The following is a 57,671-nucleotide window of genomic DNA, read 5'->3' on the forward strand; positions in this document are numbered from 1 at the left end:
TTTTGGCTGGTGCTTGACTGTAGTCCGGGATATCATTGACCAAGGTCTTCCCATCTACAAAAGACCAGAGATAAGCATCAAAAGAGCCATACTCTTTCTGAACTTGTAGAAAGGCCTGGGCATTCGCTCGCGTCGCAAATATCTTGGCACGATTGCGGATGATAGCTGAATTATTCATCAGATCTTCCAGTTCTTCATCCGTCATGTCTGCAACAGCTTGAATGTGGTAACCATGAAATGCTTGACGGAAAGCCTGCCGTTTATTAAGCACCGTTTCCCAAGATAGACCGGCCTGATAAGTCTCCATACAAAGTAGCTCAAAAAGGGCTTGGTCATCATGGAGAGCCTGGCTCCATTCCTCATCGTGGTAGGCTACATATAGAGGGTTGTTCATTTTAACCCAGCCACAGCGTTTTGGCATAGGAACCTCCTATTTCACCAACATCTTAAGGGCAGATTTGATATAGTTCTCTGCCGTATCCGAAGTTCCTTCAAAGAATTTCTTGATCTTCTTAAGCTCGGTCGACTTGTAGCCCAATGCCAACATGGCTTCCATAGCTTCTTCCAATTCTTGATTGTCACTGCTAGATGGAGCGGCAACCTTAGCAGGGAGATCGTCTCCTGCCACAACCACCTTACCTTCCAAGTCCAGTACCATCTGTTGGGCTGTTTTCTTACCGATTTTAGGGAATTTAGTCAAGTAGGTAATGTTCTTGGTCTCGATGGCTTGAACGAGGCCTGCATTGTCATCTGCTGCAATGATAGCCAAAGCTGATACAGGACCAATGCCCGACACCGAAATCAAGCTGAGAAAGAGTTTTTTCTCGTCTTCTGAACGGAAACCGTAAAGGAGATGAGCGTCTTCGCGAACAACTTGATGCACATAGATTTGCACTTCTTGGTTGACTTGTCCTGAGTAAGCATAGGGATTTGCTACGTGTAGGATATAGCCGATTCCGTTTGCTTCTAGGACGATGTATTTAGCAGTAATTTTGGTAATGATACCCTTTAGATATTCGTACATAATTTTCCCTTCAATTTATACTCAATGAAAATCAAAGAGTAAACTAGTAAGCTAACCTTAGGCATAACTTAAGTTAGACAAGGTAAGGCTGACGCAGTTTAAAGAGATTTTCGAAGAGTATTAGTATTTTCCTAGTTCTCGTAGACTCGTGTGATTTTCCTGAATGCGACGGAACATCTTTTCCATATCTGACTTGGTAAAATGCACCAAAACAGGGCGTCCGTGTGGACAGTTGTATGGGTTGTCGCATTTAGAGAGCTGATAGAGGAGCTGTCTAGCTGAGTGGTCATCGATACGGTGGTTAGCCTTGATTGACCGCTTGCAGGACATCATAATGGCCAGCTCTGCTCGGTATTTCTTGATAGAAACTTCCTTTGTCAAAAGGAGCATATCACACATCTCATAGATACCAGACTCGATTTCCTCCTCTGCCATCCAAATTGGATGTTCCCGTAGGATAAATTGATTCTCCCCGTACTCTGCTAGAAAGACGCCAACTTCCTCTAAGAGAGGCATTCTTTCCTTGAGACGAAGGGCATCATCTGCAGGGAATTCAAAGATGTAAGGCACTAGGAGTTGTTGTTGACTCTGGTCAACATTGCCAATGCTTTCGCGGTACTCCTCGTACTTAACCCGCTCCTGGGCCGCATGCTGATCTATGATGTAAAGCCCATCTCGACCTTGGGCAAAGAGGTAGGTACCGTGCATCTGCCCGAAAAATTCTAACTCTGGGAAGCTCGAAGACTCTTCTCGCTCCAGCTTATCATAAGCCTTATCCAAACTAGCTAGATCTAACTCTGGATGGTCTAGTTGGTCGTAACTGACAGACTTTCTCTCTGCAAAATGCAGTTTGGCTGGTTTGGTTATCTGGTCTAAGGTTTCCTTAGCAAAGAGGTTCAAATCCTGTTTCTCTTCAGTCAGGTTCACCTGATGGTCTGCCACCTCAGCTTGTTTTGGTCTTGTCGGTTCATTTTTTTCATAGTAGAGCGTATTTTCTCTCAATGGTAAAGTGGTTTGCTCTACTTTTTCACGATTGCGAATGGTAGATTTGGCTAAATTTTCCAAGGCATCAGGAATCAAGGTCTGTTCCTTGAGACTCTTTGCGATAGCTTCTGAAACTAGCGCCATCAGCTCTCTTTCCTTGGAAATCCGCACTTCTTGCTTGGTTGGATGAACATTGACATCTGCTAGATAAGGATCGATCTGGATGTGAATAACGGCCAGCGGAAAACGCCCTACCATGAGTTTGCTACCGTAACCATCTAAAATGGCACGATTGAGCAAGAAGTTTTTGATATAACGGCCATTGATAAAGAGACTGATATAGTTGCGATTAGCACGTGTCAATTCCGGCAATGAGACAAAACCTGAAATTTCAAAATCTAGGTCAGAATTCTCAATCTCAACCATCTTTTTAGCACTGGCTAGACCATAGATTCCAGCAATGGCTTGGCGCAGTTGACCCGTACCAGCTGTCCGTGTCATTTCCTTGCCATCGCTAAGCAGGCTAAAGGAAATCTCAGGATGGGCCAAGCCTAGACGATTGACAATATCGATGATATGAGACAACTCTGCCTGTTGGCTCTTCATATACTTGAGACGGGCTGGTGTGTTGAAAAAGAGATCCTCCACACAAACCTTGGTCCCAACAGGACTGGTCGCAGGGATGATTTCTTCAACTTCTCCCCCACGAGCCACTAGCTTGGTTCCATGACTTGCGCCATCCACTGCTGTCAAAAGAGTCAGTACACTAACAGATGCGATAGAAGGCAGAGCCTCTCCACGAAAACCAAGAGTCCGAATCCGAAAGAGATCCGCTTGATTCTTAATCTTACTGGTCGCATGACGGCGGAGAGCTAACTCGACTTCATCGTGGGCAATCCCGTGCCCATTATCGGTAATTTGGATTTTCTTAAGACCAGCTTCTTCGATCTCAACGATAATCTGTCTTGAGCCAGCGTCGATAGCATTTTCGACCAACTCTTTAACTACGCTGGCAGGACGCTCGATCACTTCTCCTGCTGCAATCTGGTTGGCCAAGACTTCTGGCAATTCAATAATATGAGACATTTTTCAGCCCCTTTCTTAACGATTTTTATCTATTTCTCTGAAAATAAGCTAGTGCTATTATACCATATTTCACTCGTTTCCAAAAAAGTCCAAGCAGCAACTTTCTTCCCGATTTTACTAGGTTATTTACTAAGTTTGTGGTAAAATAGGTAGAAACAATATTTTAAAAAGGAGAAAAGACACATGCATATTTTTGATGAGCTAAAAGAGCGTGGTTTGATTTTTCAAACGACTGATGAAGAAGCTTTGCGCAAAGCCCTAGAAGAAGGTCAAGTTTCTTATTATACTGGCTACGATCCAACTGCTGACAGCCTTCACCTAGGTCACCTTGTCGCAATCTTGACAAGTCGTCGTTTGCAGCTAGCAGGTCACAAACCTTATGCGCTCGTTGGCGGTGCTACAGGTCTCATCGGAGATCCGTCCTTCAAAGATGCTGAACGTAGTCTCCAAACAAAAGACACAGTAGATGGCTGGGTCAAGTCTATCCAAGGACAACTTTCTCGCTTTCTTGACTTTGAAAATGGTGAAAATAAAGCTGTCATGGTCAACAACTACGACTGGTTTGGCAGCATCAGCTTCATTGACTTCCTCCGTGATATCGGAAAATACTTCACTGTCAACTACATGATGAGCAAGGAGTCTGTGAAGAAACGTATTGAAACAGGGATTTCTTACACTGAGTTTGCCTACCAAATCATGCAAGGTTATGACTTCTTCGTTCTTAACCAAGAGCACAATGTAACCCTTCAAATCGGTGGTTCTGACCAGTGGGGAAATATGACAGCTGGTACCGAATTGCTTCGTCGTAAGGCTGACAAGACTGGTCATGTCATCACTGTCCCACTCATCACAGACGCAACTGGTAAGAAATTTGGTAAATCAGAAGGAAATGCAGTTTGGCTCAACCCTGAAAAGACTTCTCCATACGAAATGTACCAATTCTGGATGAATGTCATGGACGCTGACGCTGTTCGCTTCTTGAAGATCTTTACTTTCTTGTCACTTGATGAGATTGAAGACATCCGTAAACAATTTGAAGCGGCGCCACACGAACGTTTGGCTCAAAAAGTCCTAGCTCGTGAAGTCGTAACACTTGTCCACGGTGAAGAAGCCTACAAAGAAGCTCTCAACATCACTGAGCAACTCTTTGCCGGAAATATCAAAAACCTTTCTGTCAAAGAACTCAAACAAGGACTTCGTGGTGTTCCAAACTACCATGTGCAAGCAGACGAAAACCACAATATCGTAGAATTGCTCGTATCTTCTGGTGTGGTTAACTCAAAACGCCAAGCCCGCGAAGATGTTCAAAATGGAGCTATCTACGTCAACGGTGATCGTATCCAAGACCTTGACTATGTCTTGAGCGATGCAGATAAGTTAGAGAATGAACTTACTGTAATCCGCCGTGGTAAGAAAAAATACTTCGTTCTAACATACTAAAAAACAAACTGGATGCATTTGCCATCCAGTTCTTTTTTTGCTAGACTAAAACTATGAATACAAACCTCAAACCCAAACTCCAGCGTTTTGCATCTGCTAGTGCCTTTGCCTGCCCTATCTGCCAAGAAAATCTGACCTTGGCCGAGAGCAGTCTCAAGTGCGATAATCGCCATTCTTTTGACCTGGCAAAATTTGGCTATGTCAATCTGGCTCCTCAAATCAAGCAATCCGCCAACTACGACAAGGAAAACTTTCAAAATCGCCAGCAAATCCTAGAAGCTGGCTTTTATCAGGCTATCTTAGAAGGTATCTCGGGCATACTAACCACTAACCCATCCGCAAAAACCATCTTGGACATTGGCTGTGGCGAAGGCTTCTACTCTCGTAAACTCCAAGAAGCCCATCCTGACAAGACCTTCTATTCTTTTGATATCTCGAAAGACTCAGTCCAAATCGCTGCTAAGAGTGAACCCAACTGGGTAATCAACTGGTTTGTCAGCGACCTGGCTCGCCTTCCTATAAAAGATTCCAGCATGGATATCTTGCTTGATATCTTTTCACCTGCCAACTATGGAGAATTTCGCCGTGTCTTATCCAAGGACGGCATCTTAATCAAGGTTATTCCTACTGAAAACCATCTCAAGGAAATCCGCCAAATGGTACAGGAACAACTGACAAAGAAAGATTATTCTAACCAAGATATCAAAGAACATTTCCAAGAACATTTCAGCATCCAATCTAGTCAAATCGCTTCCCTGACCAAGCCCATTACAGCAGAACAACGCCAAGCCTTACTCAGCATGACTCCCCTGCTCTTCCACGTTGACCAAAGCAAGATTGACTGGAATCAACTGACAGAGATTACTATCGAAGCAGAGATTCTGGTTGGGAAAGCACTATAAACTAGTCTAAATACAAAAAAACGCATCTATTTAAGATGCGTTTTTGTTTTATAATCTGTTACAAAGAATCTTAGTTCAAGTGCCAGATATCTTCATTATACTGAGCGATTGTACGGTCAGATGAGAAGAATCCTGCTTTAGCAATGTTGACGATGACTTTATCCAACCATGCATCACGGTCTTCGTAGTCAGCAAGCATTTGCTCTTTAACTTTGATGTAGTCTTCCAAGTCAAGAAGAGTCATGAACCAGTCTTTGTTGATCAATTCGTTGTAAAGACGTTCCAAGCGCTCTTTCTTACCGACTGCAAGAACAGCATCGCTTACGATGAAGTCAACCAATGGTTTGATCGCTTTACGAGCGTAGAATTCGCTTGATTTGTATGCTGATTTCGCATAAAGGTCGATAACAGTTTCTGAATCTTCACCGAAGATGTAGATGTTTTCATCTCCAACCAACTCAGCGATTTCCACGTTAGCACCATCCATAGTACCAAGAGTCAAAGCTCCGTTCAACATGAATTTCATGTTACCAGTACCTGAAGCTTCTTTAGAAGCAAGTGAGATTTGTTCTGAGATATCACATGCTGGGATCAAGAAGCTTGCTGCAGTAACGTTGTAGTTTTCAACCATAACCACTTGTAAGTGTGGTGCTACTGCTGGATCGTTGGCAATCACTTCTGACAAGCAAAGGATCAAGTGGATGATATCTTGAGCGATTGTGTAGGCAGGAGCTGCTTTACCACCAAAGAATACTGTGATTGGACGAGCAGGGATGTTACCAGCCTTGATGTCCAAGTATTTGTGGATAACATACAAAGCGTTCATTTGTTGGCGTTTGTACTCGTGAAGACGTTTGATTTGGATATCAAAGATAGAGTTTGTATTGATTTCCACACCTTGGTGCTCTTTCAAGTGACGAGCCAATTTACGTTTGTTGTGAGCTTTGATGCTTTCCAATTTTTCTTTGACAGCAGCCTTGTCTTCGTATGAAAGAAGGTCTTCTAATTTAGAAGCTTCATGGTGCCATTCGCGTCCAAGGATCTCATCCAAGTAGTGAGACAATCTTGGGTTAGCATGCATGAGCCAACGACGGAATGTGATACCGTTTGTTTTGTTGTTGAATTTTTCTGGGTAGATGTCGTAGAAAGCTTTCAACTCTGAATTCTTCAAGATTTCAGTGTGAAGAGCCGCAACCCCGTTTACGCTGTATCCGTAGTGGATATCCATGTGAGCCATGTGAACACGTCCGCTCTCATCGATGATTTGAACAGCTGGGTCTTTGTATTCTGCTTTAACACGACGGTCCAATTCTTTGATGATTGGTACCAAGTGAGGAACCACTTCTTCCAAGAATTCAAGAGGCCATTTTTCAAGGGCTTCAGCAAGGATTGTGTGGTTAGTGTAGGCAGTCATGCTACGAACGATAGAGATTGCTTCATCAAGTTCGATACCACGTTCAGTCAAAAGACGGATCAATTCAGGGATAACCATTGATGGGTGAGTATCGTTGATTTGTACAACTGCGTAGTCAGCAAGGTCATGCAAGTTGCTTCCTTTTTCGATTGCTTCATCGATGATCAATTGTGCACCGTTTGAAACCATGAAGTATTGTTGGAAGATACGGAGCAATTCACCTTGTTTATCGCTATCGTCTGGGTAAAGGAAAAGAGTCAAGTTACGAGCGATGTCTGTCTTGTCAAAGTTGATACCATCTTTGATGATTGAAGAATCAACTGAATCCAAGTCAAACAAGCGCAAACGGTTTTTAGTAGCTGTTTTGTATCCAGGCACATCGATATCGTAAAGAGTAGATGTCAATGTGAAGTGTGCAAATGGCACTTGGTAGCTACGACTTGAGCGAACCAACCAGTTTTGGTCAGTCAACCAAGCGTTAGGAATAGTTTCTTGTTGGTTGTTTTTAAGAACTTGTTGGAAAAGACCGAAGTGGTAGTTCAAACCAACACCGTCACCATTCAAACCAAGTGTAGCGATTGAGTCGATAAAGCAGGCTGCTAAACGTCCCAAACCACCATTACCAAGTGATGGTTCCAATTCTACTTCTTCGATTTCGATCAACTCTTTACCTGCATCAGCAAGTTCTTTTTTTACTTCGTCATAAAGACCAAGGTTAATCAAGTTGTTTGACAAGAGTTTACCGATCAAGAACTCAGCTGAGATATAGTAAACTTTTTTCTTACCAGTGTTGACTGGTTTTTGGCTGCTAGCAAGTTTGCTGTAGTTAAGAAGAGCAAGGTAAAGCTCTTCGTTGCTACATTCTGCGATAGATTTATTGTAACGATTATGTACAAATTCTTTTAATGGTAACATTTTTATGTCTCCTGATATTGTCTTATTTCTTTAATTCTACCAAATTTTCATTAATTCGGCGATAAATTGTAGTCAAGTCAAGCAAAGTTTCTTCGACAGCAGGAGTCAATTGATCCTCTGTCATACGCCATGACCAGTTTCCACCAAGAGTAGATGGGAAGTTCATACGAGCTGAACCATCCAACTCTAGCAAATCTTGCATAGTAGCGATAGTCATAAAGCTTACTGATGAAAAGGCTGTACGAAGCATAGCATGTACTACTGTTTCGTATTCCTTGCGGTTTGTATAGCGTGCCATGTACTCACGTGTTGGATCGTCAATCTCATCACGGTACCAACCAAGAACAGTGTTGTTATCGTGTGTTCCTGTATACATAACTGAGTTTGCTGGTGCCAAGTGTGGGCTGTCGATACTTTCATGTTCTGGGTTGAAGGCAAATTGAAGGACTTTCATTCCTGGGAAGCCAGTGCGCTCACGAAGCTCGATAACTTCATCAGTCATGAATCCAAGGTCTTCTGCGATGATGTTCAAGTCACCAAGCTCTTCTTTAACAGCTGCAAAGAGTTTGTAGTCAGGTCCTTTCACCCATTTACCAGGTGCCGCTGTTTTAGAACCAGCAGGGATTTCCCAGTAAGACTCAAATCCACGGAAGTGGTCGATACGAACGATATCGTAGATTTTAAAGCTTTCACGCAAGCGTTCAATCCACCATTTATAGCCATCTTTGTCCATTGCTTCCCAGTCATAGATTGGGTTCCCCCAAAGTTGACCGTCTGCAGAAAACTCATCTGGTGGGCATCCTGCAATGTGTGTTGCTTTTCCGTTTTCATCTGTTTTAAAGAGATGCGGATTAGCCCACATATCGCTTGAGTCCTCAGCCACATAGATAGGCATGTCTCCAACGATTTCGATGTGGTTGTCATTAGCGTATGCCTTTAATTTCAACCATTGTTGGAAGAAAAGGTATTGGGTTACGCGGTGGTAAACAAGCTTGTCAGCTAATTTCTCACGGTAACTTTCAAGAGTTGAAGCTTTGCGAGCACGAGCATCTGCATCTGGCCATTCTGTCCAAGCAAGGTTGTCAAAATGCTCTTTGATCGCCATATACTCTGCAAAGAGTTCAAGCCATGATTGATTTTCTTGCGCAAATTTTTCGAAGTCTTTGACATTTCCAACTTCAAGGAAACGTTTGACAGCTTTCTCTAAAAGCGGACGACGTGCATAGTAGATTTTAGCGTAGTCTACTTCTTTTGGGTTGCTACCAAAGTCCACACCTTCAAGATCACTTGCTTCCAACAAACCTTGCTCTACCAAAATATCAAGGTCGATAAAATGTGTGTTGCCAGCAAAGGCTGAGAATGATTGGTAAGGAGAATCCCCATAGCTAGTTGTTCCCAAAGGAAGGATTTGCCAGTAGCGTTGCTTCGTGCGAACCAAGAAGTCAACGAAATCATAGGCGCTTTGACCAAATGATCCGATTCCGTATGCTCCTGGAAGTGATGAGATGTGCATCAACACACCGCTTTGACGTTTTTTCATATTAGCACCTCAAGTGTTTATATTGTTAATTACTTCAATTTTTGCGCAAACGTTTGCGCTAATTAAAGTATAACCCATTTCCAAAAGAAATGCAAGCGTTTTTAAAAAACTTTTTTTGGATTTATTCATATTATTAAAAACAAAATTTACTATATCATCTTCTCTGCCCTTGATAATTTTTTTAAAAAAAATGTGCAATCGTTTCCATTCATTCCATTTCCGAACATTTTTCCTTGATTATTTATCTTTTCTTCCTATTATAGGGACCGTTTTCTGTTTTTCTTAACTTTAAGCTTTTTAAAAAATTTTTATAAAAAACGCTTGCAACCGTTTTCTGTTTGTGCTATACTATGGTCATAAGGGAAAACGTTTGCGTTTCCTCGAAATTAAAATTTGTTATTCTTTAGGAGGAATACACTATGTCAACTAAATTCATGAAGAGCGCTGCCGTACTTGGTACTGCTACTCTTGCTAGCTTGCTTTTGGTAGCTTGCGGAAGCAAAACTGCTGATAAAGCTGCTGATTCTTCTACATCAGGAAGTCAAGAAATCACTTTCTACGTTGAAGATCAATATAAAGCCTTCGCTGAATCAGCTGCAAAAGCTTACGAAAAAGAAGCTGGTGTAAAAGTTACTATTAAAACTGGTGACCAATTAGGTGGACTCGACAACCTTTCACTTGATAACCAATCAGGTAAAGCTGCTGACGTTATGATGGCTCCATACGACCGTGTAGGTAGCCTTGGTACTGACGGACAACTTTCAGAAGTAACTTTGAGCGACGGTGCTAAAACAGATGACACTACTAAATCTCTTGTAACTGTTGGTGGAAAAGTTTACGGTGCTCCAGCTGTTATCGAGTCACTTGTTATGTACTACAACAAAGACTTGATTAAAGAAGCTCCAAAAACATTTGCTGACTTAGAAAACCTTGCTAAAGATAGCAAATACGCTTTTGCTGGTGAAGAAGGAAAAACTACTGCTTTCCTAGCTGACTGGACTAACTTCTACTATGCATACGGACTTCTTGCAGGTAACGGTGCTTACGTATTTGGCGACAACGGTAAAAATCCTAAAGATATCGGTCTTGCTAACGATGGTGCTATCGCAGGTATCGAATACGCTAAGACTTGGTACGACAAATGGCCTAAAGGTATGCAAGATACTGAAGGTGCTGGAAACTTGATCCAAACTCAATTCCAAGAAGGTAAAACAGCTGCAATCATCGACGGTCCTTGGAAAGCTCAAGCATTCAAAGACGCTAAAGTAAACTACGGTGTTGCAACTATCCCAACTCTTCCAAACGGCAAAAACTATGCAGCCTTTGGTGGTGGTAAAGCTTGGATTATCCCATCAAGCACTAAGAACCTTGAAGGCGCTCAAAAATTTGTAGACTTCCTTGTTTCAACTGACCAACAAAAAGCATTCTACGATGCTACTAACGAAATCCCAGCTAACACTGAAGCTCGTGCTTACGCTGAAGGTAAAAACGATGAGTTGACTACAGCTGTTATCAAACAGTTCCAAAACGCTCAACCAATGCCAAACATCTCTCAAATGTCAACAGTTTGGGACCCAGCTAAAACAATGCTCTTTGACGCTGTAAGCGGTAAGAAAGATGCTAAAACAGCTGCTAATGATGCTGTAACATTGATCAAAGAAACAATCCAACAAAAATTTGGTAACTAATTGATTGCTTCAAGGGGGATTATTTAAAGATCCCCCTTAATTTTTAGATATTTTGACAATGTTTCGGCAGCCTTGCTGATTATCATCGAGCCCAGAGCTCGTATCTTATGAAAGGAGCACTCATGGAACAACAACCAAAAAAAGCAGCCTTGCTTTCATTGATTCCTGGGTTGGGACAAATCTACAACAAACAAAAAGCTAAAGGTTTTATCTTCCTTGCTGTAACAGTAGCTTTCGTCCTCTATTTTATAGTACTTGCAGCACCTGAATTGAGCAACTTAATCACTCTTGGTGAGAAACCTGGTCGTGATAACTCTCTCTTCATGTTGATTCGTGTGCATTCCACTCTCTTTTGGAATTGTTTACCTATCCTTTTATATTTTCCAATAATTAAAAGAGCCTCATATACGATTGCAAACGTATTAATAATGGCATTCCTGGTTCCCATTGAACATTGAAGGATATGAGTAAGGAAGCTATGAAATGGTTTCCCGTACTTACTCATCATCCCCTCTTATGTTGTCCATGACATTTGCTAATCATCCTTCCCAGTTTATTTGTAACCTTGATGATTGCCTTTCCCACTAAGATTTCCAACATTTACACCCAATAATTGTTGGATTGGGTTGGATTGATAACCTCACAAACATCTGGAGCTTGATAATTTCCGTTCAGACCTTCGGTTCCTTTGTTTCTTTCTTGACTATTATCTAGGCTTTATCTGCAATCTACTTTGGCATCGTACCGGTATCTTTACAGCTATTTATTGCTACCACCATTCATCAAGGGAAACGTATCTTTGGTGTTATCTTCCTTCTTCCTTGGGCTGTTCCAGCCTTCAATCACTATCTTGGACTTCTCAACCATGTTTAATAACGATAGTGTCGGTGCTATCACACCCAAGTTTGGCCCTATCTTTGCTAATTTCTTCCATTTCTTAGATGGCGTTCTTTTCCTTGGAAGACAAACCACTTGGACTAAAATCGCCTTGATATGATGCAAGGTTGCTTTGGAATCCCTTAGATCTTTATGTCTTGACTCCGGTACCTTAGTCTATTCCAATGACTTGTATGAACGCTTATATCGTGGTGCAAACGCTTTAGCAAAAATTCCGCACATTACTTTCCCATGATTTTGCTTGTTGCGGCCCTACTTTTTGAATCAGCCATACACCTTCAACCTGCAACAACCTTCTCTATCATGTACACTCTTCATGGTGGGGGTCCTGGTAGTGTCGGTGGTGGAGCTGTTCAATAACCAGACATCTGATTTCATTGATTTACCGCTTGACAACTGGTACAGCTCCTCATACTCTATGGCAGCTGCCGTTACCTTGTTATTTCAATCATTGTCATCTCTATTTCTATGTTGCATTCAGAACTACACGCGATTTGATATGGATGACGTCTAGATGAATAACTCATTAAACTCAACGTAGACTGACTCAAACCCTCACTTACCTCTACTTGATCGGACTTTCATCGTCATTATTTATCCACTTTATCACGATTATGTCAGCCTTCAAGGCTGGTAACGTTGTGGCCTTTAAAACTCGACTGCATGTCAACCTTAGTCTTGATAACTTCAAAGGACTCTTTAACAGAAACCTTGTCCGGCACATGGTAACTTATACCTTGATCATCGCTTTGGTCACTATGGTCGTTCGAGACAAGTATTTATCGTACTTGGCTGGTTATGCCTACATCCGTTTACAACTTCTTCTGGCCTCGTAAGCAAAGTTTGGTCTTCTTCTTGATTATCCAAATGTTGCCTACAATGGCCGCTTTGACTGCCTTCTTCGTTATGGCACTACTCATGTTTTGAACGCCCTAACCTAGCTGGTTCCTCATCTTCTCTATAACGTCGGTGTGGTATCCCATAAACTCTTTGTTGATGGAAAGGTTCTTTACAGACCGTACCCATGTCTCTTGATGATTCTGCAAACTTGAGGTGCAGGACACTTTCCGCCGCTTCTGGCAAATCGTTCTCCCTCTTGTTCGCCATGAGTTGCTGTAGCAAGCCTCTGGGCCTTCATGGACCCTTTCGGAGACTATATCCTCTCTAGTTTCTTGCTCTTCGTGAAAAAAGTCCTTTACAGTTGCCGTGTCACTACAAACCTTCGTTCAGCAATGCGAAGAACTTGAAGATCGCCTACTTCTCAGCGGTGCTATCCTCATGCTCTTCCAATCTTTACCCTCTCTTCTTTTATTGCAAAGAACTTCGTTTCAGGATAACAACGGTGGCGACAGGGTATATAAACCCTCGCCCACTTTTGCTTGGGGGGGGGGGGAGGAACTGGTAACTAGATTGTCTGATGAAATCGAGCTTATCGAGAAAGGCCTTCTTTTGTTTGTGACAGATGTTACAAACCTTCACTTTACCAGGATTCATACTTATCCCCGCTTGAATAAAACCATTTCTCTTATATATCTCGGATAGAAAAATGCTATAGAAGAGATTTATGTTACCATATCCGTTTTCTTATTTTAATAGTATTTGTGGATTCCGAAGCCCTCTCTCATCGTTTTGGTCTAAACTGGTTTCAACTGTTTTTTTACCATATATTCTTGATTAGCTTGGTCTATGGTTCCTATTGCCATCCAGAATAGCTCTCAGAGACTTATCCCTAGAAATTTATCGATGATGTCTACGCTCCTTTGACGACTGAAAGTCGTTCAGGATCTAGCTAAGAATGCTCAATTGTAGATGGTACCTAAGGCTATACGGGCATCAATCCCTCATCAAGCTCTGTTCAATTGAGATACCTTCCTAGTTCAAACTCCCTGAGGAATTAACTTCTTTCACTTTGAACCTGAGCACTCGGTTATCAGCAAGCAAGGAAAAGAACTAACCAGCATTCGCTTATCAATGCGATCACGACTGACAGTTTTCCAAAACAAGGAAGACTTAACGCACTGGTACCAACAGAATCGTGTCCTATATTAGCCTCTTTCTTGGCTAGGCTTTATAGTTTCCTCTGTGGACTTAATTTTTTCCGGGTCGCTCTAGGCTATCGCCTTCTTGCTATACTTTACGAAAAAATCACGTCTTTCTCATTTAAACAACAAAAAAAAAAACCCTATAAGAGTGCTATCATTTCATCTTGAATTGTTTAGGATTTACCAACTTTGCTCTGCCATTGATTCTCGGTCTATAGGCCAAAACATTGTCAAACTTGATTACTATTCAAAATATTGATTTGTTCATGTAAATCGGTCACTATATTTACAAAACGCATTTTCGGATTTCTCTCCCCCCCCCCACAGACTACAATAAGTAGAGATTATGTATGCTGGTACGATTAAAGACGTGGCCAAGGCGCAGGGGTTTCACCTCTCAACCTTAACCCGGTTATTCAAAAAACCAAAATCAACCATTAGCGATTAGACAAAAAAAACGAGTTCGCAATCAGGCAATGAAAGAACTCAACGACAATCCCAATTCATCAATGCGCGAGCTTAGTTAGCAGGTTACACCCAGGTCATTGGTTTGGTTCTTCCAGACGAACCTGATGCTTTCTATCCAAAATCCCTTCGTTTCCTTCTGTGTTCTGAGGAGGGATTGCACAGGTTTGCATCAGAAATCCACTATGCCATTCAAAATCGCCACTGGAAAAAAAACGAAAAAGAAGTCTCTTGACAGCATTTCTCAGATGGTCTATGGTAAGCGTGTTGACGGCTCCGTATCTTCGTATGCCCAAGAAAAATGACCCTCTAGTTAAATCTAGTCGTCGATGGAGCCAATTCCTTTCCTTGTATCCTTGGAAATCACTTTCCCCATTGATCCCACTCGTGATATATGATACAGGTACATACTGGGCTATGACTGCTACAGCAAATACTTTATCAAAAAAAGTGATTGCAAGTCGAATGCCTTATCGGAGGTACAAAGAAACTATGTTACCCAGGGGACACCGCTCTGGACCGGTTACGAGCAAAGCCCATTGCAACGACCACAAACTATCCCTAGGAGAGCACATCTTACCTTTATAGCTGATGAATTTCTGATAGAAAAGGGTTATATTGCAGCAAACAATCCTGTCAAAACACGATCCTCAGACCGAGCATATTATTACAAACGAGAGTCTCTTTAGCTCTGAGGTGTCTAGATAACTACCTCAACGAACACCAGCTTGATGTTCCGACGTTTCTTCCGCTTTGACTCTGTAAACGAGCTTAAATTAGCAGCCTACGTGCCACCAACAACGCGAGATCGACTTGGGCACGAACTTCACGTTTGAAACCGATTGCTTCAAATCATCACAATGATGCTCAAAGAAAATCGTTTTCAATCTGCTCATCGTCAGAGTTGCTTTGCACACGAAAATCATTGTAAAAATAGAACAAAACCAACTCATCAGTATTAGAGTGGTTTTTGTATATTCTATTTGTCTAGCTGACTAGTTTCACAGACCTCGACAAATCGTCCCTAAAATTTGAACCATTTTTCAGATACAGAAACAAAGGCCTGTCGGAATCAACTGCTCATGAGTGTTTAAAATCATGAAACTCTGCACGGTGATGACGTATCAAAACAGCTTTACGTTGGTGATTATAAGTTCCTCAGATATGGATCATAGTTGCCCCACGGTGCAATTTATGTGGGATTCTCAATTACCCGCACTGGATACTAGTGACAATCATGGCCTGCATCGTTTTAGTTTGGTGAAAACTGCATCTGCTTACACGACTTGAGACAGATAGTAATCATGAGAATAGAGGAGCAATTTCCAGACCACAAAGGTTCAATCCTGGGAGATCAGCATAAAATTGTACCGTTCACTATAGAGGAGATACTACACGGACTTTTTTTTTTTTTCGACTGTCTCTTTTACGAAGGTCAGGCTGACAAATATACTGTTCCACCGCTGGATAGATAGTTATGGCGATTAGAGCAAGCCAATGCCCAATCCATAACACGACACCCCCAAAATAGGGCATCATTGATGAATCGGTGGCGTCCTCTGTCAAAGACGACCAATGGCACAAACTGGAATTAAAGAGTGCAGCTCATGGTGATTACCGTGATTAAAGGTAAAAATCGTAAACTTCTGTACCAATTGGTACCAGGTAAAATCCATCAGCTGGGATATTGATGGCGTAAAAGGCTACTGATATCGAGGAAATAAAAAGACCAAAAACCAGTGTTTACTAAGCGCAGAAATGAATCGGTAGCTAAACTGTTTGCTCACACTTGAAAACATGCCCTGGTTGGAAGAAAAAAATGACGGTACTGCTGATAGAAAACCATTATACCAGAGAAGCCTGATATTTTTTGTCATCTTATTTTTTCTTCGGGAGATACCTTGCAAAAACACGAAAACTTCACCCGATAAGCAAAGCGGCCGCAGATAATGTACCACACTTTTTAGTTAGTTTTCGTTGTTCATTCTGTTCTACTGTAGAGTAAGTTCTCTAATTGTTAGAGCTACTGTGATGCGTGCTGCGTCATTGGGTCCAGTGGCCTGTGTTCTTAGGAAACGGCAATCACTTCACGGACTTATTCTTCTCCAGCTAAGAGCATGACAAGCGGTGCAAGGGTCCGATAGCCAAGCCACCGTGTGGGGGAATGCCCCATAGTCCATAGTCTTACCAAAAGAAAAACCAAAACTGATCAATTGGCCTCTTCGCTGAGGCAGCGAAGAGCTTGTGAACAACGTTATTGGAGTCCTTTGGTTGATACGAAGGCTACCACCACCAAGTTCATAACCATTCAAGACGGAACTCGTAGGCAATGGCACGAACCGTGGCTCAAATCTCCTCAAGTCCTGAGCTGTTTCTGCTGAGGAAGGGAATGGATGGGTGGGCACTCATATAACGGCCATTCTCTCAGACCATTCAAACAATTGGCCAGTCAACACCAGAGGAAGTGAATTGTCATATCAATCAGGACTAGTTCCTTCGCAATACGTCCACGAAAGGGCACCAAGTGTTTGCATTAGCTACTTCAAGCGTATCTGGCTACAAAGCGAACCACGTCCTTATCTTCAAGACCTAATTGCCTTGTCCAAATCTCACTGACGATACCATGTCAAGAACACCATGAGCAACTGGACCGTTTTAATTCACGTCAACAACCCTTGACCCAAGCAAGACCTTTAGCCCCATAATGCGCTGGCTAATTCGTGTTCACTCTATGTCGAGAATGCCTTTACTGTGAGTAGTTATCTGCCCTGCCACCTTTACGACATATGGCCCCCACTTTGAGACGCAGGGCCCTTCTGAAAAGACTTTTGAAATCAACAACCTTTGACAACTTCTATGTGTCAAAGTCTTGGAAAGCCACATCTCCAAACGAGTGTCAGGTGTGTCAGAAACATTAAAGAGCCATGGCATGAACTACATACGTCAGTACGAATGGCGGAATGGTAAGTCACATTCGCGCCTTTTGTTTCCTTCATCACTCCCGCGCAATCAAGCCTTCTGTGATGTCTTGAGACTATTATCTTGCCAGTCAGAATGAAGTTCTCCAAAGGCGACCACGGTCAAATCCAGCATTCATCAAAAACTGTTTTGTAATCTGCGGCTTTGAGAGAGCATAAGAAATGCCCTTATTGACACGAGATGGTACCAAATAGTCACGCGCCCCTTCTGGCTTGATTTAGAAGGAATGGTGTTTCCACATCGATTAATTCCAACTCATACAAGTAGTACGGATAGATGCGTTACCTTGGCACGAAGTTTAAATTTTCCAACATCTTGGACGACGAAGGATCAGGTTAACGGCTTAACGTAGACGGTATCATCGTTTGCTTCAATGCCATACTTGATTCGAATGGTGTTGGTTAGCTGTATGTAAGGCACAGTAAGAGTGTTACATTCAATTCAACCGCTCCAGTCGCCAACTTGTCATTTGCTGTCAAGTGAGCAACTTGTCCAGTCACTCGATAAACATATTCGCTACGAAGGCTTTCAGCTGTTACCATCACTCGCAGATACTTTCGGATTTATGACCAACTGCATGATCCTTCGCTGGTCACGAAGGGTCGTAAAGATCATCCACCCAAGTCACGACGACGAGCAACCAGCCTGCAAGGTAATCTTGTCCGATGTGCTCTCACGAACACGACCAGAATAAATCCTACGTTCATGTTTTCGCTCTTTTTATTCTGTACTATTTACATAAAAAAGCGCAGGCTCTTCATGAAAATCATCAGAAAGTTGAGAGAATTCCCCTCTCATAAATGGAAAAAACAGCAGTTCATTCGCTGGATTAGTATTCTTTATTTTTTACGCTTTTCCGCAATCTTGCTGCCTTCTTAGAGAACAATCTCCGTGCACTAAGCCGTCGCAAATCGCAAATACCTGCCAATTGGTGCGAAGATACTGCTAAATAGTTATAAAAGAAATCCCCTTTTAAAGCATATGCAAGCACTCCAATGATAAAGAAGAGAACAACTGCCATGACACACGCTAATAATATCACTCGTTTCATGACTCTCCTGAGTCTATTATAGCATGACTATCATTAAAAAGCGATTAAATTATTCAAAAGCATGTAGCTATACTATAAGCTATACCAACTTTGTATATAAGCCAATCCAAGTAAAGCCAAGTGAAGCATAATAGGAATTGGTTGTGGGGTGCCAGGGAAATGAAGAGAGCAAAATGATACTACTTACAAGAAGAAAGAGAACGTTTGCTTGATGTTATCCTGTGAGGGAAGACATAGCGGAGCTAGCATACCTATAAGGTTATTCTTCTGTCAGGGGTGCAAATACAACTACCATAAAGACAAGAAAGGAGAAGGTTGATTATGAGTCCATTGTTCGCCGTCTGTTGATTGACTGATGTATTCATTTGGCAAAAAGAATTGATCACAATGACAAAGGCCAATACTAAGGCAGTAACCAGATGTATTTGTTAGAGGCTGTTTTTCAATCGTAACAGTTCCTGTTCTTATACCACTTGTAGGTAACGAAGGTAAGTCTGCTAATAAGACATAAAACAGGACAAAAACGTAGTCAGGTGCTCCCAAACTTCATCGCTGCCACACCTACAACCTGAAATGAAGTATAAATCATAATAAAGAAAGAAAGCAAGGGCAACCAGCAATTTTTTTTTTAAGTGTTTTTCATAATATTATCTATTGAAATAACGTTTTGTTTTCGCAACTGTGCAACCATTCGTGTACAAATGGATACAACTGCACGGAGTAGAGCAACCAACTGTACTTGTCCTACTACTAAGAGATAGCACGACTAACAGACAACATAAGATAGCAGGAATGAGGAGCTGATGAACTTGAATAAGATCAAGTAAGATTCTTACCATATCAGCCTGTTTTCTCCTCATCATAAGTACGAGGTATTCAAAACTCCTTTGGAGTCGCCATAATGAAAGTTTTATAGTTACGAACCTTGCAGTGATTTTGAGACAGTTACACCCGACCAGATACCTACAACCTCAAAAGTATGGGTGCTACTGATTTGCCTAACCTCTACAATCTAAAGTAGGCAGGATAGCATACTAATTTGGCGAAAAACATTAACTACGTAGCATCATCTAAGAAGCGATACGTAGGAAAGGTAGTCTTGATCATTTCTTCATTCCCTTGCCCCACTCTCCCTCCCCCCTCCCTCCCCCCCTCCCCCTCCACCCCCCCCCCGCCCCCCTCCCCCTCCCTCACCTTTTCCCCTCCCTCCCTCACCTCCCCCCCCTTCCTTCCCCCAAGCCCCCCCCTACTCCTCATCCCCCTTTCCCCCCCTCCCCCCCCCCTCATTTCCCCCCCCCTCCCCCTTTCCCCCCCACCCCCCTTTCCCCCCCCCCCTACCCCCCCCTCTTCCCCTACCCTCCCCTTCACTCCCTTTCCCCCCTTCCTCCCCCTCCCCTTCCACCCTCCCCCCCCTTTCCCCCTTCCTTTTCACGTCCCCTTCCCCCCCTACCACCTCCTTCCTCCCTTCCCCCCCACCACACCCCCCCCCTCCCCCCCCCTCCTCCCCCCCTCCCCCCTCCACACTTCCCCCCCCTTCCCATCCCCCTTCCCCCCTCCTTTCCCTCCCCCCCCACCAGACCACTCCCCCCCCCCCCCTCCCACCCCCCCCTTTCCTTCCTCCTCCCCTTGCCCCTTCCCACCTCCCCCCCCTTCACCCCCCTCTCTCCCCCCCTTCTTCCCATCCCCCCCCCCTTACCTCTACCCCCTCCCCCTTTGTTCCACACCCGCCCCCACTTACCCCCCCCCTTTCCCCCCTTTTCCCCCCCCCCCCCCCTCCTCCCCTTCCCCAACCCCTCTTTCCTGCCCCCCCCTTTTCCCCCTCTCCCCCCTCCCCCCTCCACCCCCCCCATCCCCCCCCCCCCCCCCCCCCCCCTCCCCTTTTTTTTTTTTTTCTCTCCCCTCCCCCCCTCCCCCCTTTCCTTTCCTTCCTTCCCTCCCCCCCCCCCCCCTCTCTCCCTTCTCCCCCCCCCTCCCTTCTCCCCCCCCTTCTTCCCTCCCTCCCCCCCCTCCCTCCCCCCACTCCCCCCCCCCCTTTTTCCTCCCCCCCCTTAACCTCACACCCACCCCCCTATTTTTTAAGTTTTTCATAATATTCTCCTATTTGAACTAACGTTTTGTTTTCGCAACTGATGTCAACATTCGTGTACAAATGGATGACAACTGCTACGGTAGATCAACCAACTGTACTTGTCCCTAATACTAGAGATAGCACGACTCAGACAAACATAGTAGCAGGATGAGGAGCTGTGTGACCTTGAATAATCAAGTAATCTTCTTCATCTCAGCCTATTTTTTCTCCCTCATCATCAGTATCGAGGTATCCAAGAACTCTTGGGCGTCGCCATAATTGAAAGTTTATAGTTAGCGCTGGCTGGTGAACCCTTGCCTATGATTTTGAGACAGTATCCACCCGACTCAGATACCTACAACCACACAAGTATGGGTGTTACTGATTTGCCTAAACCTCCTAAATCTAAAAGTAGGCAGGGATAGCATCCTATTTGGCAACATCCCAAGCTACTGTAGCATAATCTAAGAAGCGTACGTAGCGCAAGGTAGTCTTGCTCATTTCCTTCATCCTCTTCTCTCTTTGATACTTCGATAAGCTGATGACTTTCTAGTGAATATAAATGTTAGGATTGCGTAATCAGCCCCAACCAAGAACTTGAGTACGAGGCAAGTAATTACTTGCTTCTTGGCTGTATACTAAAGGATTACAGACTCAGGAAACCAGCAAATATTCCTAATAAAACACTTGCAAGAAAATCTTCATGGCACAAATGATTGTTTCTTTTCCATCTTTTACCCGTTTCTAAAACGACCAGACAACCAGACCCAAGCTTTACCTGATTCGAGATAGCGGTCCAAGCCCCTGCTCCAGAGTGATACCAAAAGCAAACAACAACAAGTAAAGAGATATCTTGATTTCTAGCTTTTTTTGCTCCATCCCACAAGGGGTCATTCCCAAGGCCAACCTTCTAGATAGGCATAGATAAGTTTACTGTTTATAATCCCAATCTCCGTCGAAGAGAGAAACAGAAGACTGTCACCAACGAACGCATATTGGCTTGAATGTTAAATAGTTTCCTAAACCTGACACAAACCCTGAAAGTGCTTTGTTCTCTGTATCGGGGGGGCCGATTGAAAACCTGCTAAAATTCTTCATAACTTTTCTCCTTTGAGGATTCTCTTTAACTTTATTTTTTTCTCTACCATCTAAACTAACAGTAGCACTATATTATTCCAGAAGAGGTACTTGCTTCACGATCTGTAAACCACCAATAGACTTCCAATCATAGCCAAAAGATTCACGATAAACACGCGATACATGATAATAAATCATTTTATACTTGTTCATCACTCATCCTCCTCTAAGCGAAAGCGACTCGAACGCTCATGGAACGACCGGCTCATGGAAATATCTGAGAGGCAATCTACAGGGCAATGACGTGATGAGTGTAACTCATCCCGCTCATGCAAACTGATGGTTTGGCCTGGACACGGCCAGCTAGTTGGCCAGCCTCTGTTTGAATTCAGCCATCGCGACCCGAAGCTCTGTTTAGACTTTTTAGCAATGTCTTTTTTCTCCTTTGTTCTTTATCTTGATTTTATTGTAACAACATCTCTTTTATTTTGACAAGCATATTTGAGTCAAAAAGTTTAAGATTTTTGTCATTTGCAAAAGACTCGTCGCTGACTTGTATCCTGACCGTGCGTGTTGATGGGTGTGATACACACATAGTTCTTACCAAGAGCTATGAGCGCCGAATCTTCCTTGACCTTGCTTTTTATCTTCTTTTTGTATCGTCTCTTCTGAGGTGTGCGTAACGAGTGATAGACTGATGGAGTCGTAGAGCTCCTGAATCCATCTTTCTGAGAGAAACAATTCTACCTTATTTTTCCGGAAGTAATCGGGAGAAATAAACTGTTCCAAGCTTTTGTCACTAGAACATACTTACCGTCACTTTCACTTTCCAACCTTCACTATAAGGGATGGAAGTCATCATATATTTACTGTCATCCGTGTATCACTGAACGACGATATAAGTATTGAGAATTCTCAACTTGTAGGCCTTGTGCCTTCCGTTTTCTAAAGCCCTTTGAATTTGACTGATCTCTGCACGATAACACCTGCGTTGAAAGGTCAACTTATCCAGTTTTAAAACGAACTCAGTACAGATTCTGATCAATGCATTATCTGCGATTTGCCAGAGTTGACGGGTGCGGTATTTCTCTTGGAATGAGACACTTGCCCTTTCAGAGGACTGAGTTAATCTTTTTCTGAATTTAGAAACTTGCATGCACAAAGAGTAATAGTCAGTCTAGTTCGAGGAGTAATGGTAACGAACCACTCATCACCTTAGAAGATCCACACGCTGTAGACTGCAGTTCCCTTTTCTTGTCAACATTTTCCACTGTTTAGGGTTTTTCTGTTTCAATCATCTCCGTAGGCCCAGAGTTTTTTAGCGTAAGTAGTCTAGTGTATAATTTTCCTCGCCCTTTTTTCACACCTTCCTAGAGTTGATGATGATTTTTTTGATTTTGATAGCGTTATTCTTTACCAAAGTTGATATTTCTTACTCAATCATTTGTTCCATCAGCTATGTAAAGAATTTGTGGATTTTTCGGGGGGTGACCAATATAGCTGCTCTCTTCATAGACCTTACTCGTGAAATAACGGCGCATGTCCAAAACGGCCTGTGCAAAACGAGTGAAATACATTCTCTCGGATGAGCTTCTTTCATCAGACAGGTTTCCAGATCCTTGACAAATCCTATAATAGCGAACACCGTAGAGGCATCTGTTAACAGAGTTCCATTTTCATACTCAGTTTTTGCTGCGGTTAATACCCTTGGTCCGCCCATGTAAGCAAATTGATCCTGTTGGTACGCTCTAATTCTAGAATAAAGTGGTACTTAGACCTGGTAAGACCAGTGACGGCACTGTTTTTGAATATGCAAAAGTAGTAGCGATTCGATAGAATGGTGATCTGCCTTGTTTTTTGAACATCATCCTGTGACCTGTTTCACAGATACTGTTTGTGCTTCTACAAATTATCTACGTCTGCATAACCAAAGGTCACTGAGAAGATAAGCATTATAGCCTAATTCAAAGATGGTTAGGTGACAAGGCAAGAATTGCCAATCTGGTCATCTTGTGCGCAATAAGAGATAACTGCCAAATAGACCAGCAAGGTGTAACTACACCTGAGAAGAGATTAACCCGTTTGGAGAAGAATTCCTGAAGAAGAACGACAGCCCCAGCTATCAATGCCATGAATACCATTTTTTTCACTTTAGGACTTTACAGACGACTCCAATAGGATAGAGAAGCGGCCAGTATAGCTAATATAAATCCAAAATACAATAAAGTTCTTTGATAGAAATTGAGTCGAAGCCTTCAGTTGAGTTTTTGGAAGATAGGTTAATTTCTTTGTATGAGATAAATTGCTGATAAAAACCAGTAACACCACTGAAAGCCAACTTCCCTATGCGAGAATTGCTACTTGTCCCTTCACTACCTTATAGGCTAAGACGAGCATAAAGAACGAGATAACCATGAACGAAGAAGACTCCAGCTGATTTTGGTCCCAATATGCCTATTTTTACTTACAAATTCATTAACGAAAGGAAATCAAGAAGATTAGGGTGACACACTGCAAGCCCAAACGTTTTTCCTTGGCTACCTGTTTCGATGTAAGTAAAGATGAAACCTAGAATCCCTAACTGCACCGTATATATATTTGGGAGGTTAGGTCGCAGTCGACAACCAGAGTCGTATCAAAGCCCCGATTAGCAGCTTCGATAGGATATCCACAGGATTAATTTGAAAGGCAAAAGAAAACCTCATGGCATCTCAACCTGCCCCATTACTCACTCTCGCATAAGATTGTAAAAAGACTGCACAATTATTACCGAAGCTGTTTGCAACTCAATGACGTAGGGCAAATGTTTTTACCAGGACTTAGGAATTGTTTTAGTTTTTGTTTCAAGTTCCCTGGATAGAGAGACGTGTCGAAACTAATCGCAAGAGTATAGGACGATAAAATCGAAATCATAATACCCATATAGAATTGAAGAAAGACCGTTAGTCCCTAAAAAAAGCATAGCGATTAGGGTTCTTCCACATCCAGATCTCTTCCAGATAGATGATAACAGCAGTAGCATGATCATGGCATCATAGAAAATTACGTTCGCTGATAGGAAACGAGCCATTCCGGAAAGAGCATCGGCTGTTGCAAACAAAAAGGTTAAACAACCACATACGTGATTCTGCACCCTTATAGCGCTGAATCGAAAAATGAGAGAAAAAAGTCCGATTGCAAACCGTATCTGAGCCAATAGTTAAAAGACTGCTACACCAAGTGTTTTGACGGGATAATAATAAAAAATATTAAAGGACTCATTAATAATAGCCTAAAACCCTATCCTATCTCCACCAGAGAGATTTCGTAAGGAGTAGGTTCGACTTGCTTTAAATATCACAGTAAGTACCGTCATTCTAGTAAGCCAAAAAGCGGATATAACTGCTTACCAAAGTCAACTGCCATCAGAACTTTATTCCCAAAGGGAATAGCTACCCATGAAGAACAAACAAGCACATGATGGTCATTGGAAATAAGGCAACTCATCGTATAAAGCAAGGCTTTGGATGTTTTCCCTTCAACTCTTGCCACCCTTTACCACTTATTCCATGATTGATTTCTCCTAATGTCATTTTAACCGATCTATCTTTTTCAGCTTGTGGTCAATATTGCTTTTCGCGATGAAAAAGTGAGGACTATTGTTTCACCTCGTATAATATTTTCAATATACTCCTCCAAGTACACCGATGAAGATCAATTGCACACTACTAAAACAGATAATCGCTGCTATTGTCGTGAAATAGCACTCGTATTCTGAAGAAAGATATATATGCAAAACTCTACACAATGTGTAGAGCAGAGACGAACATACTGACAAATCCAAATTGGATACAAATTTCTGAGGCGACGATCGTTAAATGATATAATTCCCTGGAAAGCATAATTTCATAGACTTTTTAAAGCCGATTTAAACTTTTTCCTGCTATACGCACTTGGAGAGACTCATTTTATAAGGGTACTTCTCTTTAAAACCATCCACTATAAAGCCCTTTGTTGAACGATTATACTCTGGAATGGGGAACAATACATCCACAGCTCTCTGCTTAGGAGACGTAATTCTGAATTTCCCGTCCTGTTAATGACATCCATGAGTGGTTAGTAAAATTTATAAACTACGAGCAAAGTAACTTCCTACGAAAGACTCTCCTTCTCGACTTCTCTGACCACTGACAAGATCATAACCTTCTTTATAAGCATCTACAAAGAGGGGAATCAGATAAGGCGGATCGTTGCAAGTCGCCATCCATCCCCAAACAGCATCGCCAGTACATATTAAACCAGCAAGATTCCCTCTCAGCGTCCAAATTTCTACTAAAGCTGATATACTTGACCCGCGGTTTTTCGTTTGCAAATAGCATTGATTAGTTCTAAAGTCTTCGCTACTCCCATCGCGATCCTATATGAGAATTTCATAATCAATAGTTTTTTTCGACATATCATGCTCTCTAGCTGTTCAGAATAGCTTTTATAGTTTGAGATAGAAATAATTTCTTCGTTTAAGGGTAATTAGAATTGATAGTTTCATCTAATGGCTCCATAGTCTTTATACTTTTTAAAAAGGAGAGAGCACTGCTCTCTCCTCTCTAAAGAACACTCATCTAATATTATTTAGAAAATTTACGTTTCATTACTACAGTACCTGAGCAAGATTACTAGAACCTGCCAATACAATACAGTACAGTCGCTTCAACCAGTAAATGGAAGTTCCGATCTTCTCTGTTGTTGATACAGAAGTGCTGTTTTTAGAAGTTGTTTCTGTTGTTTCTGTTAACAACTTGCTCTTCTGGAGTTGTTTGTTTCAGACACAACTGGCTCTTCTGGATTGTTTGTTGAAGTAGTCGTTGCTCTTTCTGGAGTTGTTGTTGTTTGGTTCTGTACATGGGTAATATGCATTGTTTTTTTTGTTTTGTGGCGTTGTTGTTCAGACACAACTGGCTCTTTCTGGAGTTGTTTTTTGTTTCTGTTACAACCTTTGCTCTTCTGGATTTGTTGTTGTAGTTGTTGTTGTAGTTGTTGTTGAAGTATCGTGTCTTCTGTTTGAGTTGTTGTTGAAGTAGTCGTTGTTGGCTCTTCTGTTGTTTGTTAGTTTTTTGTTGAAGTAGTCGTTGTTGGCTCTTCTGTTGTTGTTGTAGTTTGTAGAATAGTCGTTGTTGGCTTCTTCTTTTGTTTGTTGTTGTTGAAGTCGTCTTTGTTTGGCTCTCTTTGTTTTTGTGTTGTATATAAGTATTCCCGTTTGTTGCTCTTCCTTTGTTGTAGTTGTTGTTGAGGAGTCGTTGTTGGCTCTTCTGTTGTTGTAGTTGTTGTTAAGTAAGTCGTTGTTGCTCTTATGTTGTTGTTGTAGTTGTAGAAGTATCGTTGTTGGCCCCCCCCTTTTCTTATGTTGTTGTGTTGTTGTTGAAGTAGTCGTTTTGGCTCTTTCTTTTGTTGTATTGTTGTTGAAGTAGTCGTTGTTGGCTCTTCTGTTTTTGTAGTTGTTGTTGTTGTAGTTGTTGTTGTAGTTGTTGTTGTAGTTGTTTTTTGGTCTACAATATTCTTAGCTACAGGAGCTTTTGGTGTTTTGAATTCACTAGCTTCAACTACAGTATCAGCTGCCAACTCATAACCTTCTGGAGCTTGAGTTTCTTTGATGATATATTTATCTCTCAATAGGCTACCAAGAGTAAATTCACCATTTGCATCTGTTTCGAAATCGCCCATTACTTGTCCAGTAGCTTGACGGATAACTTGGAATTTCGCACCTTTAAGTGGAGCACCGTTTTCGTCTACTTTTTTCACTTGAATGCTAAATTCGTAACCCACACCTTCACCGCCAGCGATTTGGATGTTTACTTTACTATTTGAATCGTACGGTGCTTTGTTATCACCTTTGATTGTCGCTGTATTCTTAATTTGTTCGCCATCAACAGTTTCATAGTTAGCAACTGCTTCATATTCTACTGCAAAATGATCGTTAGCAGAAATATTACCAAAGTCAATAGAGAATGACTTATCTGTTGCGTTTACAGTATAGTTAGCCGTAACGTCTTGTTTATTCTTAAGAGTCCATGTTCCATTATATTCCCAAGTACCTTTGAAGATTTTGAAACTACCCTTTTTGTAGGTAACCCCTGCTGATGTTATTGAATCTGAAAGAACTGCATTGTTGATTGCTTCATTAGTTCTGTTCACAGAGATACGGAATCCAAGGTTCTTGTGGTCTCCATTATCCCAACCAGATTTGATGATGGTGTAACGATTACCTTCACCGACAGTACCACTTTTTACTTTACCGTTGAATTTTACATTACCGTTTACAGAAAGCTTAAATGGAACTTCGCCATCGTTAGGGAATTTGTCTTTGTTAACACCAGCGTAGAAGAAGAATGAACCTGAAACGTCATTTTTTTCTTCAACGAATTTAGTAAATGTCAAGACAATCTTACCAGTTTTTGCGTCAACTTTTGCATCGGCAATCTTTTTACCAGTGATTGTGTCGTTGATTTCAAAATCCTGAGACTTGATATCGATTGGTCCATCGATAGTGACTGCAGTTGTATCCCCTGCTTTAACATCTTTTCCTTCTAAAGCAAATTTTGCATTCAGACGGAAACTGTCATAACGACCTAGGCTGGTTGCTAATTCTTCACCTTGGGCATTTTGGATCTTGAACTCCGTGATCACATCCACTTCCTTGGCTGCAGCAGCTTGTACAGTACCTACTGAGACCATGAACAATACCGTCAATACCGATACAAATAATGACAGTAAAAATTTAGTTTTTGCAAACTTTTTCATTATGGATTCCCCTTTTTTTATTGAATGATAAAATGAGAGCGTCATTTTTCAGAATTGATTATATCATATTTATTTACTATTGCAAGTGATTGAAAGTATTAAATTAATTTTTTTCGATTTTTTATATATATTTAGCTTTTTTGTGTTTCTATAGTACAAATATGTTATTATTCAAGACAACTATAGGTTGATAACGTTCGTTTTTTTATACACAAAATTATTATAATATTTAAAAAAAGAGAGGGGTTGACTCTCTCTTTTTTATCTGTTATATCTACGATTCAACACAACTATAGCTGATAAGATAAAGACACCTGCTGTTACTAAGCCAGCTTCCACTGTTTCCCCAGTTTTAGGAAGCTGAGGTTTATCATCTGTCGTTGTTGTTGATGAGACTTCTGTTGATTGCGTTGAACCTTCAGGAGTTGTCGTTGTTGAGCTAGTCGTTGGCTCTTCTGTTGTAGTTGTAGAAGTTGTCGCTGGTTCTTCTGTTGTGGTAGTTGTAGAAGTTGTCGTTAGTTCTTCTGTTGTGGTAGTTGTAGAAGTTATCGCTGGTTCTTCTGTTGTGGTAGTTGTAGAAGTTGTCGTTGGTTCTTCTGTTGTGGTTGTAGAAGTTGTCGCTGGACCTTCTGTTGTGGTTGTAGAAGTTGTCGTTGGCTCTTCTGTTGTGGTAGTCGTTGAAGTTGTTGGCGGTGCTTCTGTCGTTGTCGTCGTTGAAGTTGTTGACGGTGCTTCTGTCGTTGTCGTCGTTGAAGTTGTTGACGGTGCTTCTGTCGTTGTCGTCGTTGAAGTTGTTGACGGCTCTTCTGTTGTTGTCGTTGTTGAAGTTGTAGTTGTGGTTGTTCTATCACCACTTCCTTCACCTGAACCAGTTTCTAAACGCGTCAAAGCTTCAATCGAACGTGACTTGTTAAAGTTACTTGCTGACCATTCCAAAACATTGGCAACTTTAGTACCTTTTGGAAGTTCTGACGTTAATTCTGTTGTGTACTCAATGTACATTGCCCAGTTCCAGTTGTCACCAAAGTTAATGGTGAACCCTGTGATCTTACCATCCGCATTTCGAGTAAATTCGGCTTTTTTGCTAAAGTTATCGATTGGTTCCAATTTAAGAAGAGCTGCTTCATTTGGAATCTTCTCTGGTTGAGTTGCATAACGGACTGCACGGAAGGAACTTTCTACCAAGACTTGTCCACTATCACTAAAGTCATCCTTGATAACCATGTTGTTTAATTTATCTTGAACTGCGTTCAAAACAACACGCCACTTGATGCGGTTAGGATTTTCTGAATCTTGGTAACCATATTTCATTTCATAGTCACCAGCTTCACCATCTGTTTTATCATAGTTCAATGTGAAATTATCAGTACCAAACTGGAAAGTATATTTCCCAGACTCTGGCAAATTCGTTACGTTAGGACGAACAGCGTATTTCAAAGTCATGACCTTATCTTTGTAGTTCTTAGAGAAATAATCTGTAAAGGTGATGGTCACTTTTTGAGTACTTGGATCTGTCACCGCATTCGCGATTACTTCACCACTACTATGTGTGATTGGAAATGCAAGCTTGGTAATCAATCCCAATTCTTTTGGAAGGTCAAGTACAAGCACATCTCCTTCATTAATTTGTTGAGTGTCTGGGAAAGAAATGTTATTTGTTGCTTCTAAAGCTTTACCAGTGCTGATTTTGGTATCTGCTGTTAACGGCTGACCGTCAACAGTGATCGTTGTTTTATTTGTGTAATCTACAACATCTGCTGCAAACACCGTCGTAAGCACCGTCAAAGATAAGACAAGTATACCCACAAATCCAAACATACGTATCGCATTCTTTTTAAAGTTCTGCATAATCAACTCCTTTTCTTACTTAGATATATCATAGCACTTTTTGTATCCGTTTACAATATTTTTGAATAATGTCATCCCTTTTTATCCAAAATTATCAGCATTTTCCTGACTATTTTTAAAAATATCAGTTTTAATAATCGGCTTCCTTATAAAGTGATTCATGATAATTATAAAAAAAGCCGGGACCTGCTTCCCGACTTTACTTTTACTGTTAAAATCCTAGTTTTTCAAAGACTTCTTTGAAATTCTGACCGATGGTATCAAGAGAAACTTCTACTTCTTCTCGAGTTTGGTTGTTCTTGACCTTCACTTGCCCGCTTTCGACTTCGCTCTCTCCTAAGGTGATAAGGGTCTTAGCTCCAAAGACATCGGCTGACTTGAACTGGGCTTTGAGTTTACGGTTGAGATAATCTCGCTCTGCCTTAAAGCCTTGTTGGCGAATATCTTGTACCAACTCTAAAGCCTTTATATTTGCTCCTTCACCAAGAACAGCAATATAGACATCTAGAGCATTTTCGATAGGCAGTGCCACACCTTGTTTTTCAAGGACCAGAAGGAGACGCTCCACACCAAGTCCAAATCCAAAACCAGCAGTTTCAGGGCCACCAAAGTAAGCAACCAAACCATCATAACGACCACCTGCACAGACTGTTAATTCATTGCCTTCAATCTCTGTGATAAACTCAAAAATCGTGTGGTTGTAGTAGTCCAAACCACGCACCATGTTGGTATCGATGATATAGTCTACTCCAAGATTTTTCAACATTTGACGAACAGCATCAAAGTGTGCTTGGCTTTCTTCATCGAGGTAATCCAAGATAGATGGTGCATTCTCCACTGCTGCCTTGTCTTCTTTTTCCTTAGAGTCCAAGACACGAAGAGGGTTTTCCTCCAAACGACGTTGGCTATCCTTAGACAAGCTATCTTTCATAGGTGTCAAGTAGTCAATTAAGGCTTGGCGGTAAGCCGCACGACTTTCAGGATTTCCAAGAGTGTTAAGATGTAGTTTCACACCTTGAACACCGATTGCTTTCAAGAAGTGGGCTGCCATAGCGATCGTTTCCACATCAGTAGCTGGATTTCTTGATCCAAAGCACTCCACACCAATCTGGTGGAATTGGCGTAAACGACCTGCTTGTGGACGCTCATAGCGGAACATTGGTCCCATGTAGTAGAACTTACTTGGTTTTTGAACTTCAGGTGCAAAAAGCTTGTTCTCTACATAAGAACGAACGACTGGAGCAGTTCCTTCAGGACGAAGGGTGATATGACGATCGCCCTTGTCATAAAAATCGTACATTTCCTTAGTTACGATATCGGTTGTGTCCCCAACAGAACGGCTGATGACTTCGTAATGTTCAAAAATAGGGGTACGCACTTCTGCGTAGTTGTAGCGTTTGAAGATTTCACGCGCAAAGCCTTCAACGTACTGCCACTTGGCAGACTCAGCAGGTAAAATATCCTGCGTTCCTTTTGGTTTTTGTAATTTCATAGGGAATCCTCTTTATAACTTAATAGTCCTATTTTACCATAAATGAAAGGATTGGAACAGTCGGAGGAGTAAAGAAATAGCTTTAGTCTGTTCCTTTTTCATCTAGTTTACGGACAAATAGCAAATGTCGGCCAGCATTTACAATCTGAGCCAAGCATGGTACAATGAAAAACATCAGATATACGAAGGAGAATTTATGAAAAAGAATATCTTGACGACCCTTGTAGCTGCCCTTGTCTACTTTCTCTGTATCGGAGTGGGGGTTCTACTAGGAAACCTTGTCGACCACACTGGAAATATGTTTTATGCCCCTGCTTTTTCTGCTCTTGTGGGAGGTAGCGTCTATATGCTACTTTTAACAAAAGTACCTCGTTTTGGGGCGATTACAACGATTGGGCTCGTTATCTCTCTCTTTTTCCTCGGGAGCAAGCATGGTGCCGGAGCCTTTCTTCCAGGAATCATCTGCGGGCTTGCAGCGGATGGCATCGCTCATCTAGGTCACTACAAAGATAAGATCAAAAACCTTCTTTCCTTCCTAATCTTTGCATTTGGTACTACTGGCCCTATCCTACTGATGTGGCTAACTCCTCAGGCTTATATAGCAACTCTTGTAGCTCGTGGCAAATCTCAGGACTATATTGACCGCGTCATGGTCGCACCTAACTCTGGCACTATCCTTCTCTTTGTAGCAAGCGTCCTTATCGGTGCTCTACTTGGTGCCCTTATTGGACAAGTTCTTATTAAAAAAATTTCAGAAAAAAAACCATCATAAAAAGAGCCGATTGGCTCTTTTTTATTTATGACTTAATTTCTTGGTCAAGAAGTCTCCCAAGAATTGGATAGAAAAGATGATCAAAATGATAATGATAGTCGCCAAGATAGTCACATCGTGATTGTAACGGTTAAATCCATAAGCGATAGCTACGTTACCGATACCGCCAGCACCTACTGCTCCCGCCATAGCTGTCTCACCGACAAGGGAAATCAAAGTTACAGTCGTCACACGGATCAAGTCTGGCAGACCTTCTGATAAGTACACTCCTACAATGTCCCAAAATGTAGCTCCACTTGCCTGAGCTGCCTCAATGACACCACCATCAAGTTCTGATAAAACCACTTGAACCTGACGAGCAAAGAAAGCAAACACCGCAAAAGATAGGGGTACAATAGCGGCATTCGGCCCAATACTTGTTCCTACGATTAGATGTGAGAAGGGCGATAAGACTGCCAAGAGAATGATAAAGGGAACCGCACGGAAGATTGAAGTAATCTTATCCAAAACCCAAAAGACAAATTTATCTTCTAAGACGCCACCAGGAGCTGTCAAGACAAGGAAAAGTCCTGCAACTAGTCCTAGGAATCCTCCAATGATAAAGGAAAAAACTGTCATATAAAGCGTTAAATAAATAGCTGTTCCCCAGCCTGCTTGACCTAACCAGCCCATCTTATAGACGTTTGGTAAATATGTTTGAATCAACTCTGCCATCTTACTGTCCTCCCTTCAATACTTTTAGTTGCACACCAGCCTGACGGATGGCATCTTGAGCGCTTGCCAATGCTTCTTTTTCTCCTGACAAGACAACCACAAGTTCACCGACAGGAGTACCTTCCAAAATTTCGATATTTCCATAAAGAATATTGGCTGTTACTTGGTAGTGTTTGTACAGCTCATTTAAAAGTGGCTCATCTGTAGAAGCACCTGCATACTTGAGTTGTACCAAAATGCTATTTTCAGATAAGTGCTCTACGATTTCTTGCTTTTCAATCTTGACCATAGCTTCATCGATACCTGTCGCAGTTGAGATAAAGTCCTGAGTCAATGGTTGCTTAGGATCTGAGAAGATTTCAAGAACACTGCCCTCTTCAATCAAGCGACCATCCTGCATCACAGCTACACGGTTAGCAATGTCTTTGACAATCTGCATCTCATGTGTAATCAAGACAATGGTCAAACCTAGCTTGCGATTCAAATCTTGCAAGAGAGATAAGATTTGTTTCGTTGTCTTAGGGTCGAGAGCTGAAGTTGACTCGTCTGAAATCAAGATTTTTGGATCATTGGCCAAGGCACGTGCAATAGCCACACGTTGTTTTTGACCTCCAGAAAGTTGTGAAGGATAGTTTTCGGCACGATCTGCAAGACCGACCAAGTCTAATAATTCAGCCACTTTAGCCTTCTTATCTTTCTCGCTAAGTCCAGAGTGTTTGAGGGCGAAGGCTACGTTTTCCTCTGCTGTTTTCTGGCTCATGAGGTTAAAGTGTTGGAAAATCATCCCAATATCTTGACGTTTGCGGCGCAATTGTCCCGCAGTCAAAGCCACCTTGTTATCAAAGATTACATCATCATCAATGGTAATTCTACCTGCAGATGGTTTTTGCAAAAGATTAATAACACGAACCAGGGTTGATTTTCCTGCTCCAGAATATCCTACAATTCCATAAATATCCCCTTCTTTGATGTGAATGGTCACATCCTTGACCGCTGTGATGGTTCTTTTCTTTTGGTGGAAAGTCACATCAATCTGGTCTAATTTGATAATGTCTCTACTCATAACTTCTAATCAGCTCCTCTACTAATTCAATATGGGTGTAATAATCGGCGATTCGCACATTTTCATCTCCACCATGGTCTCGGCTATTGGCATTTCCTAGACCAAAGGCAACCATAGGTACTTCTAAGGCATCAAATACCGTATGCATAGGACCTGTACCAGCTGTTGTTGGCAGGACAGATACGCCCTGTGGATAGAATTTCTTGGCTAGCTCGATGACATTGAGAATGGCCGGCGCACTCATGTCACTTCGATAGCTCATCTCACCCAAAGTATAGTACAATTCTACCTTATCAAAGCCGTTTTTGTCTAGTTGTTTTCGGATTTTCTCCAAAACATCATGAGGTTCAAGCCCTGGAACCAAACGGACTTCTAGCTTGGCACTAGCCTCTGCTGGCAAAATCGTTTTAACTCCTTGACCTTGATAACCTGACTGAATCCCTTCGATATTGAGCGCTGGCTCAAAAAAGAAACGTTTTAGAAAGGCGGTACGTTCCTCTTGTAAAAGTGGCAATTCCAAGCCATAAATCTGGCTGATTTCCTCTGGATTGCGTTGGGCATAGGTTTCAACCAAGGCTAACTCACGTTCGTTCGGTTCCTGCACATCATCGTACAAACCTTCTACCAAGATACGGCCGTCGGCAGCGCGAAGACTTGTCAAAGCTTGAATGAGATACCATGGAGCTGACTCTACAATTCCGCCATAGCTCGAGTGGATATCCACATCGGCACTCTTAACCTTGGCATCAAAGGTCACAATCCCCTTGTTCCCACCAGAGATTTCTAGCTGTTCCAAAGCATTTTTAGTTCCTTGTTCCCAGACCAACAAATCTGCACCACGAAGCTTGTCCGCGTGTTTTTCTAGATATTTGTCCAAATCCATAGAGGCAGACTCTTCAGCTCCTTCCATGATGAAGCTGATATTGACTGGTAGATCATCATGGTCCTGCATGTATTTTCTAAGAGCGCTCAAGCGAGCAGTGATATGCCCCTTGTCATCATCAACCCCACGCCCGTACATGATGCCATCACGGACAGAAAGCGTAAATGGATCCTCTGTCCAGATCTGGTCACTATCCGCTGGTACTGTGTCATAGTGGTTGTAGAAAATGATAGTCTTGGCATTTGGTCGTGAACTTTTGAAATGTGCCATGACAAAAGGCGCCGTATAGCTCTCGTCAATCTCAACTTCTGCGCCAACACGTTTAAAAATCTCACCTAGATAACGAGCCACCTCTTTCAGTCCGACTTGTTGGGCAAAGACTGATTTTTTAGAAATCAAGGTACGCAAAACTTCAAAATAATGTTGTGCTACATGATCCTTTTCAAACTTTTCAATTTGTTCTTCTTGGCTAGGAAAAACCATTTTCTCTCTACCTTTCTACTAAGACTTGTACTTTCAGAATCAATACAAGTGGATTTCGTTTGTTTTAAGCTCTATACAAAAGTAAGAGGTGGAAAATATCTCTCCCACCTCCCTGTATTTATTACCAAACTGGTTGATCCAAGCCGTCTGAAGTTTCTTCGATAACTTTTTTCACTTCATCAGTGTGGTAAGCAGCGATAATTTTCTTGATTGCTTTAGCTTTAGGCGATGTTTCCCAATCACTCTTGGCAACGATGATGTTGTACCATTGTTTTGAGTTTTCGTCAGCTTGCTCTTTAAAGAGTGCTTTCTTGTAGTCCAATTTTGCTTCTGTAACAAAAGTGTTGTTTACAACAGCCGCATCAACTGATGATAATGAACGAGCTGTTTGGCTAGCATCCAATTCAGTGATTTTCAAATTTTTTGGATTTTCTTTGATGTTTGCGATGGTAGCAAGTTCTGTTCCTGAAACATCCAATTTAATCAAACCAGCTGATTGAAGAAGGTAAAGGGCACGGCTTTCGTTAGTAGCATCGTTTGGAATTGCGATTTCACCCTTGTCTGGGATTTCATCTACTTTAGTGTACTTGTTTTGACCATCTTTTGTTCCAGAGTATAGACGAATTGGTGAGATGTAAGTATCTGCAATCGCAACAAGCTCTTGTCCATTTTCTTTATTCCAGTTGTGCAAGAAGTTATAGTGTTGGAAAGCATTTAAATCTACTTCATCGTCAGCAACTGCTTTGTTTGGTTGTGAGTAATCTGTAAACTCTGTGAATTCCAATTTAATGCCGTCTTTTTCAACCAATTCTTGGATTTTATCCCAACGTGCTTCTTCTGAACCACTACGGTTAACAGTCGCAATTTTAACTGTTGTTGTATTGTCTGCTTTCTTGTCTGAATTTCCGCAAGCTGCAAGTGTAAGGCCTGCTACTGTAGCGATAGCTGCTACGCTTAACCATTTTTTGATTTTCATGATTCTTTCTCCTTTAAAAATAATACCGTAATAGTATCTCATACTTTATTTGATTTCGCAAATTGTTATTAGATAGGCAGACATATAGTTTGAAACTATATGTCTGAAAGTTGCAAAATCATCCATCTACGAGAGAATGGATGATTTACAAACTTATTTAATGTCAACTTCTGCTGGGAGGTAAGAACCACCGAAGAATTGTTGAGACAATTTTTCAAGAGTACCGTCTTTGTATAGTTCTTGGATGCGTTTGTCAACAAATGATTTCAATTCATCTTGACCTTTTGCAAGAAGTGGGTACACGTAAGGTTGTTGGTCGCTTGGAAGTTCGATGACTTTCAAGTTATCCAAACCTTGGTTTTTGATAACTGTTTCTACACCGATTTTATCAAAAATCTTGTAGTCGAATTGTCCGTCGCTCAAACGTCCCATGATTTGTTGGAAATCAGCTTTTGTATAGTTAAGGACAGTTGGGTTATCTGTATGTTGTTTGTTATACTCTTCCAACTGTTTAGCTGATGTTGTTCCTTGTACGACTTCAGTAGATTTTCCACCGATATCATCAAGTGATTTGATGCTGTTGTCATCTTTCTTAACTACAAGAACGTTAGGGTTTTTAGCAGTTGGTGCTGCATAAAGATATTTTTCTGCACGTTCTTTAGTGTAGCTGATGTTGTTAACCGCCATTTGGTATCGATCTGCGTCAAGACCTGCAAAGACACCTGACCATTCTGTCTTTTCAAACTTGACATCATATTTGTCAGAGTCTTTAAAGATAGCACGAACAACTTCGATTTCGTAACCAGTCAACTCACCATTTTCTTCATAGTTAAATGGTTTTGGTGAAGCGTTGGTTGCAACGATAATTTCTTTCTTACCAGATGTTGCTTCACTAGTTGCAGCATCTTTCTTCTCACCACCTGAGCAAGCTGCTAATGCACCCGCGGCAACAAGCCCTAGGGCAGCAAGCGATGAATATTTAACGATTTTTTTCATGATAATTCCTCCAAAATAAAATACAGTCTAATCTTAACAGAAAAAATGAGATTGCGCCATTATATGATTTCTATATTTGTGATAGGTTTTCTTTATGGCTGATTTAAAAGACAAGACGCAAGATAGCAATCAAGACAACTCCAAAAAGAACAGTGCCAACCAGATTGCGGTAACGAAAGGCGACAAAGCCTGTTGGAAAAACTGCTAAAAAGTCCAACCATTTTATCTGCGGGAGGCTTCCAGCTTTTCCGCTCACAACACTTGAAAGAATCAAAGCGAAGATAATAGAAACTGGGAGGAATTTCAAAAAGCGTTCGACAATAGGCGGCAACCCCTTGTACTTAGCAAGGATAAAAGGAATCATTCTCGGAATCCAAGTCACCAAGCCAGAAAAGACGATTGCCATTAAAATATACTTACTGACCATCCAAAATCACCCCCATTGTACAACCCAACAAGGTCGCAAATAGGACAGCTAGCGACTGAGACACTACTGTCAAGAGCACAAAAAAGGAAACAGCAACAACTCCAAGAATGATGAAGAGATTGCGTAAGGGAATCCGTTTTTGCATAATTTGAAACTGGGAAGTGAAAATCCCGATAAACATTCCCACTAGGGCAAAATCTAGACCAAAAACTTCCGGATTTGGCAAAAGGCCACCTAGAGCAGTTCCGACAACTGTTCCCAAAAACCAAGAAATATAGCTATTGAGATTGTTTCCATGCATCCACATAGGGTTGACCTTATCCGTATGAACTAGCTCTCCCATCAAGACCCCATAAGTCTCATCGGTCAAGAGACTGGACATGCTGATATTATGCCAGAGACTGGTATGACGGAAATAGGTCGACGCATGCAAACTCAGCAAGAAGAGACGCAGATTAATCAAAAAGACCGTCATAGCAATGGCTGCCACAGGGGCTTGAACTGCTATCAAGGCTATCATGGCAAACTGAGCACTCCCAGCATAGACAAAGAGGCTCATCAAGCCCATCTCTACAGGGGTTACATAAGGGGAACCGATAATGCCACAAGCAAGACCAATGCTAACATAGCCCAGAGCCGTTGGCACCGCAGCCTGCACACCATCCCAAAATCCTTTTTCTTTCATAAACCTCCTCACTATTCATTCCTTCATCAACTGCTTTCCAGACAGTCACAGCAAAAATTATTATAACACATTCAAAGAGGAGAAAACAGTCTGGAATTTGAAACTAATAGCAAGTATCAGCCCCTGAACAGTATGGTTCATTATGGATACATGAGAAATTGATCAATTCGAATTCTATACTTATAGCCTTCATTTTTTTCAGTATATTCATCTTCTATCGGGTAGACATCAACCCAGAGCTCTCTCCTTTGGCCTTGCAATTTGACTTTATAGCGATAGCCATCATCGTATAATCCTACTGTCTCGGTAGTTACGGATTTGAAAGTCGGAAGAGCTTCAATTTCTTTTTTTATAGTCTGGGATAAATTGTAGAGCGCTACTTGTTGCTCCATTTTTGAAGCTACAGGAATATGAACTGTCACTTCTTCCAAGCGATGTGATTTTGAAAATGTGAAATCTGCTCGACCTGTATAACCATTCAATGCAATATTTTCGTAATGATAGAAAAGCCGGCCTGTTTTATAGAAATAAGGATCCCTTGCATGCCAAGTGTCCCGATAGGCGGTTTCCGTTTCTTCTATCACTTCATCAGCTTCTCCAAACACTTTTTCAAAAGATTCGATGGGCATATTGAATGACAGTGACTCAAATAGAATCAATTGTGTCTTTGGAATATGCTGGCAAGCTGACATACAAAGCAATAAAGCTCCAAGAGCAAGCACAACTCTCATTGTTTTTTTAAATCTCATATTTCTACTATACTAAAAAACTCGGGCATTTGTCCAAGATAAAAGAGCTAACCCTAGGCTAACTCTTTATTCCATGGTATCAAAAGCCAGGCTAGGTTTGGCATTTAGCTCTAAGCCTGCAAAGTTTTCTTTGTTCCACTCACTGACGCTGGCATAGGCAATCATACCCGCATTGTCTCCGCAAAGTCGCAGAGGTGGAATGATGACCTTGACGTCTGTGATTTCAGCTGCTAAGCGTTCTCTTAATCCTTTGTTAGCTGCCACCCCACCAGCCACGACTAGGGTTTTAACAGGGTATTTCTCCAAGGCCTTCTTGGTTTTTGCCATGAGAATATCCATGACTGCTGCTTGGAAGGAAGCAGAAAGATCTTCCTTGGACAAGCTTTCTCCCTTTTGCTCGGCATTGTGGTGGAGGTTGATAAAGGCAGACTTCAAACCTGAGAATGAAAACTCCAGATTTTCTTCCTTGATCATGGCACGAGGGAAGTCATAAATATCCTGCCCCTGATGAGCCAACTCGTCAATCTCACGACCTGCTGGATAGGTCAAGCCCATGACACGGCCGACCTTATCATAGGCTTCACCAACTGCATCATCACGCGTTTCCCCAACAATCTTATAATCACCAGCTTCAGAAACATAGACCAACTCTGTGTGTCCGCCGCTGACTAGAAGGGCTAGCAAAGGAAACTCCAAGGGTTCCACACTTTGAGCCGCCATGAGGTGACCAGCCATGTGGTTCACGGGAATCAGGGGAAGGCCATGTGCCCAAGCAAAGGCCTTAGCAGCTGACAAACCAACTAGCAAGGCTCCGACCAAGCCTGGTCCATAGGTAACGGCAACAGCTGTCACGTCCTCTTCGGTAATCCCTGCTTCTGCCAATGCCTCCTCGATACAGGCTGTAATGACCTCGACATGGTGACGACTAGCCACTTCAGGAACTACGCCACCAAAACGTTTGTGACTCTCAATTTGACTAGCAATGACATTGGACAAGAGCTCGTCGTCGTTTTTCAATACGGCGACACTAGTCTCATCACAAGATGTCTCAAATGCTAAAATATATCTATCCTTCATCTATTTCTCTCTTCATGATAATGGCATCCTCAACTGGATCATGGTAGTATGCCTTTCTCTCAGCGATGACCGCCATTTTTTCTTTCTTGTAAAATGCTTGTGCTCGTTGATTTGACTTTCTGACTTCGAGGAAAATCTCCTTGTCTGTCGGTAAAGTTGCAAACAAGTCTGATGCTATCCCCTGTCCTTGATAGGCTTTCTTGACAGCGATTTGCAGGACTTCTGCTTCAAAAAAATTCTCCTGAACTGCTAGAAAACCAATCACTTCTACCCCATCAAAAGCAAGAGCATACCAGGTCTGACCTTGAGATAGGTCTGCTTGGATTTGTTCCAAGTTCCAAGGGCTAACTGGGTAAACATCCGTCATGACAGCGTAAATTGCCTGTGCCAAGTCAGGTTGCTGTTGGATTCGTTTGATTTCAATCATAGGCGTTTGATGTAAGATTCGCCAGACTCAGTGTGATTTTTGAGCCAATTTTCCTCAGCTTCGACACGTTTGAGATAGTTTGGTACAAAATCGTGCAAAGAGTCGACTTCCTTGTCCCAAGCCCAGAGGGCTAGATTCGCTGCATTTGGTAAGGTTTCCTGATAGTTAGCCTGTGGTAAACGCTCTTGGATTTGCTCAGCAAAGACTCCCACTTCACCTACAAAGGTTACCTGTTCAGCATCCTTGACTTGCTCTAAAACTTCCGCAAAAGACAAGTGGGCTTCGGGAAGGACAGGATTTTCATTTTCATAAAACCCTGCATAAACATTATTACGACGTGCATCCATCAGAGGGACCACCAGACCTTCCTGCTGGCTTGGTACTAGAGCTAAAAGACTAGACATCCCCACCAACTCAATGTTCAGGGTATGTGCCAAGGTCTTGGCAGTTGCTACTGCGATTCGCAAGCCAGTATAACTACCAGGCCCCTCTGCCACAACGATTCGATCCAAGTCCTTTGGTGTCAAATCTAGACAGGTCATCAAAAAATCGATGGCTGGCATAAGGGTAATACTGTGATTTTTCTTGATATTAATTGTGGTCTCGGCAAGAAGCTGCTTGTCCTCTAAAATGGCTAGAGACAGAGCCTTGCTAGACGTATCAAATGCTAATACTTTCATAACACATTCCTATCTTTTTGTCTGTTTACTATTATACTACAAAAGCCCCCGCATGGGAATTTTCTTAGTTTTGAAACAAAATTGCCCTGCCAAATAGACAGGACAAGCACTCAAGAATTCAATCCGAAGTAAAACACAAGCCAGACCACATAGGTCACCAGAAGGAGGAAAATGGAATACAGTGTTACAAAGAGAATTTTCCAATATACAGCTAGTTTTCTATGTTCTAGACGAAGAAATAGTAAATTGCCACCGTAAACACAGGCAACAAATACCGCAAAGGCCAGAAGACGAATGACAATAGCTAGTTGAAACATAGAGAGCCTCCTTTCTCCAATTCTAAAGGCAAATATTTCAAAATCATCATCTAATGAAAAGGAGCAAATAGCCTCAAAAGGAGCCAGAGCAGTTGCAGCAATATGTAGAATCTCCATCCAAATAGGTGAAACACAAAATCAAGCATAGCTAGTCCTCCTTAATCAAGGAAAACCTCTTTTCTAACTTTATTATAGCACTTGCATCTGATGCCTTCAAATACTTATACAAGGTAAAATGAAACGCATTTTAAGCTCCTTGCTTTCATGTTTCCTGCTTTTACTAATTCCCCTTTTTATGTTATAATTGAGATAATTGTAACGAATCAAGGTCAATCCAGACAGAAAATGAAATGGAAACAAACAGCTTCAAGCTGGTAATTTTTTGAATACAGCTGACCTGAAAACAGAAAGGAAACACATGATTTACAAAGTTTTTTATCAAGAAACTAAAGACCGTAGCCCACGTCGTGAAACAACACGCTCACTTTACTTAGACATCGATGCTAGTTCAGAACTTGAAGGACGCATTATTGCCCGTGAACTTGTTGAAAAAAACCGCCCAGAATATAACGTAGAATACATCGAACTCTTATCTGACAAACTACTTGACTACGAAAAAGAAACTGGCGCATTCGAAATTACGGAGTTCTAATATGGCCTATACTCTTAAACCAGAAGAAGTAGGCGTTTTTGCCATTGGTGGTCTAGGAGAAATCGGTAAAAACACATACGGGATCGAATACCAAGACGAAATCATCATCGTTGATGCAGGGATTAAATTCCCTGAGGATGACCTTCTTGGTATCGACTACGTTATCCCTGATTACTCTTACATTGTCGAAAATATCGACCGCGTCAAGGCTCTCTTGATTACCCACGGACACGAGGACCATATCGGAGGGATTCCGTTCTTGCTCAAGCAAGCAAATATCCCTATCTATGCAGGACCTCTAGCTCTTGCTTTGATCCGTGGCAAACTCGAAGAGCACGGACTTTTGCGCAACGCTACACTTCACGAAATCAACCACAACACTGAGTTGACCTTTAAAAATCTTAAGGCAACTTTCTTTAGAACTACTCACTCTATCCCAGAACCTTTGGGAATTGTCATCCACACCCCTCAAGGGAAAATCGTTTGTACGGGTGACTTCAAGTTTGACTTTACACCTGTTGGTGAACCTGCAGACTTGCACCGTATGGCAGCCCTAGGTGAAGACGGAGTGCTTTGCTTGCTCTCTGACTCGACAAATGCTGAAGTGCCAACCTTTACAAACTCTGAAAAGGTCGTTGGTCAGTCTATCATGAAGATTATCCAAGGTATCGAGGGACGTATCATCTTTGCATCCTTTGCCTCAAATATCTTCCGTCTCCAACAAGCAACAGAAGCTGCTGTTAAGACTGGGCGTAAAATCGCTGTCTTTGGGCGTTCTATGGAGAAAGCCATTGTCAATGGGATTGAACTTGGCTACATCAAGGCTCCTAAGGGGACCTTCATCGAGCCAAATGAAATTAAAGACTACCCTGCGAGTGAGATTCTTATCCTCTGTACAGGTAGCCAGGGTGAACCTATGGCGGCTCTCTCTCGTATCGCTAACGGAACCCACCGTCAGGTACAACTCCAACCTGGTGATACCGTTATCTTCTCATCTAGCCCAATTCCAGGAAATACCACTAGCGTTAACAAATTGATTAACATCATTTCTGAAGCTGGTGTTGAAGTAATCCATGGTAAGGTTAATAACATCCATACCTCTGGACACGGTGGTCAGCAAGAACAAAAACTCATGCTCCGCCTCATTAAACCAAAATACTTCATGCCTGTTCACGGTGAATATCGTATGCAGAAAGTTCACGCTGGACTAGCTGTAGATACTGGAGTAGAGAAGGACAATATCTTTATCATGAGCAATGGTGATGTGCTTGCCCTCACCGCAAACTCTGCTCGTATCGCAGGTCATTTCAATGCTCAGGATATCTACGTCGATGGTAATCGTATCGGTGAAATCGGTGCAGCAGTCCTAAAAGATCGTCGCGATCTATCCGAAGATGGTGTCGTCCTTGCTGTCGCAACCGTTGACTTCAAGTCTCAAATGATTATTTCAGGTCCAGATATCCTCAGCCGTGGATTTGTCTACATGCGCGAGTCTGGTGACTTGATTCGTCAAAGTCAACGTATCCTTTTCAACGCTATTCGTATCGCATTGAAAAACAAAGATGCCAGCATTCAGTCTGTCAATGGTGCCATTGTCAACGCTATTCGACCATTCCTATACGAAAACACTGAACGTGAACCAATCATCATCCCGATGATTCTCACACCAGATGAAGATGAAGAATAATAAAAAATTCTCTGAAATCTTATGATTCCAGAGAATTTTTTTATTTAACGACAATTTCGTAACGTGTTTTGCTTGTGAAAGTTTCACCTGCTTTGAGGATGACTTGATCTTTCAGATCACTATGAATAGCATCTGGTAAAGCTTGCGCCTCAAGAGCAATCCCATTATGTTGAATCATTGGTTGACCAGCGATAATGACACTATCATCGACAAAGTTTGCTGTGTAGACTACAAAGCAAGGAGCTTCTGTTTTAAAGAGTAAGAAGCGACCTGAACCTTGGTCATAGAGGAAACCAGCATTATCATGTCCTACAGGAAGAGCAAATGGATGATCCAAACCAGATACGAGTTTGATTTGTTCATCATCTTCTGCAAAAATATCCTTAAGCAAAGCTCCATTGTAGATATGCTTGACCACATCACGATTAGCATCCGGAGTTTTAGCGGGCACACCGTCTGGAGCGATTGGATAGATGCCTTCTGTGTTCAATTGGAAGACATGGCGGTCAACCGTTTGAGTGAAATCACCAGACAGGTTAAAGTAGCTATGGTTGGTCGGATTAACCAAGGTATCTTGGTCCGTCGTCACCTTGTAACTAACTTCGTAAGCACCATTTTCTTCCAAGTGGTAGCTAATCCAGATTTTAAGGTTTCCAGGAAAATCTCCTGTACCGTCTGTTCTTTCTGTGTAAAGAGTCAAGCCATGGTCACTCACCTCAACTAGCTCAAACAAACTAGAATCCCAACCTGTTGAACCGCTATGGTTACAGTTGCTAGCGTTGTTGACTTCGAGTTTATAGGTTTTTCCATTCAATTCGAAAGTCGCACCTGCGATACGACCTGCAACTGGACCTACAGTCGCTCCATGTTTAGGACTGTTACCTACATAGCTGTCAAAATCATCAAAACCTAGGATGACATTGGCAAAATTACCAGCCTTATCAGGAGTTACATAGCGTAGAATTGTCGCACCGTAAGTCATGACTTCTAGTTGATAGCCAGCATCCGTCTCAAAACGATAGGCTAGGACATCCTTGCCATCCACTTTCCCAAATACACGTTCTGTGTATGCTTTCATCCTTCTCTCCTTATTATTTGAATTCGTGAATAATAACACCTTGAACGACGCGGTTTACTGTACCTGTAGGTGATGGTGTATCAGGTCTGTTGCCAACTTTAAGCGAAGTCAAAAGAGCAAATAACTGACCGTAAACAATATAAGGGAAGACACGGTAAACATCATTCAGAACACCACCACAGCCAAGCGCCACTTCCTTAACATTCTCAAGGCCAAAGGCTTGGTCACTCAAGAGAACAACACGACGAGCAATTTTGTCCCCTGCAACTTCACGAACCAAGTCTAAGTCATACTTACGAGTATAGTCTGTCGTAGTACCAAAGACCAAAACAACTGTATCTTCATTGATAAGAGATTTTGGCCCGTGACGGAAGCCAACTGGGCTTTCATACATAGTCGCAACTTGACCAGCAGTCAACTCTAAAATTTTGAGTTGGGCTTCATGAGCAAGACCGAAGAATGGACCTGCACCTAAGTAAATCACTCGGTTAAAGTCTAGGTCTACCAATTCTTTGACATCCGCTACATTATCAAGAACCATACGAGCAAGACTAGTTAGTACTTCAAAACGTTCAGCCTTAACAGCAAATTCAGTTGGGTCAAAGACCAAGAGAGCTGTCAACATCATAGAGGTAAAACTAGAAGTCATGGCAAATCCAGCATCGTTAGAAGCCGCTGGTTGCAAAAGCAAGAGGTTGCGGACATCACCGTGTGCTTGGAGCGCTAATTTCCCTTCAGCCGCACATGTGATTGTTACTTGATAAAGTTCATCAACCAAAGCCTTGGCCAAGTCAACTGTTGCCACACTCTCAGGTGAGTTCCCGCTACGAGCGAATGATACCAAAACAGTCGCTACATCTTTTTTCAAATAGGTTTGTGGATTGGCAACAATATCTGTTGTCGCAATGGAGTTGAAATTCCATTTACGTTCGTCATAGACTTCCTTAAAGTATGGAACCAAGGTATCACCTACATAAGCTGAAGTCCCAGCACCAGTCAGGATAACCTTGATGTAGTCATGTTTATCTGCAATTCCTTGCAAAAAGGCTGCAATTTCATCACGGCGGGCTTGATAAGATTCAAAAGCTTCCTTCCAAACATCTGGTTGTTGATAAATTTCTCGTGTAGTGATCTCTGCTCCCAACTCAAGCAAATCTTCTTTTGTATAATCTAGCATTGAAAACCTCTAATCTAATATTGTTTCTTGATTGAAAACATGGGAATGGGAGCTGCTCCCATTCCCATGTATATTCTCTATAAGACGTTCTGTTCCATCTTATTCATCTTCATCGTCATCGAAGCTAGCTAATAAATCATTAACTTTCACAATGCTTTCTGAAGCACGACTCTTATAGTCCGCATCAATGCCTGTTAGGCTTGCATTGATAAATTCAATAACCATTGGAAGGTTCATTCCTGCATAAAGTTCAATGTCACGACCTTCCATAATCAGACGGCTCACCACGTTACATGGTGTTCCACCAAGAAGATCTGCAAAGACTAGGAAATCATCCAATCCTTCAATAGCAGCTTCAAATTTTGCAGTAAATTCTTCTGGTCCATCTTCTGGAAGAAGAGCCACCGCATGAATGTTGTCTTGTGGTCCCATAATCATTTCTGTGCTACCTTTAAGTTCTTCACAAAAACGACCGTGACTCACTAAAATCAATGATTTAGTCATAAATTATGCGCCCATTCCAAGTGCAAATTTACCAAAGGCAGAAAGAGCCAAGGCAAGCACGATAATGATACCGATAGCTTTTGTAGAGTTCATACCTTTCTTACCAAGCAACCAGAAGATAAATGCAGTGAAGATTGCTGGAAGCAAACGTGGGAAGATTGAGTTCAAGATGTCTTGGAAGTCAATCATCTTTTCACCGATTGGCAATTTGTATGAAATTTCAAAGTTGATCATTGTTGCTACAAGAGCACCCATCATGAATACACCAAGTACAGATGCAGCTTCAATCAAAGCTGTCAAAGTACTTTGCATGTTGTTGATAAGGTTAACCCCTTCTTTGTATGCAAATTCCAACTGTTTCCAACGGAAGATGTCATACGCTACTGCAACTGCGATCCAAAGGAAGATACCCCAAGGTTGACCAGCGATAGCCATTGTTGCAGCGATAGATCCCATGATAGCAGGTACAAGTGAACCAAAGATTGTATCTCCAAGAGGAGCGAATGGTCCCATCAAACCTGTCTTGATACCGTTAACCGCGTCTTTTGAGGCAACGCCATCTTTTTCTTCCATGGCAAGGTCAAAACCAGCGATGATTGTGTGGAAGAATGGTGAAGTGTTGAAGAATTGAGTATGAACTTTCATCATTTCTTTCAACTCAGGAGTTCCATCTCCATACATTTTACGCAATTGTGGCAAGATCATGTAAAGGTAACCTGATGCTTGCATACGTTCGTAGTTCCATCCCAATTGGAAAGTGAACAAGCTACGTTTGTTAATTTGATTAAAATCTTCTTTTGTTAATTTGTAATTAGAATTCGTCATCTTCAATTTCCCCACTTTCTGATGGTGTAGAAGGTGCTGCTACAGCAACTTTTTGGCTGTTCTTGAAGTGAACAACTGCAAGGAAGATACCCACGATAGAGATACCGATCATAGACAATCCTTTGAAGTTGTTAACAAAGCCAATTTTTTCAGCAACTTCAGCAGGAAGAGTGCCAATGATTCCAGCAACTGCTCCACCAAGACTTGTTACGTTTGAGTAAAGTACAGTCAACATAGCTGTCAAACCGAATCCCATAGCAAGGTAGTGAAGGTTACGTTTAACTGGAAGGTAACGAAGCAAGATAGCGAATCCAAGACCTGGAAGCATACGACCTGCAAGAGTCAAACCGTCTGCAACCCATTGGTATTCTTTAACAAGGTTTACAACACCTTGTACGAATTCTCCACCGAAAGCAAGAGCGAAGAATACTGGAAGGGCACGAGATAGAGCCCAAGGAACTGCACCAAGAAGATAGTTACGTTCGATTCCTTTATAGTCAAAGCGTTCGATCGCAGCATCAATACGGTGAGCGAAGAATGTTGTAGTCATACGACCAAGTACGTCGAAGTAAGTCAAAAGTGCTGCTACTGGTACAGCGATTGTAGTGATCGCAAGGTCTGTTTCGATTCCTTGTGAAACTGAGAAAGCAGTCGCAAGAACCGCACCAGAAGTTGCGTCGATACGAGAAGCACCACCGAAGGTACCTACCCCAAGTACGAACAACTGCAAGCTACCACCGATAAACAAACCAGTTGTCAAATCTCCCATGACTAAACCAGTAATGAAACCAGCGAATACAGGCGAACCTGCAGAAGAAACGATCGTCAACTCATCACAGATTTGATAAGCTGAGTACAAAGTGAGAAGTAAAATTTGCCACCATTGTATCATAACAATGACCTCCTAAAAATTTTTCCTATTTTAATAAGCTCAAAAAGTCTGAAACTGGATCATTTGGAACCATTTGAGCAGTAAGTTTAACACCTTTTTCCGCCAATTTGTGGAAATCTTCCACGTCTTTATCTACAACGTTGATAGAACGTGTGATAGCACGAGTTTCTGGTGTTTGAGACATGTTGCCGACATTGACTGTTTCAAGTGGCACGCCTGCTTCAACCAAACCAAGAAAACGATCAGGTTTGCGTGCTACAATCAAGAGACGTTGGCTATCATATTTACCAGCAAGGATATTCGCTGCTGCTTTATCAACTGGCAAAATACTAAGTTTTACACCTGGTGGTGTTGCAAGTTTCAAGCCACTTTTTTCAACGTCGTTGTTCACAACTTCATTGTCAACGACCATGATACGTGAAACATTAAGTTTAGCAGACCAAAGGTTTGCGACTTGTCCGTGAATTAAGCGCCCATCGATACGGCATCCTACAATTGTCATAAGTTTTCCCCCTTTATGTGTTTGAGTGTAGGTTTACGAGTTAAATGTATGTGTCCCTTATACTCCCCTTCTGTTTCAAAGATAATGATGCGGTTCGCACCTTCCTTGAGATAGCTATGCGGAATATAAAGCGATAAGGTTGGACCGACATTCCAGAAACGACCTAGATGATGTCCATTGATATAAGCAATCCCTTTCCCAAACTCAGATAAGTCTAGGTAGGTATCCTTTGGTGCCTCAACTTCAAAGTCATAGGCGTAAAAGGCAGGTTGCCCTTCTGTCCATTCTTTTGAAAAATCAATCTTCTCAGGATTATCAAGCGGAAGCGGATATTGTTTCCAGTTGAGCAAGAAATGCAAATCTTTACAAACACCTGTGCGAATTCCTTTTCGCTGGGTATCAGCTAAGAATTTGTGCCCATAGTTGACACGTCCCATATTTTCAATGAGTATATCAATGTTGGAGAGCGCTTTCTTTTTTCCTTGACAAAAGATATCTTCGCCGATTTCTGTCTGGTATTGAGTAGCAATCCACTTGCCATCTACAAAGAGCTGTGCTCTATCTCGTCCATCAATAATTCGAATGCGTTCTTCATCTGCATCCCAACTAGCTTCTGTACGATAGAGTAGGTAGCCATAACTTTGCCCAAGTTCTTCCATTTTCTTTGGATAGAGACTTTCAATCGGACTTGATAGGTCATCCAAGGTTTCAAATAGAGAAACTTTCTCGACTAGCGAAATTGCTTCAACTTCCATACTTTCCTTGTAAAGTGGCTCAGATTGCGGATACTCAGGATAGTGAGTCGCCATCATCTCCTTCACTGCGAAATATTTAGCAGTTGGATTTCCAGCTTCGTCTAAAAGACCGTCATAATCATAAGAAGTTACTTGTGGTAAATCAATCGTTCCTCGAGCTGAGCAACCATTCATAAAACCAAAGTTTGTTCCACCGTGGAACATGTAAAGGTTGATAGAGCCTAGCTCCAAAACCTCGCGAACTGCTTGGGCTAATTCTTCTGGATCACGCTTGATGATAGGTTCTTTCCAACGATTAAACCAGCCATCCCAGAATTCCATACACATGAGTGGCCATTTCTTGCCATACTCATCTAAGAATTCTTGCATCTGTGAAAAATTATAAGTAGCTTTGGAACCAAAGTTCCCAGTCACAAAGAGATCATCCTCAATTAAGGTACCTGCCTTAAGAGTTGCTCGCCATGGACCATCTGATGTGAAAAGCGGACAAGTAACTGCTCGTTCTTCCATCAAACGTCGAATTTCCCTCAAGTAGGTCTTGTCTTCACCATATGAGCCATACTCATTTTCGACTTGCATCATGAGAATGTTCCCACCGTTTTCCAATAATCTCGGAACTAGACGTGGAAGTAACTGATCATAGTAGTGCCCAACCATTTCAATGAAAGCTGGATCAGACGATCGAATTCTCATCTCCTTGGTCAAGAGCCATGCAGGTAAACCACCGAATTCCCACTCTGCACAGATAAATGGAGAAGGACGTACAATTGCGTATAAGCCCAGATCTTGTGCAGTTTGAAGAAATTTCTCTAAATCAAGATTTCCTTCAAAGTTAAACTCTCCTTCAGCAGGTTCATGCATATTCCAAGGAACATACGTCTCAACTGTGTTAAAACCTAAAGCCTTGAGGTTATACAATGAATGATGCCAATCTTCCGCAGGAACTCTAAAATAGTGAATGGCACCGGACAAAATCTTGAATGGTTTTCCTTCCAGATAGAAATCATCTTTAATTTCAAATCTCGCCATTCTTCCTCCCCTAAAAACGAAAAAGTTTGCGCTTTCATGTATTGTTATATCAACTATAAACTAATCGGGGGTTAATGTCAATACCTTTTGAAATTTTCTTTAAAATTTTTCTATTTTTTTACTGAATCTTTTCTAAAAACCTTCTCAAAGCCCGTTAAATCAACATTTTGAAAAAACAAGCAAAAATAAGGAATAAAACACAAATTATTTATATGTATTCTAATTTCTTATTCCGATATTTTAAATTTTTCCAGTGCTTTTCTACTCTTTTTTTCGATTTTATGTTAAAATCATAAATGGAGAAGGAAAAAATGAGGTGAAAATATGGCAATTCCAAAGTATCAATACATTAAAGATGAATTGAAAAATAAGATCATTTCTGGTCAATTTGCTAGTGGAGATAAATTCTACACTGAAGCAGAATTGATTTCCATGTATGATGTTAGTTCAATCACAGTAGTTCGTGCCTTGAATGACCTTGCTAAAGACGGATACATTGTTCGTCAACAAGGTAAAGGAACATTCGTAGCTCGTGCTCGCAAGCATAAACTCGTTGAATTTTCTGATGTAGAAATCTTCGAGACCAAAGACGATAAGGTAACCGTTCTTTCTATCGAACGCGGGAACGATCTTAAATATCTAGAAAAGCTCGGCCTACGTGGTGATCAATTCTACTACAAGATTGAACGTGTTCGTGAAACAAACGGCATCACCTATATCTATCATAGTTCATACATCCCTGAACAATACATCAATGCCAACTATCCAAACCTTGAATACTATAGTTCTATCTATACTCGTTTCAAATTGGACTACCACATTCACATGAATGACGAGCATTTTGAAGAAATTAATGAAATTGTATTTCCAACTCCAGAACATGCCGCTTCCATCCTAGGAATCGACACTCAATTCCCAACTGTTTTCCAAACTAGGACAACTAAGCTTGAAGCAACTGGTCAAGTTTTGGAATACATCGAAACTTATAAACGTTCTGATTTCTACAAAATTAAATTCATCTCTTGTGACCGTGGTCACTAATGTTTAAAAGCCTGAGACAACTGTCTCAGGTTTTTTATATACCCATTATAGCATCAGCTCCCTTTCCTGAAAATAGCATTTCAAACAATTCTATAATTAGTAACCTTTTTACTAAAAAATAGTCAAAACTTGGAAAATATATCTTAATTTATAATTTATTCTATTTTTTATAGTAATTTCCTCAAAAACTTGACTTTATTTTTATTTGAACATACAATAAAGCCAGCATGTGAAAACCCTATCAAAAATGCGAAAAGGAGGTTTTTAATGAAACCAGAAAACAAATAGCGCTTCTCTATTCGTAAGTACGCAATCGGAGCAGCGTCTGTATTAATTGGATTTGCTTTTCAAGCCCAGGCTGTTGCGGCTGACGGAGTTGTACCTGTCACAACAGAGGATCGGCCTACTGTCCAAACTAATGGAGAATCCGCTCCACAAACGAGTGAAGAAAAATTAGAGACTGCTCCATCAACAGAAAATGTAGCTCCAACTGCTCCAGTAGCAACTACAACTACTGAAGCTCCAAAAGTTGAAGCTACTCCTTCTCCTGCTGTAGAAGATCCTGCTAAAAACGAGGTCGCTCCAGAAAAATCAGAAGTAACTGAAGAAGCTAAGAAGATAGAATCTGAAAAAGAAGAAAACAAAGAAGCTGCTCAAGTCGAAGCCCCTTCAGCCAAAGAATATAAACTTCCTGAAACAGGAAGTCAAAGTTCAGAATGGTTGATTGCTACAGGTTTGATGGCTGCACTCACAGCTTATGGACTTAGCAAGAAAAAAGATTAAGCACAAATAAAAAAGCGAGATACAATCTCGCTTTTTATTGTTGTCATTAGTCACCCAAACCGATACGTTCGAAGATTTCATCCACACGTTTGGTGTAGTAAGTTGGGTTGAAGATTTCGTCGATTTCTTCTTGAGTGAGGCGTGATGTTACTTCTGGATCTGCTTCAAGAAGTGGTTTGAAGTCTACTTGGTTATCCCATGATTGGGCTGTCTTAGGTTGAACAAGGTCGTAAGCTTGCTCACGTGTCATGCCTTTTTCAATCAAAGTCAACATAGCACGCTGGCTGAAGATCAAACCAAATGTAGAGTTCATGTTGCGGATCATGTTTTCTGGGAAGACTGTCAAGTTCTTAACGATGTTTCCGAAACGGTTGAGCATGTAGTCAATCAAGATGGTTGTGTCTGGTGCGATGATACGCTCAGCTGATGAGTGAGAGATATCACGTTCATGCCAAAGGGCTACGTTTTCATAAGCTGTTACCATGTGACCACGGATAACACGCGCAAGACCGGTCATGTTTTCAGAACCGATAGGGTTACGTTTGTGAGGCATAGCTGAAGAACCTTTTTGACCTTTGGCAAAGAACTCTTCCACTTCACGTTGTTCTGATTTTTGAAGACCACGAATTTCAGTCGCCATACGCTCGATAGAAGTTGCGATGCTCGCAAGAACTGCAAAGTACTCAGCGTGAAGGTCACGAGGAAGGACCTGTGTCGAGATTTCTTGGGCACGGATACCCAATTTGTCGCAGACGTATTTTTCAACGAATGGTGGGATGTTGGCAAAGTTACCAACCGCACCAGAAATCTTACCAGCTTCCACACCAGCAGCTGCATGCTCGAAACGCTCGATGTTACGTTTCATTTCGCTGTACCAGGTCGCTAATTTGAGACCGAAAGTTGTCGGCTCAGCGTGCACACCATGGGTACGCCCCATCATGATGGTGAACTTGTGTTCTTTCGCTTTGTCAGCGATGATATTGAGGAAGTTTTCAAGATCCTTGCGGATGATGTCGTTGGCTTGTTTGTAGAGGTAACCATAGGCCGTATCCACCACGTCTGTAGAAGTCAAACCATAGTGAACCCACTTACGCTCTTCACCAAGCGTTTCAGAAACCGCACGTGTAAATGCAACCACATCGTGACGAGTTTGCTGCTCGATTTCCAAAATACGGTCAATGTCAAAATCCGCCTTCTCGCGAATCAAAGCCACATCTTCCTTAGGGATTTCTCCCAACTCAGCCCATGCTTCATCAGCCAAGATTTCCACCTCAAGCCAAGCACGGTATTTATTTTCTTCAGTCCAAATGTTCGCCATCTCTGGGCGAGAGTATCGTTCGATCATTGTTTAATTTTCCTTTCTGTTGATGTTCCACTTAAGTGGGGCGGACGTCAGCAGCTTCCTTTGGAATCTCATGACTAAATCTTGAGCCTAAAGTCTCAAGATTTCCGTCGCTTACGCTTTCCCCACAGCGTGAAACATCCGTTTAACGAACAAAAGTCGTTTTATTCAAATTCTTCTTTCCCAATCCACACAGATGGGTAGTGATCTAGTGTATTCAAATCCGTATCCAGCGGGACATCATAGATAGCTAAATAGTTTTCAGGATATTGAGCCGTTAGCTCTTCATACTTAGCTTTCACTTTTTCGTGATCGCTACTAGCATACAAGACTTCGACGACTGCTCCAGTCTTCTCTTTTTCGACGAATGCGTTGACGATGAGTTGTATCATAGGCACGTCCTAAAAATCAATCCCTTTCCCAAACTCCTCAACCTTATCCGGCACACTACTAAACAAAGTCACATGTCCCATCTTGCGGTTGTGCTTCGCTTCTATTTTACCATACATGTGGAGGTGGGCGCTTGGATTTTCTGTGACATATTTTTCAGCAGCCTCGACGTGTTGGCCGAGAACATTGAGCATAACAGCAGGAGCATGAAGGTGAATTGCTGGGAGTGGTGCTCCGAGAACGCCCAAGATATGAGTATCAAACTGGGAGAAGTCACAAGCTTCAATCGAGTAATGGCCTGAATTGTGTGGACGTGGCGCGATTTCGTTGACAATGATGTCATCAGCTGTCGCAAACATTTCCACGCAAAGGGTTCCAGAAAGGTTTAGTTGTTCAGCAATTCGCACAGCCATAGCTTTGGCTTTTTCAGCTAGACTTTCTGAAATGCGAGCAGGCACAATTGTTTTTGAAAGAATGTTGTTGCGGTGGATATTTTCCTGAACAGGGAAGACTGTCACGTCCTTGCCATTACCTGACACGATGACAGAAATTTCAAGGTCGAAGTTGACAAATTCTTCCAAGACACAGTCTGCTGAGTCAGCTAGCGCATAGGCTTCTGCCAAATCTGCTTCTGAGCGAATGACTTTTTGTCCGTGTCCATCATAGCCACCTGTCGCAGTCTTGAGGACATAGTTTTTCGACAATTCGATATCTGTCAAGTCTTGGCTTGATGTCACAACCTTGTAAGGTGCCACAGTGACTTGGGCCTTGTTAGAAAGAAAGTCCTTCTCAAAGATCCGGTTTTGGGAGATACGAAGTAGGTCGGTCCCTTGTGGGAGCTGTCCTTCTTTGATAACGGCATCCAAACCATCAGCATCGACATTTTCAAATTCATAAGTGAGAACATCACAGCGATCAGCCAACTGACGAAGGGCATCTACGTCGTCGTAAGGGGCCACAATGATTTCCGCCACACGAGAGGCCGGGCAATCCGCTGCAGGATCCAGCGTGATAACCTTGTGACCCATGTAGATAGCAGAAATGGCCATCATCTGACCAAGCTGGCCACCACCGATAATTCCGATTGTTTTAGATGAGCTCATTGCTAGACTCCTCTGCGATTTTTCCTTGTTCTTCAGCAAAATTAGCAAGTGCAGTCGCGATGGTTTCGTCTTCTACTGAGAGGAGACGGAGGGCAAAGAGGGCAGCGTTTGTCGCTCCTGCTTCACCAATGGCCATTGTTGCGACAGGCACTCCACCTGGCATCTGAACGATGGAATAGAGCGAGTCCACACCGCTAAGAGCACGTGATTTGACGGGTACCCCGATAACAGGAAGGGTTGTTTTCGCTGCGACCATCCCTGGCAAATGGGCTGCGCCACCCGCACCGGCGATGATAACCTTGATGCCACGGCTACGTGCTTCTTCGGCATGTTTGAACATGAGATCTGGTGTACGGTGAGCGGAAACAACTTTCTTTTCGTAGGCTACACCGAAGCGGTCTAAGACTTCTGCTGTTTTTTGCATGGTTGCCCAGTCGGATTTTGAGCCCATAATAATGGAAATTACTGGTTTAGTCATAATTTTTCCTTTTTCTTCTTTTTGATAATGGTCTTAGGTGGTGGGGACGGAAGCAAACCTTCGGTTTCATTCCTAAACTTTGAGCCTAAGGTCTCAAAGTTTCCCCCGACCAGAACAGATCCTGCTCTGGTCCTTTCACCACGGCGACCATTATTGGGTTTGGCGACTTCGTCGCCTAATATAGCACTGATATTCGAAAACTCGAATAAAATCACAGAGCGACAAGGCAAAGCGACGAAGATAGAACTAAAGTTCATCACGGAGCTTTAACACAGTCAATCGAAGATTTTTAAAGAGTTTTATTTATTGCCTTGCTACCGATATCTTTACGGTAGAAGAGGCCTTCTGTGTTTTGTTTGTTAAGTTCGCTGTAGATGGTATTTTGGGCTTCTTTGACGGTATCTGCTGTGGTGACGAGCATATAGACACGTCCGCCATTTGAGAGGAGGTCTTGGCCATTTTCAGCGAATTTGGCTCCAGCATAGTAGGTGATGATGTCGCTATCTGTCTTGGCTGGAAGCTTGACACCCTTCTCATAAGCGAGTGGATAGCCGTTTGAGGCTACAACTACGCCCAATGTCACACCCTTGTCCGTCCAAGTGATGGCTGGCTCTTTGCCATTCAAAATGTCAGTGATATTTTGCGCAAAGTCAGATGTCAAACGAGGCAAGATGATTTGTGTTTCAGGATCACCAAAACGTGAGTTGAACTCGATGACTTTCGGTCCATCAGCTGCCAAGATTAGCCCCGCATAAAGGACACCAAGGTACGGACGACCTTCTTTGATCATACCTTCAAGAACGGGCTTGACAATCGTGTCAACCGCTGTGTCAACCACGCTCTGTGGTAAGTGAGGAACTGGTGCATAGGCACCCATTCCACCAGTGTTAGGACCCTTGTCGCCATCATAAGCACGTTTGTGGTCCTGAGCCGTTGGCATGATATAGAACTTGTCTCCATTGACAAAGGCAAAGAGAGAGAACTCTTCCCCTTCAAGGAATTCCTCGATGACCACACGCGCACCTGAATCACCGAATTTATTGTCCAAAAGCATCTCGTGAGCAGCTTCGACGGCTTGCTCAACTGTCTCCGCAACGACGACCCCTTTCCCAAGGGCCAAACCGTCTGCCTTGACGACGATTGGAGCGCCTTTCTCCTCGATGTAGGCCTTGGCTTCCTCAAAATTTGAAAATGTGCCATAGGCTGCTGTCGGAACATCGTATTTGACCATGATTTCCTTAGCAAAATCCTTAGACCACTCCAGCTCAGCCGCAGCCTTGGTCGGACCAAAGGCTTTGAGTCCAGCCGCATTGAAATCATCCACGATACCAGCTGCAAGGGCATCATCTGGACCGATAAAGGTCCAAGCAATATCGTTGACTTTTGCGAAGTCAATCAATTTAGAATGTTCGGAAATAGAGATATTTACCAATTCCAAACCATCCAGAGTCATCCCGTCATTTCCAGGAGCTACAAAGACATTTTTAACATCTTTTGA

Annotated in this window: 46 protein-coding genes and 3 pseudogenes (2 of these 49 running past the window's edge); 11 read left to right on the forward strand and 38 right to left on the reverse strand. The window is 42.1% G+C overall.

What is annotated here, in order from left to right; all coding sequences use genetic code 11:
• From GOM46_RS07910 to mutL, 3 genes are all read right to left on the reverse strand, one after another.
• A protein-coding gene (locus GOM46_RS07910; protein WP_235083534.1) for a DNA-3-methyladenine glycosylase I crosses the window boundary here: on the reverse strand, window positions 1-421 show its 5' portion. The gene continues 143 nt to the left of window position 1, outside the view; the window shows 421 of its 564 coding nt (coding positions 1-421); it begins with the start codon at window positions 419-421; its stop codon lies beyond the left edge, outside the window.
• 9 nt (window positions 422-430) lie between these two features.
• Window positions 431-1,024, reverse strand: a complete 594-nt coding sequence (ruvA, locus tag GOM46_RS07915) for a Holliday junction branch migration protein RuvA (RefSeq protein ID WP_235083535.1) — start codon at window positions 1,022-1,024, stop codon at window positions 431-433.
• A 120-nt stretch (window positions 1,025-1,144) separates the two neighbouring features.
• A complete protein-coding gene (mutL, locus tag GOM46_RS07920) occupies window positions 1,145-3,094 on the reverse strand; it encodes a DNA mismatch repair endonuclease MutL (protein ID WP_235083536.1) in 1,950 nt (649 codons plus the stop codon).
• Window positions 3,095-3,277: 183 nt separating this feature from the next.
• Between mutL and tyrS the strand changes: the two genes are divergently transcribed.
• Window positions 3,278-4,534 carry a tyrosine--tRNA ligase gene (tyrS, locus tag GOM46_RS07925; protein ID WP_006149597.1) on the forward strand — a complete coding sequence of 419 codons (1,257 nt, stop codon included), beginning with the start codon at window positions 3,278-3,280 and terminating at the stop codon, window positions 4,532-4,534.
• Window positions 4,535-4,587: 53 nt separating this feature from the next.
• Window positions 4,588-5,436: a putative RNA methyltransferase gene (locus GOM46_RS07930; protein ID WP_235083537.1), complete on the forward strand. Its 849-nt coding sequence runs from the start codon at window positions 4,588-4,590 to the stop codon at window positions 5,434-5,436.
• 70 nt (window positions 5,437-5,506) lie between these two features.
• Here the strand turns inward: GOM46_RS07930 and glgP are convergent, their stop codons facing one another.
• Window positions 5,507-7,765, reverse strand: a complete 2,259-nt coding sequence (gene glgP / locus GOM46_RS07935) for a glycogen/starch/alpha-glucan family phosphorylase (protein ID WP_235083538.1) — start codon at window positions 7,763-7,765, stop codon at window positions 5,507-5,509.
• Between the two features lie 22 nt (window positions 7,766-7,787).
• A complete protein-coding gene (gene malQ / locus GOM46_RS07940; protein ID WP_006149656.1) occupies window positions 7,788-9,305 on the reverse strand; it encodes a 4-alpha-glucanotransferase in 1,518 nt (505 codons plus the stop codon).
• Between the two features lie 419 nt (window positions 9,306-9,724).
• Between malQ and GOM46_RS07945 the strand changes: the two genes are divergently transcribed.
• The 4 genes and pseudogenes from GOM46_RS07945 to GOM46_RS07955 all read left to right on the forward strand — a co-directional run bounded on the left by GOM46_RS07945 (window position 9,725) and on the right by GOM46_RS07955 (window position 13,227).
• Window positions 9,725-10,993, forward strand: coding sequence for an extracellular solute-binding protein (locus tag GOM46_RS07945; protein WP_006149580.1), 1,269 nt, complete (start codon window positions 9,725-9,727; stop codon window positions 10,991-10,993).
• Between the two features lie 122 nt (window positions 10,994-11,115).
• Complete coding sequence (locus GOM46_RS07950; RefSeq protein WP_235083539.1) at window positions 11,116-11,451, forward strand: DUF5683 domain-containing protein; 336 nt, start codon at window positions 11,116-11,118, stop codon at window positions 11,449-11,451.
• Between the two features lie 670 nt (window positions 11,452-12,121).
• The gene (locus tag GOM46_RS08340) at window positions 12,122-12,250 is read left to right on the forward strand and encodes a hypothetical protein (RefSeq protein WP_265324762.1); all 129 of its coding nucleotides are present in this window, start codon (window positions 12,122-12,124) and stop codon (window positions 12,248-12,250) included.
• A 154-nt stretch (window positions 12,251-12,404) separates the two neighbouring features.
• Window positions 12,405-13,227: pseudogene (locus GOM46_RS07955) on the forward strand (ABC transporter permease subunit).
• A gap of 4,219 nt (window positions 13,228-17,446) precedes the next feature.
• Here the strand turns inward: GOM46_RS07955 and GOM46_RS08495 are convergent.
• From GOM46_RS08495 to hisS, 8 genes and pseudogenes are all read right to left on the reverse strand, one after another.
• Window positions 17,447-17,566: a hypothetical protein gene (locus GOM46_RS08495; RefSeq protein WP_414930180.1), complete on the reverse strand. Its 120-nt coding sequence runs from the start codon at window positions 17,564-17,566 to the stop codon at window positions 17,447-17,449.
• Between the two features lie 211 nt (window positions 17,567-17,777).
• The gene (locus GOM46_RS08500; RefSeq protein WP_414930181.1) at window positions 17,778-17,918 is read right to left on the reverse strand and encodes a hypothetical protein; all 141 of its coding nucleotides are present in this window, start codon (window positions 17,916-17,918) and stop codon (window positions 17,778-17,780) included.
• Window positions 17,919-23,536: 5,618 nt separating this feature from the next.
• Window positions 23,537-23,704, reverse strand: coding sequence for a hypothetical protein (locus GOM46_RS07965; RefSeq protein WP_235083540.1), 168 nt, complete (start codon window positions 23,702-23,704; stop codon window positions 23,537-23,539).
• Window positions 23,705-25,176: 1,472 nt separating this feature from the next.
• A pseudogene (locus GOM46_RS08505) lies at window positions 25,177-26,097 on the reverse strand (glycosyltransferase); the annotation flags it as partial.
• A 242-nt stretch (window positions 26,098-26,339) separates the two neighbouring features.
• On the reverse strand, window positions 26,340-26,501 hold the full coding sequence (locus GOM46_RS07975; RefSeq protein ID WP_235083542.1) for a hypothetical protein: 162 nt from the start codon (window positions 26,499-26,501) through the stop codon (window positions 26,340-26,342).
• A gap of 153 nt (window positions 26,502-26,654) precedes the next feature.
• On the reverse strand, window positions 26,655-28,346 hold the full coding sequence (locus GOM46_RS07980; RefSeq protein ID WP_235083543.1) for a collagen binding domain-containing protein: 1,692 nt from the start codon (window positions 28,344-28,346) through the stop codon (window positions 26,655-26,657).
• Window positions 28,347-28,607: 261 nt separating this feature from the next.
• The gene (locus tag GOM46_RS07985) at window positions 28,608-30,194 is read right to left on the reverse strand and encodes an LPXTG cell wall anchor domain-containing protein (protein WP_235083544.1); all 1,587 of its coding nucleotides are present in this window, start codon (window positions 30,192-30,194) and stop codon (window positions 28,608-28,610) included.
• Between the two features lie 211 nt (window positions 30,195-30,405).
• Window positions 30,406-31,686 carry a histidine--tRNA ligase gene (gene hisS / locus GOM46_RS07990; protein ID WP_235083545.1) on the reverse strand — a complete coding sequence of 427 codons (1,281 nt, stop codon included), beginning with the start codon at window positions 31,684-31,686 and terminating at the stop codon, window positions 30,406-30,408.
• Window positions 31,687-31,882: 196 nt separating this feature from the next.
• Between hisS and GOM46_RS07995 the strand changes: the two genes are divergently transcribed.
• Complete coding sequence (locus GOM46_RS07995; RefSeq protein ID WP_235083546.1) at window positions 31,883-32,458, forward strand: MptD family putative ECF transporter S component; 576 nt, start codon at window positions 31,883-31,885, stop codon at window positions 32,456-32,458.
• Between the two features lie 21 nt (window positions 32,459-32,479).
• Here GOM46_RS07995 and GOM46_RS08000 read toward each other — a convergent pair whose 3' ends face one another.
• The 12 genes from GOM46_RS08000 to GOM46_RS08055 all read right to left on the reverse strand — a co-directional run bounded on the left by GOM46_RS08000 (window position 32,480) and on the right by GOM46_RS08055 (window position 41,935).
• Window positions 32,480-33,172, reverse strand: coding sequence for a methionine ABC transporter permease (locus GOM46_RS08000; protein ID WP_006149603.1), 693 nt, complete (start codon window positions 33,170-33,172; stop codon window positions 32,480-32,482).
• A gap of 1 nt (window position 33,173) precedes the next feature.
• Complete coding sequence (locus GOM46_RS08005) at window positions 33,174-34,235, reverse strand: methionine ABC transporter ATP-binding protein (protein ID WP_235083547.1); 1,062 nt, start codon at window positions 34,233-34,235, stop codon at window positions 33,174-33,176.
• Window positions 34,228-35,601, reverse strand: a complete 1,374-nt coding sequence (locus GOM46_RS08010) for a M20 family metallopeptidase (RefSeq protein ID WP_235083548.1) — start codon at window positions 35,599-35,601, stop codon at window positions 34,228-34,230. The genes GOM46_RS08005 and GOM46_RS08010 overlap by 8 nt, the downstream gene beginning before the upstream one ends.
• Before the next feature lie 121 nt (window positions 35,602-35,722).
• A complete protein-coding gene (locus tag GOM46_RS08015; protein ID WP_235083549.1) occupies window positions 35,723-36,577 on the reverse strand; it encodes a MetQ/NlpA family ABC transporter substrate-binding protein in 855 nt (284 codons plus the stop codon).
• A 153-nt stretch (window positions 36,578-36,730) separates the two neighbouring features.
• Complete coding sequence (locus GOM46_RS08020) at window positions 36,731-37,573, reverse strand: amino acid ABC transporter substrate-binding protein (protein ID WP_235083550.1); 843 nt, start codon at window positions 37,571-37,573, stop codon at window positions 36,731-36,733.
• A 103-nt stretch (window positions 37,574-37,676) separates the two neighbouring features.
• Window positions 37,677-38,000, reverse strand: coding sequence for an AzlD domain-containing protein (locus GOM46_RS08025; protein WP_235083551.1), 324 nt, complete (start codon window positions 37,998-38,000; stop codon window positions 37,677-37,679).
• The gene (locus GOM46_RS08030; RefSeq protein ID WP_235083552.1) at window positions 37,990-38,685 is read right to left on the reverse strand and encodes an AzlC family ABC transporter permease; all 696 of its coding nucleotides are present in this window, start codon (window positions 38,683-38,685) and stop codon (window positions 37,990-37,992) included. Before GOM46_RS08030 ends, GOM46_RS08025 begins: the two co-directional genes overlap by 11 nt.
• A 140-nt stretch (window positions 38,686-38,825) precedes the next feature.
• Window positions 38,826-39,434, reverse strand: a complete 609-nt coding sequence (locus GOM46_RS08035; RefSeq protein ID WP_235083553.1) for a hypothetical protein — start codon at window positions 39,432-39,434, stop codon at window positions 38,826-38,828.
• A gap of 66 nt (window positions 39,435-39,500) precedes the next feature.
• Window positions 39,501-40,511: a tRNA (adenosine(37)-N6)-threonylcarbamoyltransferase complex transferase subunit TsaD gene (gene tsaD / locus GOM46_RS08040; protein ID WP_235083554.1), complete on the reverse strand. Its 1,011-nt coding sequence runs from the start codon at window positions 40,509-40,511 to the stop codon at window positions 39,501-39,503.
• Complete coding sequence (gene rimI, locus GOM46_RS08045) at window positions 40,501-40,938, reverse strand: ribosomal protein S18-alanine N-acetyltransferase (RefSeq protein WP_235083555.1); 438 nt, start codon at window positions 40,936-40,938, stop codon at window positions 40,501-40,503. Before rimI ends, tsaD begins: the two co-directional genes overlap by 11 nt.
• On the reverse strand, window positions 40,935-41,618 hold the full coding sequence (gene tsaB / locus GOM46_RS08050) for a tRNA (adenosine(37)-N6)-threonylcarbamoyltransferase complex dimerization subunit type 1 TsaB (RefSeq protein ID WP_235083556.1): 684 nt from the start codon (window positions 41,616-41,618) through the stop codon (window positions 40,935-40,937). The genes rimI and tsaB overlap by 4 nt, the downstream gene beginning before the upstream one ends.
• Window positions 41,619-41,728: 110 nt before the next feature.
• Entirely contained in the window at window positions 41,729-41,935 is a 207-nt protein-coding gene (locus GOM46_RS08055; RefSeq protein ID WP_235083557.1) for a hypothetical protein, read from the reverse strand.
• Window positions 41,936-42,353: 418 nt separating this feature from the next.
• Between GOM46_RS08055 and GOM46_RS08060 the strand changes: the two genes are divergently transcribed.
• Together GOM46_RS08060 and rnjA are read left to right on the forward strand one after the other, a co-directional pair.
• Complete coding sequence (locus GOM46_RS08060) at window positions 42,354-42,587, forward strand: DNA-dependent RNA polymerase subunit epsilon (RefSeq protein WP_006149645.1); 234 nt, start codon at window positions 42,354-42,356, stop codon at window positions 42,585-42,587.
• Between the two features lies 1 nt (window position 42,588).
• Window positions 42,589-44,274 carry a ribonuclease J1 gene (rnjA, locus tag GOM46_RS08065; RefSeq protein WP_006149607.1) on the forward strand — a complete coding sequence of 562 codons (1,686 nt, stop codon included), beginning with the start codon at window positions 42,589-42,591 and terminating at the stop codon, window positions 44,272-44,274.
• A gap of 40 nt (window positions 44,275-44,314) precedes the next feature.
• On the opposite strand, the gene GOM46_RS08070 is transcribed toward rnjA, so the two are convergent.
• The 7 genes from GOM46_RS08070 to GOM46_RS08100 form a co-directional block, all read right to left on the reverse strand.
• A complete protein-coding gene (locus GOM46_RS08070) occupies window positions 44,315-45,352 on the reverse strand; it encodes an aldose epimerase family protein (RefSeq protein WP_235083558.1) in 1,038 nt (345 codons plus the stop codon).
• Window positions 45,353-45,365: 13 nt separating this feature from the next.
• Window positions 45,366-46,529, reverse strand: a complete 1,164-nt coding sequence (locus tag GOM46_RS08075) for an SIS domain-containing protein (RefSeq protein WP_235083559.1) — start codon at window positions 46,527-46,529, stop codon at window positions 45,366-45,368.
• 99 nt (window positions 46,530-46,628) lie between these two features.
• A complete protein-coding gene (locus GOM46_RS08080) occupies window positions 46,629-47,033 on the reverse strand; it encodes a PTS sugar transporter subunit IIA (RefSeq protein WP_006149628.1) in 405 nt (134 codons plus the stop codon).
• A 3-nt stretch (window positions 47,034-47,036) separates the two neighbouring features.
• The gene (locus GOM46_RS08085) at window positions 47,037-47,858 is read right to left on the reverse strand and encodes a PTS system mannose/fructose/sorbose family transporter subunit IID (RefSeq protein WP_006149591.1); all 822 of its coding nucleotides are present in this window, start codon (window positions 47,856-47,858) and stop codon (window positions 47,037-47,039) included.
• Window positions 47,845-48,750, reverse strand: coding sequence for a PTS mannose/fructose/sorbose/N-acetylgalactosamine transporter subunit IIC (locus tag GOM46_RS08090; protein WP_016466413.1), 906 nt, complete (start codon window positions 48,748-48,750; stop codon window positions 47,845-47,847). Before GOM46_RS08090 ends, GOM46_RS08085 begins: the two co-directional genes overlap by 14 nt.
• Window positions 48,751-48,775: 25 nt before the next feature.
• On the reverse strand, window positions 48,776-49,252 hold the full coding sequence (locus tag GOM46_RS08095; protein ID WP_006149635.1) for a PTS system mannose/fructose/N-acetylgalactosamine-transporter subunit IIB: 477 nt from the start codon (window positions 49,250-49,252) through the stop codon (window positions 48,776-48,778).
• A complete protein-coding gene (locus GOM46_RS08100) occupies window positions 49,249-51,036 on the reverse strand; it encodes a glycoside hydrolase family 35 protein (RefSeq protein WP_235083560.1) in 1,788 nt (595 codons plus the stop codon). The genes GOM46_RS08095 and GOM46_RS08100 overlap by 4 nt, the downstream gene beginning before the upstream one ends.
• A 324-nt stretch (window positions 51,037-51,360) precedes the next feature.
• Here GOM46_RS08100 and GOM46_RS08105 point away from each other — a divergent pair, with 324 nt between their 5' ends.
• Complete coding sequence (locus tag GOM46_RS08105; RefSeq protein ID WP_235083561.1) at window positions 51,361-52,077, forward strand: GntR family transcriptional regulator; 717 nt, start codon at window positions 51,361-51,363, stop codon at window positions 52,075-52,077.
• A gap of 347 nt (window positions 52,078-52,424) precedes the next feature.
• On the opposite strand, the gene GOM46_RS08115 is transcribed toward GOM46_RS08105, so the two are convergent.
• The gene (locus GOM46_RS08115; protein WP_235083562.1) at window positions 52,425-52,721 is read right to left on the reverse strand and encodes a hypothetical protein; all 297 of its coding nucleotides are present in this window, start codon (window positions 52,719-52,721) and stop codon (window positions 52,425-52,427) included.
• 76 nt (window positions 52,722-52,797) lie between these two features.
• Here GOM46_RS08115 and GOM46_RS08120 point away from each other — a divergent pair.
• Window positions 52,798-52,860, forward strand: a pseudogene (locus GOM46_RS08120) (YSIRK signal domain/LPXTG anchor domain surface protein); the annotation flags it as partial.
• 46 nt (window positions 52,861-52,906) lie between these two features.
• Here GOM46_RS08120 and purB read toward each other — a convergent pair.
• The 5 genes from purB to purD form a co-directional block, all read right to left on the reverse strand.
• On the reverse strand, window positions 52,907-54,205 hold the full coding sequence (gene purB / locus GOM46_RS08125; protein WP_003013885.1) for an adenylosuccinate lyase: 1,299 nt from the start codon (window positions 54,203-54,205) through the stop codon (window positions 52,907-52,909).
• A 161-nt stretch (window positions 54,206-54,366) separates the two neighbouring features.
• Window positions 54,367-54,594, reverse strand: a complete 228-nt coding sequence (locus GOM46_RS08130) for a hypothetical protein (RefSeq protein ID WP_045760093.1) — start codon at window positions 54,592-54,594, stop codon at window positions 54,367-54,369.
• A 9-nt stretch (window positions 54,595-54,603) separates the two neighbouring features.
• Window positions 54,604-55,695, reverse strand: coding sequence for a 5-(carboxyamino)imidazole ribonucleotide synthase (gene purK / locus GOM46_RS08135; protein ID WP_235083563.1), 1,092 nt, complete (start codon window positions 55,693-55,695; stop codon window positions 54,604-54,606).
• Window positions 55,682-56,173 (reverse strand): 5-(carboxyamino)imidazole ribonucleotide mutase, encoded by a 492-nt coding sequence (purE, locus tag GOM46_RS08140; protein ID WP_235083564.1) that lies wholly within the window; start codon window positions 56,171-56,173, stop codon window positions 55,682-55,684. Before purE ends, purK begins: the two co-directional genes overlap by 14 nt.
• A gap of 289 nt (window positions 56,174-56,462) precedes the next feature.
• A protein-coding gene (purD, locus tag GOM46_RS08145; RefSeq protein ID WP_235083565.1) for a phosphoribosylamine--glycine ligase crosses the window boundary here: on the reverse strand, window positions 56,463-57,671 show its 3' portion. 63 nt of this gene lie beyond the right edge of the window; 1,209 of the gene's 1,272 nt are visible here — the last part of the coding sequence; the start codon falls outside the window, past its right edge; the stop codon is at window positions 56,463-56,465.

The organism is Streptococcus infantis (assembly GCF_021497965.1).
Lineage (GTDB): Bacteria > Bacillota > Bacilli > Lactobacillales > Streptococcaceae > Streptococcus > Streptococcus infantis_B.

What these genes read in the sequence shown, in the direction of transcription:
- ruvA (WP_235083535.1), bottom strand. Translation starts at nt 1,024, where the DNA reads ATGTACGAATATCTAAAGGGTATCATTACCAAAATTACTGCTAAATAC.
- mutL (WP_235083536.1), bottom strand. Translation starts at nt 3,094, where the DNA reads ATGTCTCATATTATTGAATTGCCAGAAGTCTTGGCCAACCAGATTGCA.
- tyrS (WP_006149597.1), top strand. Translation starts at nt 3,278, where the DNA reads ATGCATATTTTTGATGAGCTAAAAGAGCGTGGTTTGATTTTTCAAACG.
- GOM46_RS07930 (WP_235083537.1), top strand. Translation starts at nt 4,588, where the DNA reads ATGAATACAAACCTCAAACCCAAACTCCAGCGTTTTGCATCTGCTAGT.
- glgP (WP_235083538.1), bottom strand. Translation starts at nt 7,765, where the DNA reads ATGTTACCATTAAAAGAATTTGTACATAATCGTTACAATAAATCTATC.
- malQ (WP_006149656.1), bottom strand. Translation starts at nt 9,305, where the DNA reads ATGAAAAAACGTCAAAGCGGTGTGTTGATGCACATCTCATCACTTCCA.
- GOM46_RS07945 (WP_006149580.1), top strand. Translation starts at nt 9,725, where the DNA reads ATGTCAACTAAATTCATGAAGAGCGCTGCCGTACTTGGTACTGCTACT.
- GOM46_RS07950 (WP_235083539.1), top strand. Translation starts at nt 11,116, where the DNA reads ATGGAACAACAACCAAAAAAAGCAGCCTTGCTTTCATTGATTCCTGGG.
- GOM46_RS08340 (WP_265324762.1), top strand. Translation starts at nt 12,122, where the DNA reads ATGATTTTGCTTGTTGCGGCCCTACTTTTTGAATCAGCCATACACCTT.
- GOM46_RS08500 (WP_414930181.1), bottom strand. Translation starts at nt 17,918, where the DNA reads ATGGTAACAGCTGAAAGCCTTCGTAGCGAATATGTTTATCGAGTGACT.
- GOM46_RS07965 (WP_235083540.1), bottom strand. Translation starts at nt 23,704, where the DNA reads ATGGCATTGATAGCTGGGGCTGTCGTTCTTCTTCAGGAATTCTTCTCC.
- GOM46_RS07980 (WP_235083543.1), bottom strand. Translation starts at nt 28,346, where the DNA reads ATGAAAAAGTTTGCAAAAACTAAATTTTTACTGTCATTATTTGTATCG.
- GOM46_RS07985 (WP_235083544.1), bottom strand. Translation starts at nt 30,194, where the DNA reads ATGCAGAACTTTAAAAAGAATGCGATACGTATGTTTGGATTTGTGGGT.
- hisS (WP_235083545.1), bottom strand. Translation starts at nt 31,686, where the DNA reads ATGAAATTACAAAAACCAAAAGGAACGCAGGATATTTTACCTGCTGAG.
- GOM46_RS07995 (WP_235083546.1), top strand. Translation starts at nt 31,883, where the DNA reads ATGAAAAAGAATATCTTGACGACCCTTGTAGCTGCCCTTGTCTACTTT.
- GOM46_RS08000 (WP_006149603.1), bottom strand. Translation starts at nt 33,172, where the DNA reads ATGGCAGAGTTGATTCAAACATATTTACCAAACGTCTATAAGATGGGC.
- GOM46_RS08005 (WP_235083547.1), bottom strand. Translation starts at nt 34,235, where the DNA reads ATGAGTAGAGACATTATCAAATTAGACCAGATTGATGTGACTTTCCAC.
- GOM46_RS08010 (WP_235083548.1), bottom strand. Translation starts at nt 35,601, where the DNA reads ATGGTTTTTCCTAGCCAAGAAGAACAAATTGAAAAGTTTGAAAAGGAT.
- GOM46_RS08015 (WP_235083549.1), bottom strand. Translation starts at nt 36,577, where the DNA reads ATGAAAATCAAAAAATGGTTAAGCGTAGCAGCTATCGCTACAGTAGCA.
- GOM46_RS08020 (WP_235083550.1), bottom strand. Translation starts at nt 37,573, where the DNA reads ATGAAAAAAATCGTTAAATATTCATCGCTTGCTGCCCTAGGGCTTGTT.
- GOM46_RS08025 (WP_235083551.1), bottom strand. Translation starts at nt 38,000, where the DNA reads ATGGTCAGTAAGTATATTTTAATGGCAATCGTCTTTTCTGGCTTGGTG.
- GOM46_RS08030 (WP_235083552.1), bottom strand. Translation starts at nt 38,685, where the DNA reads ATGAAAGAAAAAGGATTTTGGGATGGTGTGCAGGCTGCGGTGCCAACG.
- GOM46_RS08035 (WP_235083553.1), bottom strand. Translation starts at nt 39,434, where the DNA reads ATGAGATTTAAAAAAACAATGAGAGTTGTGCTTGCTCTTGGAGCTTTA.
- tsaD (WP_235083554.1), bottom strand. Translation starts at nt 40,511, where the DNA reads ATGAAGGATAGATATATTTTAGCATTTGAGACATCTTGTGATGAGACT.
- rimI (WP_235083555.1), bottom strand. Translation starts at nt 40,938, where the DNA reads ATGATTGAAATCAAACGAATCCAACAGCAACCTGACTTGGCACAGGCA.
- tsaB (WP_235083556.1), bottom strand. Translation starts at nt 41,618, where the DNA reads ATGAAAGTATTAGCATTTGATACGTCTAGCAAGGCTCTGTCTCTAGCC.
- GOM46_RS08055 (WP_235083557.1), bottom strand. Translation starts at nt 41,935, where the DNA reads ATGTTTCAACTAGCTATTGTCATTCGTCTTCTGGCCTTTGCGGTATTT.
- GOM46_RS08060 (WP_006149645.1), top strand. Translation starts at nt 42,354, where the DNA reads ATGATTTACAAAGTTTTTTATCAAGAAACTAAAGACCGTAGCCCACGT.
- rnjA (WP_006149607.1), top strand. Translation starts at nt 42,589, where the DNA reads ATGGCCTATACTCTTAAACCAGAAGAAGTAGGCGTTTTTGCCATTGGT.
- GOM46_RS08070 (WP_235083558.1), bottom strand. Translation starts at nt 45,352, where the DNA reads ATGAAAGCATACACAGAACGTGTATTTGGGAAAGTGGATGGCAAGGAT.
- GOM46_RS08075 (WP_235083559.1), bottom strand. Translation starts at nt 46,529, where the DNA reads ATGCTAGATTATACAAAAGAAGATTTGCTTGAGTTGGGAGCAGAGATC.
- GOM46_RS08080 (WP_006149628.1), bottom strand. Translation starts at nt 47,033, where the DNA reads ATGACTAAATCATTGATTTTAGTGAGTCACGGTCGTTTTTGTGAAGAA.
- GOM46_RS08085 (WP_006149591.1), bottom strand. Translation starts at nt 47,858, where the DNA reads ATGACGAATTCTAATTACAAATTAACAAAAGAAGATTTTAATCAAATT.
- GOM46_RS08090 (WP_016466413.1), bottom strand. Translation starts at nt 48,750, where the DNA reads ATGATACAATGGTGGCAAATTTTACTTCTCACTTTGTACTCAGCTTAT.
- GOM46_RS08095 (WP_006149635.1), bottom strand. Translation starts at nt 49,252, where the DNA reads ATGACAATTGTAGGATGCCGTATCGATGGGCGCTTAATTCACGGACAA.
- GOM46_RS08100 (WP_235083560.1), bottom strand. Translation starts at nt 51,036, where the DNA reads ATGGCGAGATTTGAAATTAAAGATGATTTCTATCTGGAAGGAAAACCA.
- GOM46_RS08105 (WP_235083561.1), top strand. Translation starts at nt 51,361, where the DNA reads ATGGCAATTCCAAAGTATCAATACATTAAAGATGAATTGAAAAATAAG.
- purB (WP_003013885.1), bottom strand. Translation starts at nt 54,205, where the DNA reads ATGATCGAACGATACTCTCGCCCAGAGATGGCGAACATTTGGACTGAA.
- GOM46_RS08130 (WP_045760093.1), bottom strand. Translation starts at nt 54,594, where the DNA reads ATGATACAACTCATCGTCAACGCATTCGTCGAAAAAGAGAAGACTGGA.
- purK (WP_235083563.1), bottom strand. Translation starts at nt 55,695, where the DNA reads ATGAGCTCATCTAAAACAATCGGAATTATCGGTGGTGGCCAGCTTGGT.
- purE (WP_235083564.1), bottom strand. Translation starts at nt 56,173, where the DNA reads ATGACTAAACCAGTAATTTCCATTATTATGGGCTCAAAATCCGACTGG.